The 57,671-nt window shown below is 38.1% G+C and carries 52 protein-coding genes (1 of these 52 running past the window's edge); 17 read left to right on the top strand and 35 right to left on the bottom strand.

The window, feature by feature from the left end:
• Positions 1-45, bottom strand: the 5' portion of a protein-coding gene (lepB, locus tag P20429_RS11705; RefSeq protein ID WP_007582535.1) for a signal peptidase I. It extends 606 nt beyond the left edge of the window; only the first 45 of its 651 coding nucleotides appear in the window; its start codon is at positions 43-45; the stop codon falls past the left edge of the window.
• A 183-nt stretch (positions 46-228) separates the two neighbouring features.
• Here lepB and P20429_RS11710 point away from each other — a divergent pair, with 183 nt between their 5' ends.
• Positions 229-729, top strand: a complete 501-nt coding sequence (locus P20429_RS11710; RefSeq protein ID WP_007582534.1) for a fasciclin domain-containing protein — start codon at positions 229-231, stop codon at positions 727-729.
• Positions 730-810: 81 nt separating this feature from the next.
• Here the strand turns inward: P20429_RS11710 and P20429_RS11715 are convergent, their stop codons facing one another.
• The 3 genes from P20429_RS11715 to aceK form a co-directional block, all read right to left on the bottom strand.
• The gene (locus P20429_RS11715) at positions 811-1,062 is read right to left on the bottom strand and encodes a DUF2999 family protein (protein WP_007582532.1); all 252 of its coding nucleotides are present in this window, start codon (positions 1,060-1,062) and stop codon (positions 811-813) included.
• A gap of 63 nt (positions 1,063-1,125) precedes the next feature.
• Entirely contained in the window at positions 1,126-2,088 is a 963-nt protein-coding gene (locus P20429_RS11720) for a zinc-binding dehydrogenase (RefSeq protein WP_007582530.1), read from the bottom strand.
• Positions 2,089-2,152: 64 nt separating this feature from the next.
• On the bottom strand, positions 2,153-3,925 hold the full coding sequence (gene aceK / locus P20429_RS11725) for a bifunctional isocitrate dehydrogenase kinase/phosphatase (protein WP_007582528.1): 1,773 nt from the start codon (positions 3,923-3,925) through the stop codon (positions 2,153-2,155).
• 381 nt (positions 3,926-4,306) lie between these two features.
• Between aceK and P20429_RS11730 the strand changes: the two genes are divergently transcribed.
• The 3 genes from P20429_RS11730 (at position 4,307) to P20429_RS11740 (ending at position 6,409) form a co-directional block, all read left to right on the top strand.
• Entirely contained in the window at positions 4,307-5,254 is a 948-nt protein-coding gene (locus P20429_RS11730; RefSeq protein ID WP_007582526.1) for a LysR family transcriptional regulator, read from the top strand.
• A 74-nt stretch (positions 5,255-5,328) separates the two neighbouring features.
• Positions 5,329-5,535: a hypothetical protein gene (locus P20429_RS11735; RefSeq protein ID WP_007582523.1), complete on the top strand. Its 207-nt coding sequence runs from the start codon at positions 5,329-5,331 to the stop codon at positions 5,533-5,535.
• A gap of 442 nt (positions 5,536-5,977) precedes the next feature.
• Entirely contained in the window at positions 5,978-6,409 is a 432-nt protein-coding gene (locus tag P20429_RS11740; RefSeq protein ID WP_007582519.1) for a hypothetical protein, read from the top strand.
• A gap of 12 nt (positions 6,410-6,421) precedes the next feature.
• Here P20429_RS11740 and icd read toward each other — a convergent pair whose 3' ends face one another.
• Positions 6,422-7,690 carry an NADP-dependent isocitrate dehydrogenase gene (gene icd / locus P20429_RS11745; RefSeq protein WP_007582517.1) on the bottom strand — a complete coding sequence of 423 codons (1,269 nt, stop codon included), beginning with the start codon at positions 7,688-7,690 and terminating at the stop codon, positions 6,422-6,424.
• 187 nt (positions 7,691-7,877) lie between these two features.
• Between icd and P20429_RS11750 the strand changes: the two genes are divergently transcribed.
• Positions 7,878-8,681 (top strand): hypothetical protein, encoded by an 804-nt coding sequence (locus P20429_RS11750; protein WP_007582515.1) that lies wholly within the window; start codon positions 7,878-7,880, stop codon positions 8,679-8,681.
• On the opposite strand, the gene P20429_RS11755 is transcribed toward P20429_RS11750, so the two are convergent.
• Positions 8,678-9,229, bottom strand: a complete 552-nt coding sequence (locus tag P20429_RS11755; RefSeq protein WP_007582513.1) for a hypothetical protein — start codon at positions 9,227-9,229, stop codon at positions 8,678-8,680. The genes P20429_RS11750 and P20429_RS11755 overlap by 4 nt on opposite strands.
• Before the next feature lie 370 nt (positions 9,230-9,599).
• On the opposite strand from P20429_RS11755, the gene P20429_RS20705 reads away from it, so the two are divergent.
• Both P20429_RS20705 and P20429_RS11760 read left to right on the top strand, forming a co-directional pair.
• Entirely contained in the window at positions 9,600-9,767 is a 168-nt protein-coding gene (locus tag P20429_RS20705) for a hypothetical protein (RefSeq protein WP_002961566.1), read from the top strand.
• A gap of 139 nt (positions 9,768-9,906) precedes the next feature.
• On the top strand, positions 9,907-10,749 hold the full coding sequence (locus P20429_RS11760) for a transporter substrate-binding domain-containing protein (protein WP_007582508.1): 843 nt from the start codon (positions 9,907-9,909) through the stop codon (positions 10,747-10,749).
• A gap of 84 nt (positions 10,750-10,833) precedes the next feature.
• On the opposite strand, the gene P20429_RS11765 is transcribed toward P20429_RS11760, so the two are convergent.
• The 5 genes from P20429_RS11765 to P20429_RS11785 all read right to left on the bottom strand — a co-directional run bounded on the left by P20429_RS11765 (position 10,834) and on the right by P20429_RS11785 (position 14,428).
• Complete coding sequence (locus tag P20429_RS11765) at positions 10,834-11,415, bottom strand: YceI family protein (protein WP_007582505.1); 582 nt, start codon at positions 11,413-11,415, stop codon at positions 10,834-10,836.
• A 1-nt stretch (position 11,416) separates the two neighbouring features.
• Positions 11,417-11,968 carry a cytochrome b gene (locus tag P20429_RS11770; protein ID WP_007582503.1) on the bottom strand — a complete coding sequence of 184 codons (552 nt, stop codon included), beginning with the start codon at positions 11,966-11,968 and terminating at the stop codon, positions 11,417-11,419.
• Between the two features lie 145 nt (positions 11,969-12,113).
• On the bottom strand, positions 12,114-12,950 hold the full coding sequence (locus P20429_RS11775; protein ID WP_007582502.1) for a ScpA family protein: 837 nt from the start codon (positions 12,948-12,950) through the stop codon (positions 12,114-12,116).
• Positions 12,951-12,956: 6 nt separating this feature from the next.
• Positions 12,957-13,577 carry an L-threonylcarbamoyladenylate synthase gene (locus tag P20429_RS11780; protein WP_007582501.1) on the bottom strand — a complete coding sequence of 207 codons (621 nt, stop codon included), beginning with the start codon at positions 13,575-13,577 and terminating at the stop codon, positions 12,957-12,959.
• On the bottom strand, positions 13,574-14,428 hold the full coding sequence (locus P20429_RS11785) for a PHP domain-containing protein (RefSeq protein WP_007582500.1): 855 nt from the start codon (positions 14,426-14,428) through the stop codon (positions 13,574-13,576). The genes P20429_RS11780 and P20429_RS11785 overlap by 4 nt, the downstream gene beginning before the upstream one ends.
• Positions 14,429-14,892: 464 nt before the next feature.
• Between P20429_RS11785 and P20429_RS11790 the strand changes: the two genes are divergently transcribed.
• Genes P20429_RS11790 through trpA form a run of 6 tightly spaced genes read left to right on the top strand, consistent with a single transcriptional unit; the run spans position 14,893 to position 21,481 of the window.
• A complete protein-coding gene (locus P20429_RS11790) occupies positions 14,893-16,461 on the top strand; it encodes an anthranilate synthase component 1 (RefSeq protein ID WP_007582499.1) in 1,569 nt (522 codons plus the stop codon).
• A 1-nt stretch (position 16,462) separates the two neighbouring features.
• A complete protein-coding gene (locus tag P20429_RS11795; protein WP_007582498.1) occupies positions 16,463-17,065 on the top strand; it encodes an aminodeoxychorismate/anthranilate synthase component II in 603 nt (200 codons plus the stop codon).
• Positions 17,066-17,076: 11 nt separating this feature from the next.
• Entirely contained in the window at positions 17,077-18,114 is a 1,038-nt protein-coding gene (trpD, locus tag P20429_RS11800) for an anthranilate phosphoribosyltransferase (protein WP_007582496.1), read from the top strand.
• Entirely contained in the window at positions 18,107-19,471 is a 1,365-nt protein-coding gene (gene trpCF, locus P20429_RS11805) for a bifunctional indole-3-glycerol-phosphate synthase TrpC/phosphoribosylanthranilate isomerase TrpF (RefSeq protein WP_007582495.1), read from the top strand. Before trpD ends, trpCF begins: the two co-directional genes overlap by 8 nt.
• 7 nt (positions 19,472-19,478) lie before the next feature.
• A complete protein-coding gene (gene trpB, locus P20429_RS11810; protein WP_007582493.1) occupies positions 19,479-20,663 on the top strand; it encodes a tryptophan synthase subunit beta in 1,185 nt (394 codons plus the stop codon).
• Positions 20,660-21,481 carry a tryptophan synthase subunit alpha gene (trpA, locus tag P20429_RS11815; protein WP_007582490.1) on the top strand — a complete coding sequence of 274 codons (822 nt, stop codon included), beginning with the start codon at positions 20,660-20,662 and terminating at the stop codon, positions 21,479-21,481. The genes trpB and trpA overlap by 4 nt, the downstream gene beginning before the upstream one ends.
• A gap of 109 nt (positions 21,482-21,590) precedes the next feature.
• Here trpA and P20429_RS11820 read toward each other — a convergent pair whose 3' ends face one another.
• Both P20429_RS11820 and P20429_RS11825 read right to left on the bottom strand, forming a co-directional pair.
• Positions 21,591-22,169 (bottom strand): type 1 glutamine amidotransferase domain-containing protein, encoded by a 579-nt coding sequence (locus P20429_RS11820; protein ID WP_007582489.1) that lies wholly within the window; start codon positions 22,167-22,169, stop codon positions 21,591-21,593.
• Positions 22,170-22,542: 373 nt separating this feature from the next.
• Positions 22,543-22,812, bottom strand: a complete 270-nt coding sequence (locus P20429_RS11825) for an HU family DNA-binding protein (protein ID WP_007582488.1) — start codon at positions 22,810-22,812, stop codon at positions 22,543-22,545.
• Positions 22,813-23,003: 191 nt separating this feature from the next.
• Here P20429_RS11825 and P20429_RS11830 point away from each other — a divergent pair, with 191 nt between their 5' ends.
• Entirely contained in the window at positions 23,004-23,579 is a 576-nt protein-coding gene (locus tag P20429_RS11830; protein WP_007582487.1) for an inner membrane-spanning protein YciB, read from the top strand.
• Between the two features lie 89 nt (positions 23,580-23,668).
• On the top strand, positions 23,669-24,310 hold the full coding sequence (locus P20429_RS11835; RefSeq protein WP_007582486.1) for a CPBP family intramembrane glutamic endopeptidase: 642 nt from the start codon (positions 23,669-23,671) through the stop codon (positions 24,308-24,310).
• Between the two features lie 78 nt (positions 24,311-24,388).
• On the opposite strand, the gene P20429_RS11840 is transcribed toward P20429_RS11835, so the two are convergent.
• The 8 genes from P20429_RS11840 to P20429_RS11875 all read right to left on the bottom strand — a co-directional run bounded on the left by P20429_RS11840 (position 24,389) and on the right by P20429_RS11875 (position 37,893).
• On the bottom strand, positions 24,389-26,269 hold the full coding sequence (locus P20429_RS11840) for a hypothetical protein (RefSeq protein WP_007582485.1): 1,881 nt from the start codon (positions 26,267-26,269) through the stop codon (positions 24,389-24,391).
• A gap of 9 nt (positions 26,270-26,278) precedes the next feature.
• Positions 26,279-27,370, bottom strand: coding sequence for a hypothetical protein (locus tag P20429_RS11845; protein ID WP_007582484.1), 1,092 nt, complete (start codon positions 27,368-27,370; stop codon positions 26,279-26,281).
• A gap of 62 nt (positions 27,371-27,432) precedes the next feature.
• On the bottom strand, positions 27,433-30,465 hold the full coding sequence (locus P20429_RS11850; protein ID WP_007582483.1) for a hypothetical protein: 3,033 nt from the start codon (positions 30,463-30,465) through the stop codon (positions 27,433-27,435).
• A 482-nt stretch (positions 30,466-30,947) separates the two neighbouring features.
• On the bottom strand, positions 30,948-32,114 hold the full coding sequence (prpF, locus tag P20429_RS11855) for a 2-methylaconitate cis-trans isomerase PrpF (protein ID WP_007582482.1): 1,167 nt from the start codon (positions 32,112-32,114) through the stop codon (positions 30,948-30,950).
• Between the two features lie 11 nt (positions 32,115-32,125).
• The gene (acnD, locus tag P20429_RS11860) at positions 32,126-34,735 is read right to left on the bottom strand and encodes a Fe/S-dependent 2-methylisocitrate dehydratase AcnD (RefSeq protein ID WP_007582479.1); all 2,610 of its coding nucleotides are present in this window, start codon (positions 34,733-34,735) and stop codon (positions 32,126-32,128) included.
• A 157-nt stretch (positions 34,736-34,892) separates the two neighbouring features.
• A complete protein-coding gene (gene prpC, locus P20429_RS11865) occupies positions 34,893-36,020 on the bottom strand; it encodes a 2-methylcitrate synthase (RefSeq protein ID WP_007582478.1) in 1,128 nt (375 codons plus the stop codon).
• Positions 36,021-36,066: 46 nt separating this feature from the next.
• A complete protein-coding gene (prpB, locus tag P20429_RS11870) occupies positions 36,067-36,945 on the bottom strand; it encodes a methylisocitrate lyase (protein ID WP_002962361.1) in 879 nt (292 codons plus the stop codon).
• A gap of 261 nt (positions 36,946-37,206) precedes the next feature.
• Positions 37,207-37,893: a GntR family transcriptional regulator gene (locus tag P20429_RS11875; protein ID WP_007582477.1), complete on the bottom strand. Its 687-nt coding sequence runs from the start codon at positions 37,891-37,893 to the stop codon at positions 37,207-37,209.
• Between the two features lie 265 nt (positions 37,894-38,158).
• Here P20429_RS11875 and rsmF point away from each other — a divergent pair, with 265 nt between their 5' ends.
• Both rsmF and P20429_RS11885 read left to right on the top strand, forming a co-directional pair.
• Entirely contained in the window at positions 38,159-39,610 is a 1,452-nt protein-coding gene (gene rsmF / locus P20429_RS11880) for a 16S rRNA (cytosine(1407)-C(5))-methyltransferase RsmF (RefSeq protein ID WP_007582476.1), read from the top strand.
• Positions 39,611-39,773: 163 nt separating this feature from the next.
• A complete protein-coding gene (locus P20429_RS11885; RefSeq protein WP_007582475.1) occupies positions 39,774-41,657 on the top strand; it encodes an acyltransferase family protein in 1,884 nt (627 codons plus the stop codon).
• 473 nt (positions 41,658-42,130) lie between these two features.
• On the opposite strand, the gene P20429_RS11890 is transcribed toward P20429_RS11885, so the two are convergent.
• From P20429_RS11890 to P20429_RS11955, 14 genes are all read right to left on the bottom strand, one after another.
• The gene (locus tag P20429_RS11890) at positions 42,131-42,862 is read right to left on the bottom strand and encodes a VpsP family polysaccharide biosynthesis protein (RefSeq protein WP_007582474.1); all 732 of its coding nucleotides are present in this window, start codon (positions 42,860-42,862) and stop codon (positions 42,131-42,133) included.
• A complete protein-coding gene (locus tag P20429_RS11895) occupies positions 42,855-43,583 on the bottom strand; it encodes a tyrosine-protein phosphatase (protein WP_007582473.1) in 729 nt (242 codons plus the stop codon). The genes P20429_RS11890 and P20429_RS11895 overlap by 8 nt, the downstream gene beginning before the upstream one ends.
• A 15-nt stretch (positions 43,584-43,598) precedes the next feature.
• Entirely contained in the window at positions 43,599-45,806 is a 2,208-nt protein-coding gene (locus tag P20429_RS11900) for a polysaccharide biosynthesis tyrosine autokinase (protein ID WP_007582472.1), read from the bottom strand.
• 22 nt (positions 45,807-45,828) lie between these two features.
• Positions 45,829-46,353 (bottom strand): polysaccharide biosynthesis/export family protein, encoded by a 525-nt coding sequence (locus tag P20429_RS11905; protein WP_007582471.1) that lies wholly within the window; start codon positions 46,351-46,353, stop codon positions 45,829-45,831.
• Complete coding sequence (locus tag P20429_RS11910; protein ID WP_007582469.1) at positions 46,353-47,573, bottom strand: outer membrane beta-barrel protein; 1,221 nt, start codon at positions 47,571-47,573, stop codon at positions 46,353-46,355. The genes P20429_RS11905 and P20429_RS11910 overlap by 1 nt, the downstream gene beginning before the upstream one ends.
• Positions 47,557-48,960, bottom strand: coding sequence for an undecaprenyl-phosphate glucose phosphotransferase (locus P20429_RS11915; protein ID WP_007582467.1), 1,404 nt, complete (start codon positions 48,958-48,960; stop codon positions 47,557-47,559). Before P20429_RS11915 ends, P20429_RS11910 begins: the two co-directional genes overlap by 17 nt.
• A 203-nt stretch (positions 48,961-49,163) precedes the next feature.
• Entirely contained in the window at positions 49,164-49,550 is a 387-nt protein-coding gene (locus tag P20429_RS11920; protein WP_007582465.1) for a hypothetical protein, read from the bottom strand.
• Between the two features lie 42 nt (positions 49,551-49,592).
• A complete protein-coding gene (locus P20429_RS11925) occupies positions 49,593-50,510 on the bottom strand; it encodes an O-antigen ligase family protein (RefSeq protein WP_237715154.1) in 918 nt (305 codons plus the stop codon).
• 249 nt (positions 50,511-50,759) lie between these two features.
• The gene (locus P20429_RS11930) at positions 50,760-51,797 is read right to left on the bottom strand and encodes a glycosyltransferase (RefSeq protein ID WP_007582460.1); all 1,038 of its coding nucleotides are present in this window, start codon (positions 51,795-51,797) and stop codon (positions 50,760-50,762) included.
• Between the two features lie 42 nt (positions 51,798-51,839).
• A complete protein-coding gene (locus P20429_RS11935) occupies positions 51,840-52,778 on the bottom strand; it encodes a glycosyltransferase family A protein (protein WP_007582458.1) in 939 nt (312 codons plus the stop codon).
• 1 nt (position 52,779) lies between these two features.
• The gene (locus P20429_RS11940; RefSeq protein ID WP_033026636.1) at positions 52,780-53,889 is read right to left on the bottom strand and encodes a glycosyltransferase family 4 protein; all 1,110 of its coding nucleotides are present in this window, start codon (positions 53,887-53,889) and stop codon (positions 52,780-52,782) included.
• The gene (locus P20429_RS11945; RefSeq protein ID WP_033026634.1) at positions 53,890-55,041 is read right to left on the bottom strand and encodes a glycosyltransferase family 4 protein; all 1,152 of its coding nucleotides are present in this window, start codon (positions 55,039-55,041) and stop codon (positions 53,890-53,892) included. It abuts the gene before it with no gap.
• Positions 55,042-55,044: 3 nt separating this feature from the next.
• Positions 55,045-56,007 carry an acyltransferase family protein gene (locus P20429_RS11950; protein ID WP_007582453.1) on the bottom strand — a complete coding sequence of 321 codons (963 nt, stop codon included), beginning with the start codon at positions 56,005-56,007 and terminating at the stop codon, positions 55,045-55,047.
• Positions 56,004-57,671 (bottom strand): AMP-binding protein (locus P20429_RS11955; RefSeq protein ID WP_050548730.1); only part of this gene is annotated, 1,668 nt, incomplete at its 5' end. The genes P20429_RS11950 and P20429_RS11955, both read right to left, overlap by 4 nt.

The following is a 57,671-nucleotide window of genomic DNA, read 5'->3' as shown; positions in this document are numbered from 1 at the left end:
GATAAGAGAGCGGTTATTTTTCCAAAACTTATAAACTAATTTCATGCCTATTCCCTTCAATTGAACAAGTCTTTAATTGAGTAACTATTTATATGACTTTGCTAATTAGCTGCAGTTCAACCAATGATGTAACAAAACATGTTGACTACTAATTTTAATTGATCGATTAAATTTAGAGCGTCGTAACATTTAACGAAACCAACGGGTATTAACTTAAAGGAAAATAAAATGTTTAAGAAAATTACTACTGCATTATTGTTTACAACTGCAAGCCTTGGATTTACTACAATGGCTTATGCTGATCATCATGGTATGAAAAAAGACGTTGTTGAAGTAGCCGTTGAAAATGGTTCGTTCACTACTCTTGTTGCTGCTGTTAAAGCCGCAGGTTTAGTTGAAACACTGCAAGGTAAAGGACCGTTTACTATTTTTGCACCAACAGATGCTGCATTTTCTAAATTACCTGAAGGCACTGTTGAAATGCTACTCAAGCCTGAAAACAAAGACAAGCTAACGGCGGTATTAACTTATCACGTAGTGTCTGGAAAAGTGATGGCAGCCGACGTAATGAAGGTAGATAGTGCGAAAACACTACAAGGCCAATCAGTTATGGTTAAAGCCGACAGCATGGGCGTAATGATAAATGACGCTAAAGTTGTAAAAGCTGATGTAAAAGCAAGCAACGGCGTAATTCATGTTATCGACACCGTACTACTTCCAAAAGAGTAGTCATAAAAGAATAAGCCAAATAAAAAAGCATAAGTAAATACTTATGCTCTTTTATTTATTTTTGTTTCATCACATAAAAAATTATTGATTTAGTTTTTCTTTCGCTTCTTTTACTTTTTCAAAATCTAAACCAAGTTCATCAGTCGCTTCTTTAATAAGGTGCGGTTGAGTCATTACGACTGCCATTAGTTGCTGTAGTTTTTCTGGCGGAATACCAAGCTCTTGAACAAGCGCCATTGCCATCATTGGGTTTTGAGTAAACGCTTCAAACAATGCTTTTACTTTTTCGTCGCTTACATTGTGCTCTTTAAGTATTGCTAGTATTGGATTCATTATTAAACCTTAAGTGTTTTTTTATAGGGCTTAGTATATGGGCTAAACCCTAAAATTAAAGAGTTACTCTACAAGTAAAACAACTTTACCAGCATTTTCATTACGCTCTAAAATAGCATGAGCTTCGTTTGCGTCGCTCCAAGGCAATGTTTTATACAGGTTAAAGTCGTACTTTTTAGTGGCAATATCATTGTAAAAGCGTGCTACAAAGTCGTCGCGTACCTGGCGTTTAAACTCAATACTACGATTTCTAAGCGTTGAGGCATGAAACGAAATACGTTTGCGTAAAAGCGCGGCAAAATCAACTTCTGCAAAACGTCCATCTAAAAATGCAAGCATTACAATTTGGCAATCCATCGCTGCAATAGCGGCATTTTTATTTAAGTAACTCCCCGAAACAGGATCTACAATTGCATTTGCTGTTAACTCATTTGCTTTCATATATTCTACAAAGTCGGTAGTTTTGTAGTTAATTGCATGATCGGCACCGAGTTCTTTTGCGTGTTGGCATTTGTCATCCGTACCGGCAGTAATAACTACGGTAGCACCTGCGCTTTTAGCCATTTGAATTGCTGCACCGCCCACACCACTAGCACCTGCATGAATAAGCGCTGTTTGCCCTTTTTGCAATTTACCAAGCTCAAATAACGCGCCAAATGCTGTTAGGTACACTTCGCTTATTGCTGCGCCTTCAGCCATTGTTACATCATCGGGTAATTCCATAAGCTGCTTTGCATCAACGGCTACATATTCACTGTAAGCGCCACCAGAACACAAAGCAAAAACACGTTTATTAAGCCAAACTCTATCAACTTTACCACCAATATCGCTAACAACACCGGCACATTCTAAACCTAAAATAGGGCTATCTCCCGCAGGGGCCGGGTATTTACCTTGGCGCTGCATACTGTCTGCACGGTTTACACCTATTGCTGCAACTTTAACAAGTACTTCATGGCTCTTTAAAACCGGTTTTTCGGTTTCACTAAATGCAAGATTACCATCTTCATGAGAAATATATTTCATTGTTGCTCCAAGTTTAAAAACTGTAATAACATATAGATGGGGATGAACACAGATTCAAACAACCTCAAAAGCGCCAACTTTGTTTGTAAGGATAAACATCGGGTAGATAACCATTGTGTACTTGTTGCTGACAACCTTGCCAAAACGTCGCTAAAAACAAGTTACTGTGCTCATTATTAAAATAATTAAACGCAATCTCGTTGGCGCTAAAAAACACCTTAAATTGGCTCGGAAATATATCGTTTTCAGCTATATCAAAATACGAGTTACTACTTAGCTCTTCAAGTGCATTTTGGGCTTGTGGCACCTCTCTAAAGTTGCAATCGGTTAGTGGGCAAATTTCGTCAAAGTCGTAAAACACCACTCGCCCCCATCGCGTTACGCCAAAGTTTTTCATTAGCATGTCGCCCGGAAATATATTAGCACCGGCTAATTCTTTAATTGCTTTACCGTAATCATGCATAACTCTCTCTAAGGTTTTGTTATCGCATCGGGTAATATATAAATTAAGCGGGGTCATTTTACGCTCAACATAAACATGCTTTAAAATAAGTGCCTTGCCAGATATAACCATGCTGCTACCAATTTGGCTTTTCATCTGCTCAAGCAGCTCGTCGCTAAAACGGCTTAAATCAAACGCTAAATATCTAAATTCGTGTGTGTCTACCAAACGACCAACCCTATCGGCTTGTTTTACAAAGTTATACTTTTCTTTCACTTGTGCTTTGGTAGCTGTTTTTGGGGCACTAAATTTGTCTTTAATTACTTTATAAACGTAATCTAGCCCTTCAATAGTAAATACCAACATTACCATACCGGGCGTCCCTGGTGCTGTAACATACTTAAAGTTGGCTGGACTATTTTTAGTCGTATCAACCTTGTGTCGATAAAACTCAGTTTTGGCGTGCTTTATAAAACCAATGGCGTTAAATAACTCAAAGCGTTGTTTATGTGGCATTAACACACTTAAGTAATCTACATAACGAGCGGGCTTATCGGTATCAACCATAAAATAGGTGCGTGCAAAACCAAATAATAAACTTAATTGATCGGCGCCCATCATTACAGCATCAAGCTTTAGTCCCTCATCGGTATTTAAAATAGCGATAGCAAAAGGCATATTGTCGCCATTTTTAGCAATGCAGCGCCCAATTAAATAACAGGCTTTGTTTCTAAAAAATAATGAGTTGGCGTATTCAATATACCCATCGTTTAAATTTATAAGTTCGTACACCTGTTTGCATTGCTGCTTAGAGCCTTGCATTAACGTACTTTGTAATGTGGCTACATCGCGTTCTAAATGACTAAACGGCACTCTAAATACTTGATTAGTGATAAGCGTTTTAACGGCGTTATTAAACCCATTATGTAGCGATACCCTGCTCACTAAGCTTTCATAAGAGCGTGGCTCACTACGATACTTTGCTTTTAATACAAACAAATGCACAGTACGAATTTTTTTATCGTCCCAAATTGCGCCAAACGTTGAGTTAAAAAAGGTATGCGCAATAGGTTTATTTTCGTGATTTTGTACCATATCGCCATAAATATTTTTAGCTAACTGCCACGTTTGCGGGCAAGTAAGTTCAGCGTAAGCAATAACTCTCACGGCTTCACTCACGTTTTTTACTTCGCGCTCATACACTTGTAAACGTTCACGCATAGCACTTTGTACACTGTGATACTGTCGTTGCTCAAACCGGCTTTGTGCACCCAGTGTAATATTTAAAAATTGCGAAAACATCGCCTCAAATCCAGCAAAAACAGATCGTGCAAGCTTACTGGCTACAACGTGTTGTAGCGCATTAATAGATTGATTTGTTAGCTTATTTTGCATAAATACAGCACTTATATTGATGCCAGTTATGGCGGTTATTTTTTATTAATGGTTTACACCTTAGCAAGCAGGCTTTAATTTAGATAATTAATAAACCATATAAATAGAATTTATTGGGCGTATTGACCTTTCGAGGTTAATTTTGCAGCCGTGTATTTGGTTTTTAAGCAAGGCAAAGTACATGTAGTGTGGTGACTCCCCATAAATGTACTTTAACGCTGCATAAAGGCCAAATACACACTGCCCATAGGATTCTTTCTAGGGGCGATTAACTCTTTGTTGCTCGATTTTTACTTAGCCCACTAGGTGGCAAACCTCGCGCCGCGATTAAATCGCCCCTAGATTGAACAAATTTCAACCCTGAAAGGCCAACACGCCCATATGAATATAAGAAACGTCGACCTCAACTTGTTAGTTTACTTAAATGTACTCATCGATGAAAAAAGTGTGTCAAAAGCTGCAAATAAACTTGCTCTTACGCAACCGGCTATGAGTAATGCGCTAAAACGTTTGCGCGATTTATTTGACGACCCGCTACTTGTGCGTGCCGCAGGCTCTATGACGCCAACGGCAAAGGCACTTGCATTAAAGCCTGAAGTTGAGGCCCTATTAAAAATGGCTGAAGCTATTACGCAGCCTAGTGAGCAGTTTAACCCTACAACCGCTGAAGTTACGTTTAGAATAATGGCAAACGACTATATAGAGTCGACCTTAATAGCCCCTTTTATAACTGCGCAGCTTAGTAAAAATCCCGGTATTAATTTTGATGTATTAAGCCCAAGCGACGTAAACCTGCAAGACATGGAAAAAGGCACTATAGATTTAGCCATAAACCGCTTTAATGGCCTACCACGCTCGTTTCATCAAGCCAGTGTATGGCGAGATAATTACTGTTGTTTAACCCATCCTAAAAATACATTTTTACAACAATCAGGGTTAGACGACTACTTACAAAAAGAACATATTTGGGTAAACCGTGCAGGTTGGGGGCCGGAGGCCGCTGTTACTAATAAATCGGGAAAGCAAAAATTAGGCTGGGTAGATGAAGCGCTTTGGCAACTAGAACAAACCCGTAAAATACGTGTTTTTACTCGCCACTACATGGTCGCAAGCCTGCTTTGCCAATCAGAGCAACTTATTGCCACCCTACCGCGCAGGCAGGCTAAATTGTTAACCTCTCATACTGATTTAGTAATCAGCCCTGTACCATTTCAAATAGTGCCTATTGAGGTAAAAATGATATGGAGCCCGCTACTACACCACGCGCCTGCACACCAATGGTTAAGGCGTGAATTATTAGTGTTTGCTAAAACGATTGCAGATCGATAAATTAAATACAGATATGTTGTGTTACAAGTTTCAAACAAGCTCGGTTTTATACAATAACTTCAAACGGAGAAAAAATGGATAGTGCATCAATAATTGCGTGGAGTGTTTTGTTTGGCGGCATAGGTATTGGCTACCTTACTTACGGGCGAAGAAAAAAAGCCGTAGTGCCACTTTGTATTGGTTTGTCATTATTGGTTTTTCCGTACTTTATGACCAGTGTTAGCATGCTACTGATTGTAGGCGCTATTTTAGTGGCCATTCCCTACTTTGTTAAAATTTAACATTACCATTGTTATTGCTATTGCTATTGCTATTGCTATTGTGACGGCTAAATAAAATACACGCGAAAAATAAAAAAGCGCCACGGTATTCAACTTTGGGAAAATACCGTGGCGCTTTTGGAAATCGTCGATATAGGAATCTACCTACAGCGTATTATTAGCAAGCTTAGTACCAACTTCATAAAATAATTAAAATTCAATAAAAACAATTAACTAAGATTCCTTCTTTATTCCTCAACTCCTCCCCTTGTTCCAGTTTTGTGCACACTTTCACCGCATTGCACCAAATTAATTAGTATTATTTAAGATTGTTTTCTGCGTTCTATTAACCATTAAATCTTACTATTGATAAAATCAATATCAGTTATTGAAAACAACAATTTTATTAATAATACACTTAGCGCTAGAGTGAAGTTAAGCCAACAAACTAAGAGTAATTATTATGACAACAACTTCTTTCACACGCCAAGACGGATTATTCATCGATGCTAACTTACATCAGTTCATCGAAGAGCAGTTATGCACTAAAGCTAACACCACTGAAACTTACCAAGCGTTAGCTACTTTAGTTGATGAGTTTGGTTGCAAATGCCGTAAAACAAAGCATCAACCAGATGATGTATTAGAAGTTGATACATTATTAAACGCATACCAACTTAAAAATCATCCACTTTGCCATGTTGATGCACAAACTACGGAAGCAGTTTTAGACGAATATTGCTGCCAGGTTCCTGCAATTATTGTTGTTGCGTTAATGGATACGCTTAGTGGTACGCAGTGCGATGAACCCCAAGCACATGAGATTTACCATCGTGCAGCGCAGTTAACCAACCGCCCTTGTATGCACAGAGTAAAAACTGCCTCAGCAGCTTAATAATGGATGTATTTAAAAGTGCTCGATAACCTTCTTTGCAAAGCCAGTACAAGTTAAGGTTGTCGAGTTATGAATACTTGAGTTATTTGTGTGCTCTTGCGCTAAATCAAAGGTTACTTCACCATTTTTAAATGTTTGCTCTAACGCATTCTCTATGAGTAATGCGGCCTCGTCCCATCCCATAAATTTAAGCATTAATACCGCACTTAAAATACTACTGCTGGGGTTCGCTTTATTTTGCCCTGCTATACGCTCAAACGTGCCATGCGTGGGCTCAAAAAATGCGACATCGTTATTTAAATTTGCAGCAGGCATTATGCCAACACCACCAACTTGTGCACTGAGCATATCTGCTAAAAAGTCACCATTTTGGTTAGTCGTCACCACTACATCAAATTGCTCTGGATGCATTAAACATTGTTGCAGCATGTTGTCGGCTATGACTTCTTTAATAATTAAGGGCGCTTGGTGTGCTCGCTCTATTTGCAACCAACGCCCATTTTCATGTGCAGTGGCATTAAACTCGTTTTGTGCAAGTGCAAACCCCCAACGCTTAAATGCACCATCGGTAAATTTAAGTACATTACCTTTGTGCACTAGCGTTAATGATTCACTATCGTTTTTAAGTGCATAGTTAATTGCAAAGCGCATTAGTCGCTCAGAGCCTTCTTTAGATATATTTTTAATACCAATTCCGCACTCTTGTGAAAACCTTAGGCGGGTTACGCCCATTTCCTCACATAAAAAATCGAGCATTTTTTCGCTCTCTACACTGCCTGCTTGCCACTCAATACCTGAGTACACGTCTTCGCTACTATCACGAAGAACTGTTATTTTTGTTAAAAAAGGGTTTTTTAAAGGAGAAGGGAGTGCACTAAAACCTTTTATAGTGCGCATATTTACAAACAAATCCATTTCTTGCCTGAGTGCGACATTAAGAGATCGAAAACCACCACCTAGTGGTGTGGTTAACGGCCCTTTTATGGCAATTTTACAGGCACGTACCGCGTTAATTGTTTCTTGCGGGAACCAATCACCGTCATACAGCTTTGCGGCCTGCTCGCCATTATAAACCTGCATCCAATGAATTTTCCGTGCGCTTTTATAGCAATGCTCAATTGCACTATCAACAACATGGCGCATTACCGGCATAACATCTAGACCCACGCCATCGCCATCAATAAAAGCAATGATAGGTTCTAACGGTATTTGCCAGTGTCCTTGTGCATCAATAGTGATATTTTGGCCGTGCTCAGGAACTTGAATATGCTGATACGTCATGGCTAAACCTAACTTAAAATAACGATTAATTGATTAAACCATGCTTAGCTAGGAGTGTCTGTATTTGTGCTTTTATAGTTACTATCATTTTAAAAAATAAAGAATTAGGCGTGATTATTTATCCATTTAGTTGGTCTTGTATATTAGAATTTTCGTACCAATTATTAAATTACAGTGGAGCATTTTAATGAAATTCTTTTTTGTACTGCTACTATTAATCAGCTCTTTTAACGCATTAGCCGTTGAAGTAGTCATACATAACCTTAGCTCGCTCTCAAGTAATGCTCAAAATACGGTGTCTATATGGGTTAATCAAAGTGTTGAAAAAACACAAAATACACTGGGACCTTTAAAACAAACCACATTGCCTATTTATTTAAAACCGCAATACTTTGCTTTTGAGCCTGTACCTTGGGCTACAGTTAAGCGCAATAACCCCGATGGGCTTGAACTTCATATAGATCGCTATGCCAGTTTAAATGCATTCACTAAAGATTGGACGCTATACCATGAACTTTCACATTTATATTTGCCGCTACTTCCCTACTCCGGTTTTTGGCTTAGCGAGGGTTTTGCCAGTTATATGCAAAACGTAATAATGCGTGACAGCGGTATAATTACCCAGCCGCAATTTGTACAACGTTTAAATGCAGGATTTGATCGTGCCCGCCTGCAAACTAAAACTAAAACACAGCCACTTAATAAGCTCTCTGCCGATATGTGGAAACAACGAGCCCAGCAACGTGTTTATTGGACGGGTGCGGCTTTTTTTGCACAGGCCGATTTGAAGCTACAAAAACAAGGTTTATCTGTCGCGGGTATAATAAAACAGTATCAAGTATGCTGTAGACCCGCTCGCTCTAGTGCTAAAACCTTTATAAAAGAGTTAGATAAGCTATCCGGTAGTAGCGTTTTTACAACGCTGTATGCAAAATATAATACCCGCACCGATTTTCCTGATATTAGTAAAGAGCAGCTAAACACGCTTTAACGGCTGCTCTGTTTTATATAGTTACTATATTCAACAAGCCCTTGCGCGTTAAAATTGGTTGAGCACTCATTCATAAAACCATGCAAAAAATTGGTTTTATAGCACTTAACATTCGCTTTGGTGCTTAAAGCTTTAATAACTTCATCAACATTAAAGTGACTCTCACTTGCTGGAAATATGAACTCACAGGGTACTTTTGCGCTTAAATTTAAATTATGTCTAATTTGCGACGGATAAAAGCCAATTAACTTTTTAAGGTGTGTATTGCCTGTTAATAACTGTGCCCGCCATGCTGCACTTGCCCCTGCACTAAAAGCAATACACGTCGTTGGCAATTTTAAACTCTCAAAGCATTTTTGAAGTTTGTCGGTGTATTTATCATGGCCACACTGCTGTATAAAATTGTTGTAACTATCTTGTTCACTTTCAATAGCTTGAAACTTGTTATTGTAAGGGTCAACAATCACCAAATTTGAACTAATTGCCTGTGATAACCTCCTTAAAGCAGGGGTTAAACCATAAATATCACTCACTATTAGGTAATTCATACTTATCCTTTGGTAACTAAAAATGGGCTTTGTAAGCAGTTGATAAGATTTATTATAAATATTTTTACAAAAATAGCTTGCACACAATTTATATATAAGTTACCTTCCCTCTCTGGTTTAAAGAAACCGCCGCGGTTAACCATTTACCCTGATCCAGTAAGCCCCGCAAAACGTATATTTGAAAGCTAAGTTATTGTACGGCGAGAACCCCTTGAATAATACCGAGATGATTTTTTACTATCATCGCAAAAGTGTCATAAAGATCGTCAACACTGTAATGAAGCTAAACACAACATCGTTAATTTATTAACTGCAATTTGCTATAAAAATATAGCGCAGAATAAATAACAAGAATAAAGTGAGTTTTATTATGTCTTATAAATATAATGGGTCTATGATCCAAATCGCACATCCAGTGCAATCAATTTCAGTAAACAAACATCGTGTAATCTTTAGTGATACACAAGGTTTAAAAAATGCATTGTTTCAAAAAGCGAGTGATGCACGCCAGTTTGTTAAGTGGCTAAAAGCTAACTAAGCAACACATAACTTTAATTGCCCTTTTATTATTGCAATTATTGATAAGATATTATGCCAGCCTCGTTGCTGGCATTTTACTTTTTAGCTCTTTATTGGTTACAATAGTTTTACAATAATAATTACTGGCAGCTGTTGTAATGCTCCGTATATTTTTAACTTTCTTACTTTTTTTCTGTCTGACCTCAATAGGCAATGCTAGAACCATAAACTGGCTAGCGCACGACTTTGCACCCTATTATATTTTAAATGGTCAATATCAACACCAAGGCCGTGACGAAAGCATAATTTCATTACTTGAAAAACAACTTCCTAATATTACCTTTAACCGCATGCTTATCCCTTCAGGTAAAGTAATCCAAGAGCTATCTAATACTTCAAATAATGTTTGTGCGTTATCGCTTTATAAAAATGATTACAGAAAAGAGCATATTTATTTTACAGAGGAGAGCTCAACAACGGGCCTCTCGCCTTCAATAGCAATGCACAAAAGACTCGCCAAAGCGCTAAATATAGCGGAATCAAAAGAAGTATCACTATTAGATTTAATACAAGATAAAAAACTAACTCTTGGGATCTCTATGAGCCGCTCTTATGGCCAAGAGATAGATACATTGATAAACAGTACGCCTAATATAGATTTAGTAATTAGACCCACTCGCGATAGCCTAGCGAGCCTCACATATATGCTTAACCTAAAACGAATTGATATTTTGCTGGGTTACCCAAGCGAGCATTACTATTTAGCTAAATCAATGCACTTTGAAGAGAACTTAACGCAGCGTCCATTAACCGAATCCCCAGCGCTCAGTTATGGCTTTATTGGTTGTACTAAAAACGAGCAAGGCGCAAAAGACATTGCTATTCTTAATGAGCAGCTTAAAGTTATTAAAAAAATACAGGCTTATAATGATTTACTCATGCGCTGGTTGCCCGAGCATTTAAGGCCGCTATTACAGTCACGTATTAATAGCGCAAAATAAGCAAATTCGAAGTCGCTTAATTTGAGTTTCTGTTATGCAAAAAAAACGCCACAGTAAGTGGCGTTTTTATATTTAATAATGGTATTACTGACGAACGCCTTCTATTGATAAAATAATATCAACATGAGTAGATGCAGGTCCTAAGTTATAATCAATACCGTAATCGGTAAGTTTAAGGCTGGTTTCGCCCTCAAAACCTACGCGGTAGCCGCCCCACGGATCTTTACCTTCGCCCACTTTATCTATTTCAAAGGTAATAGTGTTAGTTACGCCGTGCAGCGTAAACTCACCGGTTACATCAGCCTCTTCGCCGTCTTCATCAAATTTAATACTCGTGCTTTTAAATGTCGCTTTTGGGTATTTATCTACATTTAAAAAATCTTTACCATGTAAATGCTTATCGCGCTCTGCATGGTTAGAGTCAAGACTTGTGGTATCAATGTTTACCATAATTTTTGACGCATCAGGGTTTTTAGCATCGTAACTAAATGTGCCGTCAAAAGTATTAAAACGACCATATAACCAGCTGTAGCCTAAGTGTTTAATTTTAAAGTTAACAGATGCATGCCCGCCTTTTGTATCAATTACATAATCAGCTGCATTGGCGGCTGTTGCCGATAACATCATTGCAGCCGAAACGGCTGTGCTTACTAATAATTTTTTCATTTTAATCATCCTTTAATGGTTTGATCATTCTAATTAAGGTTTTATCTCTATCGATAAAGTGATGTTTTAACGCCCCTAGTGCATGTAATACTGCAAACCCGATTAATGTGCACGCGCCGTAATAATGTACTTTTCCTGCAATATCGGCTTGGTCATCAAAGGCAAAATCAAGCGCTGATACATTAAATAAAGTAAATACTTCTATTGGACGCCCGTCTGCGGTTGATATTAAATACCCTGCAACAACAATAACAGCCAAAATAATATACATAGCAATATGCGCCGTATGCGCTAATTGGTTCATGCCTTTACTCTCACCTAATGGTTTAGGTTGTGTAGATAAAGCACGCCATAAAACTCTAAATAAAAATACGGCCACAAGCGTAATACCAATACTCTTATGTAAATCGAGTGAACCTTTATACCAGCTATCGTAATAAGTAAGCTCAACCATATATAAACCTAAACCAAACAGGCCAAAAATAGTCAGCGCCATGAGCCAATGTAAAATAATGGCGACAAGTCCGTAAGATGAAGGTGTATTTTTAAACATGTGTAACGTCCTATAATGCTATGACGTTACAATATAGTGCACAGCCATAAATGAAAATAACATTTACAAACACTTTACGTGCGTATACGCACAGAACTTTGATAATTAAAGTTAGTTTTAGAAGTTGAGGATTAAACAGATAGTTTTATAGGGTGGATTGTTCGCTTAAGCTGACATAAATTAAGCTCTCAGGGCTCACTTGCAAACAGGTAACAAGCCCTTCTTTAATGAGCTCAAGCATAGCTATAAAACTAACAACTACACCACTTCGCCCTTCATTTGGGGTAAAAAGCGCATTAAATACCAATGCCGAGTTTGCTTGCGATAGTTGCTGTAATATTTGGCTCATTCTCTCTCGGGTTGAGAGTACTTCGGCAGTAATTTGATGATGCTCAAACGTTTTTGCTCGCGCCATTACATCACTCAACGCCAGCATTAAGTCTTTAAGTTCAATATCGGGGAGATTTTGACTTGTATCTTCACTTATTGGCATAGCGGCATGCGCTATAAAAATATCACGACCAACCCGGGGAATATCGTCGAGGTTTTCGGCGGCTTGTTTAAACAGCTCATACTCTTGCAGGCGTTTAATAAGCTCTGCGCGAGGATCTTCTTCCTCTTCAAGCTCTTCGTGTACAGGTAATAATAAGCGCGACTTAATTTGCGCAAGTAACGCAGCCATTACTAAATATTCGCCAGCAAGTTCGAGTTGAAACTCGGTCATCATTTCTACATAACTTACGTACTGCTCTGTAATACTAAAAATAGAAAGCTCGAGTACATCAAGCTTATGCTTTTTAATTAAATAGAGCAGTAAATCGAGCGGGCCTTCAAAGGTTTCTAATATTATTTCGAGCGCGTCAGGTGGAATGTATAAATCTTCTGGTTTGTCTACAACCGCTTTACCATGCAAAAAAGCCAGTGGCAGCTTTTGCTGCATTGGCTTTTCACTATTTTTTGTATTCGCAGTGCTTTCGCTCACTCGCTATTACTCAAACGGGCTTGTATCACCACAGCCAACACGCAAAATCTTGACTTCATCTTCCGACAAATCGATTACCGTGGTTGCTTGCTCGGCTAAGTGGCCACCGTGAATAATTAAATCAACGTGTTTATCTAATCGCTCTAATATTTCATCAGGATCTGATTCTGTAAACTGCTCACCTGGTAAAATTAAAGAACACGACATTAACGGCTCACCAAGTTCGGCAAGTAACGCACAGGCTATTGGGTGTTCAATTACACGCATGCCAATGGTTTTTTTCTTGTCGTTTAATAAACGTTTAGGGACTTCTTTTGTGCCTTTAAAAATAAAGGTATATGGCCCTGGCGTATTATTTTTTATTAACCTAAATAGCTGATTATCTACACGTGCGTAAGTAGATAGCTCCGATAAATCACGACAAACTAGCGTAAAATTATCGTTTTTTTCAATACCACGAATACGCTCTATGCGCTCTTTGGCTTGCTTATTACCAATGTTACAACCGATGGCGTAACCCGAATCTGTTGGGTAAACAATAACGCCGCCTTGTTTAATAATATCAACGGCTTGACTAATTAGTCTCGGTTGCGGGTTATCAGGATGAATATGAAATAATTGACTCATGTTAATGCCCCTTCTTCTCCTTCCCAAGCTTGCCAAACACCTTGGCAGTCTTTTGGTAGGTATAAATTTTTGCCAAGCTCTAAATAGCTTGTCGGAAAATGAAAATCAGACCCTTGCGAGCAAAGTAGTTCGTACTCACGGCTGAGTTCACCTAAAAATTGACGTTCGCTTGGCGCCTGTTGAGGTTGTGCAACTTCCATTGCGTCCCCTCCTACACTTTTAAATTCTACTAATAATTTGCGTAGCCACTTGTTTGACATTTGATAGCTACTTGGATGCGCTAGTACAGCAACACCACCAGCGGCATGTATGGCCTCAATAGCGGTTTGCATGGTGCACCAGCAACTTGGTACGTAGCCTGTTTTGCCACGCCCTAAGTACTTTTTAAAAACACCCGGGAAATTTTTAGCAACACCGCGCTCAATAAGGGCGCGTGCAAAATGTGCACGCGTTATTTGCGCGTCTTTTGCCAGCTCTTTAGCTTGCTCGTAAATGCCATTAAAGCCATTTTTTGCAAGGCGAACACCAATCTCTAGTGCACGCTCTTCTCGCTTTTGCTGCTGAGCTGATAATAAAGAGGTAAGGTCAATATTATTAATATCAATATTTAAACCTACAATATGAATTTCGAAGCTTTCCCATTTAGTAGACACTTCGGTACCCGTTATTAATGAAAGCGGTAAGTTTTCGGTTTTAATAAATTGCTGCGCAGGCTTAATAGCCGCCACAGTGTCATGATCGGTAATAGCAAACACATCAATATTTTTATCAACAGCGCGATGCAATAATTCTTCAACCGTTAAACGCCCGTCTGAATGTGTGGTATGGCTATGTAAATCATATTTTATCAAAAGAAAACTGCTTAAAATTAAGGGTTACTGGTGTTTATGTAAGTATAACAACTTTTTTGACTAAATTGTTTTAAATAAACACTTGACACAAAAGCATAAGATACGTTTTACTGTAGCCACTTTCAGACACATTAAGAATTAACAATAATGATCAATTCAAACTTAAACACTATTTGGTGGTGGCACTCGTAATTATCGGGTGATGAATTGTCGTGTCTAACAAAAATTCAAAACCCGCAACTATGCGGGTTTTTTTATAACTAAATTTTACGAAACGTACACGTTAAAAATATTTAATAAATTTTGAGGCAGAAAAACATGAATAACGGTCTTACTCTTACACATCGTTGGTGGTGGCGCCTGATATAGCGGGACGGTAATGATCTGTTTGTAATTTAGATATCGTTATTCAAACCCCGCATTGCTAAAGCATTGCGGGGTTTAATTTTTTGAGGGAATGAGGTTTGATTTTTAGTCATATAACTACCACACCAGGCGAAGTAACAAGCATTACGCAAGTACGCGACTATATTAGTAGTCCTCTTGCATTATACGCGGCACTTGATAAGCCTAACTCACTACTGCTTGAATCGGCTGAGATTGATTCTAAAGACAGTGTAAAAAGTTTAATTTTAGTCGACTGTGCACTGCGCATTGTATGCCAAGGTAAAACAGTTACTATTACTGCTCAATCCAATAATGGGCAACAGCTTCTAAGCTACTTGCAGGCAAATGTTAAAAGCTGTGACGCTACTTTAGACGGCGCAACACTTACCCTGTGTTATTTAGACACTAGCGGCGATACTGACGAAGCGAGTAAACTAATTGCAGATAACGCATTTAGCGCCCTTCGTACTTGTATTAACAGTATTAAAAGCACAACTAACAATCCATTTTCGTTATTTTTAGGCGGTGTATTTGCCTACGATATGGTAGCAAACTTTGAGCAGTTAAGTGATGTACCTGATGGCGAAAACACCTGCCCAGATTACGTATTTTATTTAGCCGAAACCTTAGTTGTTATTGATCATCAAAAACAAACAACCGAACTCATTGGTAATGTATTTAACGGCCCTGACGTACATGCAAATTGCTTTGAAGTAGGCAAAGAGCTAGAGCGATTAAATACACTGTGCGATAACGCCTCAGAATTTAGTGCGGATATGCAAAGTGGCGAATGTGAGGTAAGCGTTGATATAGACGATGACACTTACTGCGAGCAAGTAGTTAAGCTTAAAAAGAATATTGTAGACGGTGATATTTTTCAGGTAGTGCCATCGCGTACATTTTCACTACCTTGTCCTGACGCTTTGCATGCTTATAGCCAGCTTAAAAAGCAAAATCCAAGTCCGTATATGTTTTATATGCGCGATGAAGACTTTGCTTTATTTGGCGCATCGCCTGAGTCAGCACTTAAATACACAGTGCAATCTCAGCAAGTTGAAGTATACCCAATTGCTGGCACTCGCCCACGTGGCAAATTTGCTAATGGGCAAATAAATCCAGACCTAGACAGCCGCATTGAGCTTGAACTTAGAAACGATCAAAAAGAACGCGCCGAGCATTTAATGCTTGTCGATTTAGCCCGTAACGACGTAGCCCGCATTAGTGTTGCAGGTACTCGTTTTGCCAAAGAGCTATTAAAAGTAGACCGCTATTCACAAGTAATGCATTTAGTGTCACGCGTTGTTGGCACACTAAAACCCGAGCTTGATGCACTGCATGCTTACCAAGCGTGTATGAACATGGGCACGCTTGTTGGTGCACCAAAGGTTCGTGCTGCTGAGCTTGTTCGTCAAACTGAAGGTAAGCGCCGTGGCAGCTATGGCGGCGCAGTAGGTTACTTAACCGGTGATGGCGCAATGGATAGCTGTATTGTTATTCGCTCAGCTTTTGTTAAAAATAACAAAGCGTATGTGCAAGCAGGTGCCGGTGTGGTGTTTGACTCAGATCCTATTTCAGAAGCAAACGAAACTCGCGCTAAAGCACAAGCGGTTATCACCGCCATAAAATCTACGTATAAGGCGGTATAAAATGAGTAAAGCGAATCCTATTAAAATCTATTTTTTAGATAACTTTGACTCATTTACATATAACCTTGTTGATGAGCTAACGATGCTTGGCTGCGAACTGGTTGTTTACAGAAACAACATTAGCGCTGAGGTTATTTTTAACAAAATGCGCCAAGAGCAAGGCCAAGTACTATTAGTACTTTCGCCTGGTCCTGGAACACCAAGCGATGCAGGCTGTTTAATGGAGCTTATTGAACTCTCTAAAGGCCACTTCCCTATGCTGGGTATTTGTTTGGGTCAACAAGCGTTAACCCAAAGCTATGGCGGAGTAATCGGTCACGCGGGTGAAACCGTACATGGTAAGTCTTCAATTATTAATTTAGGCGAGCATCCTGTATTTGATGGTATGGGCAATACAATGCCTGTAGCACGTTACCATTCATTAATGGCAACAAAGGTGCCTGATAATATTGAGGTTATTGCCCAATACGAAGATATCCCTATGGCTATTTATCATCATGATGACAACGCATTGGGTTACCAGTTTCATCCAGAATCAATACTAACGCCAAACGGCGCAATGCTACTTCAGCAAAGTGTCGCTTACTTAACACGCGCTAAATAAAAGAGGACATTATGAGTACACAACCAGAACAACCCATAAATGTTCAACACGCGATTGAGCAACTAATTACTGGGCAATCATTAAGCTACGCAGACGCCAAAGCGCTGTTTGATGAAATAATGCAAGGTAATATGAGTGAAATTGAGCTAACCGCCCTACTTATAAGCCTTAAAATTAAAGGCGAAGTAAGCGACGAGATTGCAGGCGCTGCAGCCTCAATGCGCGAAAACGCCGTTGCTTTTACTACCAGCAGTACGCAACTTGCCGATAGCTGTGGCACTGGTGGCGATGGCTCAAACACAATTAATATAAGTACAACGGCTGCAATTGTTGCCGCTGCTGCCGGTATTAACATGGTAAAACATGGTAATCGCAGTGTATCGAGTAATTCAGGCTCAGCCGATTTACTCAAAGCCCTGGGCATTAATATAGATATGAGCCCAGAGCAAGCAGCAAAATGTCTTGAGCAAACCAATTTTACCTTTTTGTTTGCACCGCACTATCACAGTGGCGTACGCCATGCGATGGGCGTACGAACATCGCTTAAAACACGCACTATTTTCAATATTTTAGGTCCGCTTGCTAACCCTGCTGCACCTGAAGTGCAATTACTCGGCGTCTATAACGAAGCGTTGTGTATGCCAATGGCACAAACACTTAAAACCCTTGGCACAAAGCGCGCTATGATTGTTCACGGCTCGGGCACTGACGAAATAGCCCTACACGGCCCAACAACGGTAGTTGAGCTAAATAATGGCGAGATTACGCAGTACACACTAAACCCAAGCGACTTTGACCTTGCAAACTATTCACTTGAACAACTCGCTGGTGAAGGCCCACAATACAACGCAAATGCTAGCCTCGCCATCTTGCAAGGCAAAGGCACAGATGCACATAATGCTGCTATTGTGGTTAACGTAGCTGCCCTTTTATACCTAACAGGTAAAGCAGAAACGTTAAAAGAAGGGGCAAAACAAGTACAAACATTATTAAGTTCAGGGCAAGCCATGAACACACTAAGTGCAATTATTGAGGTAAGTAATGGCTAATGTATTAGACAAAATTGTTGCTGATAAAAAATTAGAACTAATTGAAAGAAAAGCTGCACGTCCGCTTGAAAGCTTTAAACATCTTGCAGTGCCTACAAGCCGTAGCTTTTATAAAGCACTTGCAGCACCTGGCACTCAGTTTATTTTAGAGTGTAAAAAAGCATCGCCTTCAAAAGGGTTAATTAGAAACCCATTTGATTTAACTGAAATTACCTCAGTTTATAAAAAATATGCTACCTGCATGAGTGTGTTAACTGATGCTAAATATTTTCAAGGTAGCTTTGACTACCTCGAATTCGTGCGCAGCCAAGTAGAACAACCGCTTATCTGTAAAGACTTTTTTATAGACGAGTACCAAGTGTATATGGCACGTATTTATGGTGGTGACGCTATATTACTGATGCTTTCGGTACTCGATGACGAAAGCTATAAAGCACTGCATGCTGTTGCCGATTCACTTAATATGTCGGTGTTAACCGAAGTAAGTAATGAAGAAGAAGTACACCGCGCACTTGCACTTGATGCACAAGTTATTGGTATTAATAACCGCGATTTACGCGATTTAAGCACCGATTTAGCCACTACTGAAAAACTACGAAAGCTTATTCCGGCTGATAAAGTGGTTATTTCGGAATCGGGTATTTACACCCATCAAGACGTAAAACGTTTAGCTCCATTATGCGATGGCTTTTTAATTGGCAGCTCACTTATGGGCGAGCGTGATTTAGAACAAGCATGTCGCCGTGTTATTTTAGGCGACAATAAAGTATGTGGTTTAACACGTAGCCAAGATGCACAAGCGGCATATCAAAACGGTGCTGTTTATGGTGGTTTAATTTTTCATCCTAAATCGCCTCGCTATGTCGATTTAGATTGTGCAAGAGAGCTGAGCCAAAGCGCACCACTTAACTTTGTTGGTGTATTTGTAGATGCTCCCATTGAGCAAGTTGCTCAATACGCAAGTGTGCTAAAATTAGCGGCAGTTCAATTACATGGCCAAGAAAGTGACGATTACATTGCTGCGCTGCGTACACAACTTCCAACTAATTGCGAAATTTGGAAAGCCCAAGCAATAAAAGATGCATTGCCAACGCCTGTAAATGGGGTTGATCGACACCTTTACGATACGCACAGTGATACACAAGCTGGCGGTACTGGTAAAGCATTTGATTGGTCGGTGCTTAGCGGCGCAACTACACCATTTATGCTCGCTGGAGGCTTAAATCCAGACAATATTAAAGATGCGCTTTTTAAAGGTGCCTTAGGCCTTGATTTAAACTCAGGCGTTGAAGAATCTGCGGGTAAAAAGTGCCCTAACAAATTACATAATGCTTTCACAAGCATCAGAAATTATTGAGGTTAAAATGCAAAATCCAGCTTATTTTGGCGAGTTTGGCGGTATGTTTGTACCCGAGTTACTTGTCCCTGCGCTTAAGCAGTTAGAAAATGAATTTAACAAAGCACAAAAAGATCCTGAGTTTCAGGCAGAGCTAAGTAAATTATTAAACGAGTATGCGGGTCGTCCTACCCCACTTACTTTAACGCGCAATTTAGTTAAAAACCCAAAAGTAAAACTGTATCTAAAGCGTGAAGACTTATTACACGGCGGCGCACACAAAACGAACCAAGTACTTGGCCAAGCGTTACTTACTAAGCGTATGGGTAAAAAACAAGTTATTGCTGAAACCGGTGCCGGTCAACACGGTGTTGCAACCGCGCTTGCATGTGCACTACTGGGTTTAAAATGTCGTATTTATATGGGCGCAAAAGACGTTGAACGTCAGCAACCTAACGTATTTAGAATGAAGTTAATGGGTGCAGAGGTTATTCCGGTAACAGCGGGTTCTGGCACATTAAAAGATGCAGTAAATGAAGCGCTGCGTGACTGGTCAGCAAATTACCAAGACGCGCACTACCTACTAGGTACAGCCGCAGGTCCTCACCCATTCCCAACAATTGTACGCGAGTATCAAAAAATTATTGGTGAAGAAGCTAAGCAACAAGTACTTAAAGCAGAAGGTCGTTTACCTGACGCTGTTATTGCCTGTGTTGGTGGTGGTTCAAATGCAATTGGTATGTTTACTGACTTTATTAACGAGCCAGGCGTTAAATTAATTGGTGTTGAGCCTGCTGGTAAAGGGCTTGATACAAATGAGCACGGTGCAACAATTTGTAAAGGCACTAAAGGCATATTACACGGTACTTATACGTACATTATGCAAAATGACGATGGCCAAATTGAAGAGTCTTACTCTGTATCAGCGGGCCTTGATTACCCAGCTGTTGGTCCTCAACATGCATTTTTACACGAAACTGGTCGCGCTCAATACGTGGGTATTACCGATACAGAAGCGCTTGATGCGTTCCAGTCGCTTGCTAAAAATGAAGGGATTATTCCGGCACTTGAATCAAGCCATGCGTTAGCTTATGCGCTTAAGTACGCAGAGGAGCTAACCGAGGAAAGTGTTATAGTGATTAATTTAAGTGGTCGTGGTGATAAAGATTTAGCACACGTTCACAATGTACTAACTGAAAGAGGTCAGCTATGAGCCTAGTAAAAACGGATCGTTACGGCAAAATGTTTGCAGCGCTTAACGAGCAAAAACAAGGTGCGTTTGTACCATTTGTAACGATTGGCGACCCAGGTAAAGAGCAAAGTATTGCGATTATTAAAAGTCTAATTGACGGCGGCGCTGATGCGCTTGAGCTTGGTATTCCGTTTTCTGACCCAATTGCAGATGGTCCAGTAATTCAAAAAGCTAATATTCGCGCCCTCGATGTGCACATTAACACACAAGATTGCTTTGATATTATTAAAGAAATACGTGAGTATAATGCTGATATTCCAATTGGCTTATTATTGTATTCAAACCTTGTGTTTAAACGCGGTATAGAAGCATTTTATAAAGATGCAAAAGCAGTAGGCGTAGACTCAATTTTAGTGGCTGATGTGCCTCTGCATGAATCTAAAATGTTTAGAAAGTCAGCAATGGATAACGGTGTAGACCCAATTTTTATTGCAACACCAAATGCAGATGACGACACACTTCGCCAGTGCGCCTCTTACGGTCGTGGTTACACGTATTTACTATCGCGCGCAGGTGTTACCGGTACCGATACTAAAGCACAAATGCCTGCTGGTAATATTGTTACTAAATTAAAAGAATACCATGCAGCCCCTGCTCTTTTAGGGTTTGGTATTTCAACGCCAGATGATGTAAAAGCGGCTCTTAATGCAGGAGCAGCCGGTGCCATTTCAGGCTCTGCTGTGGTTAAAATTATTGAAGCTAACCTTAATGATTTACCAACAATGACCGCGCAGCTAAAAGCTTTTGTAGCCGATATGAAAGCAGCTACATCGCTATAAGCTAACTAGGGCGTGTTTTATACGCATTAAAAAAAGGGCATTTGAAATGCCCTTTTTTGTTTTTTAAAATCAAACGCTGTATCAATATCCAAACGTTTTAAAAAGAAAATTAGTGAGCTTGGTGTTTACCCTCTAAAATCTCTTCAATAAATTTGGCATTAAATGCTTCTAAATCAGCGGGGCTTCGGCTCGTTACTAAGCCTTTATCTACACATACTTCTTGGTCAACCCAATTAGCGCCTGCATTAATTAAATCGCTTTTAATACTTGGAAAAGAGGTAATGGTACGGTCGCGCAGTTTATTAATTTCAGCTAACAACCACGGCGCATGGCAAATTGCAGCAACGGGTTTATTTTTTTCTGCCCCAAAAAAGCCATCAATAAAGGCTTTAGCATCTTTATCTTGGCGTAAACTGTCTGGGTTAAATAAACCACCAGGAAGCATAAGCGCGTCATAATCAGCGGGGTCTGCGTTTGTGACTAGTTTATCTACTGTTACTTTATCGCCCCACTTGTCTTCATCCCAGCCCGTAATTTGGCCTTCTTTAATTGATACTATTTCGATGTTTGCACCGGCATCAAGTAATGCGCTGCGTGGAGATAAAAGCTCACTTTGCTCAAACCCATCAGTGGCTAAAATTGCAATTTTTTTGCCTTGTAAACGCGTGCTTGTTTGTAATGTACTCATTGAGATCTCCTTATTTGATACCAACCTGCATAAATATTTGAGCAATTTAACGTCGTTCAATAGACCCCATATATCAGCAGACTGGTATTGTTTAAAAATATGTTCGAAACACACAGTTAAACAGCATAATGCATGCCGATAACAAGCAATTGAAAATAAAGGATTTAATGTAAGTGGGATTTATAATGCCATGTAAATCATTTAGAGATTATGAATAATCTACATAGGTGCGAATTTATTTCCAGCTCATATAATTTAAAGCCACCAAACGCGAGGTATAAAACCTCACCTACAACATATACCCGTAGGTGCGAATTTACTTCGCGCTCATGTAACTTATCTATCAATACGGGGGTTAAAACCTTAAATAAATTTAAAGCAGATCTTTTAACGCCTTAGCCGGTTTAAAAACCGCTTTATTAGCGCCTTCTATTTCAATTGCTGCGCCTGTTTGCGGGTTACGCCCAGCGCGCGCTGGGTAATAACTTAGTGCAAACGTACCAAAGCCATTAATTTGAACTTGATCGCCCTCAGAAAGCGATTTAGTAATTACTTTTTGCAAGCTTGAAAGCGCCGCTTGAGAATCTTTTTTTGTTAATTCACTTTTGTGTGCAATGGCAGCAACGAGTTCTGCTTTATTCATTTTAGGCTCCTAAATACACGCCAAATCAGTGTTGGTTAAGCGTGGGAATATGATGATATAAAAAATACCAAACCAAATTGGCAATAAAGCCACGCAGGCTAAGGGTTACAGGGCAACAAGTCAACCTTGTAGTTGCTAAGCTTTATGTGGTAAAAAGCCTTTGACTCTTTTTTGTATAATTTAGGTAGTATATGCACGCATTAATTGAATACATTCCACTCATACTGTTTTTTGCAGTTTTCAAGCTAGTCGATATTTACTGGGCTACCGGTTTATTAATGGCCACTACGCTCATTCAAGTTGCTTATAGCTACTTTAAACATGGAACTGTGCCTACTCGTCAGTGGATATTTTTTGGCATTGCTGCTGTGTTTGGTACGTTAACGCTGGTACTTCATGATGAGCAATACATAAAATGGAAAGCAACACTCATATACGCAGGTTTAAGCTTAACGTTACTTGTTAGCCGTTATGTACTTAAGAAAAACCTCGTTAAAAAAGCGCTTAGCTCAATTCTCGAAAACGCTAACGATACAAAACAAGCCATTGTAGTCCCAGAACCATTATGGGATAAGCTTAACCTAATGTGGGTTGCTATAACTGCTGGCATCGCAGCACTAAACATTTATATTGCATATAATTTCTCGCTCGACTTTTGGGTTAATTTTAAAGTGTTTGGTTTAATGGGTATTACCTTTGTGAGTATTTTTGCCACTATTATTGCCTTGTACAAATACCTCCCTAGTGAAGAAGAACCTGCAAAATAATTTTATAGATCACTTTGTAGATTACTAATCTCGTCATAAAAATGTCGTCTTAGCTTGATAGCTTATTAAAAAAACAAGTTGAGACGACCTTGAACGCCAATCAATATCGCTGGTTTGAATTTACCCTCATTTTTGTGTTACTACCCTTGTTGGGTTTTGTATTACGCGAGTATTTAGCTAACTGGCTTATTCCTGCGCTTATTATTTTAATGAGCGTGTGTTGTATGTTGCTACTGGGCGATCCGCATTTTAAACGTTTTAGGCTTACAAGCCTTGGGCAATTTTCTGCTGTTAAAAAACGTGTGTTTAGCTTCTTTATTTTAGGTGCACTGTTCTCAGGTATGTTTTACGGGATTATTCATCAGGGCAACTGGTTTACCCTTCCCCGTAACTCGTTTAATGATTGGCTTTTACTGTTGCTACTCTACCCAATACTGTCGGTTATTCCTCAAGAATTAATATTCAGAACGTATTTTTTTCATCGTTATAAACGCATCATGCCCAAAAAAGCAGTGCGTATTGTAGTTAGTGCGAGTGTATTTGCGTTGGCGCATATTGTGTATGCAAATTGGATTGCAGTAGCCTTAGCATTTTTAGGTGGCTTACTGTTTGCCTATACCTATGCACAAAGCCGCTCAACCGTCGTGTGTGTTATTGAGCATAGTTTATGGGGGATATGGATGTTTACACTCGGGATCGGCAGCTACCTTGATTCAGGCGCATTTAACTAATATAACAAGCATTAAAAAATCCGATACTAGAAAACTAATATCGGATTTTGAATATTTCTAAAACCACTTAACTAATGGTTAAAATAACGATTCAAACTCACCATTTGGAAATAAAACACCAGGAATACCACGTACTGCAGTAACATCAGCTAGTTTAGTATCACCAAAATATAAACCGCCACTGTAATTACGGCCCTTTTGCTTTACATCTAACCAACGTCCATTTTCGCCTCTCGCTATTAGATTAATGTTGCCACTAACATCACGAATACGTAAATCTAACGCACGGTTTTTTATGCTAACAAATATATCTGTAGAGGTAAGTTCTGATAAGTTTTCAACATCGCCCACGTAAGCAAACTTAAAATCGCTTGCACCACTCAACGGAAAATCTAATTCAAAAGTAAATGCTAAATCGTCATTATCTTCACCAATAAAAGGCGAAGCCTCTACTGCAGTGATATGAAATGCAGTGTCTTGAATGTCACTTACGTAATCACCATTAAAATCAAAAGTAGATAACGTCGTAGACTCTTCACCTAATGAATTAACAAAGCGATTTAAGTTTAGTGATAAGTCACCTTCAAGTTTACCAGCGGCTTTATTGATAATTACATTGGTAGTTACCTGTGTAATACCTGTGTCGGCTTCTGGATTTAATTCACTTTGAGCATCTATACCATCAAACTGAATTAGCAACTCACTTACATCTACACTTAAAACCGTAGCACCATTTGTGACTGTTGCGCTCATTACACCTTCAATTTTATTACCTAATACACCACTTACTCTAAATGTTGGAATTGATAAATCAATTGTTATAGGTAAATCATCATATGTGCCAGTTATAGCCCAAGTATAAGGTGATTGGCTGTAATCAATATCTAAGTCACGAAGTTTATATTGTCCTGATGGTGTAGAGCCATCAGCTAGTGGTGAATAATTTGTAATAACTTCGTTTAAAGCATTAGTAAGTGCATCAAGTGTTCTTTGTGTGTCTTCATCAAACGCACTTTCAAGCTCAGCAAATTTTACGTCTAATTCATCTGAATAGCTTTTTTCTTGAAGTCTTGCAGCACCTATAATATTTCGTGTATCAACAAGTAACTCTCTTGAATCTAAGCTTTGAACTTCTGTTGAGCGAGCCTGCCAATTTGTAAATGTAGTTACACTTGCAATCGTTTGCTTAACTTGACCAGCTACATTTTGCAGTAAAGCATTACCTTGGTCGCTAAATAAGTTATCTGTAACATACTGCGCTGCTAAATCGCTATAATCTTGCCATGCCTGTTGGTCAGTCTCTAAGTTAGTAAATGCATTAAAAGCACTTTCAACACTAAACGAACTATCAGCAACACCAGCTAAAATTGCCGCGTAAGTAAATGCATTAGTAACCATTTCTGCTTCAACACTTGCATTTAAATTGCTGTGCGTTAAATGATAAAAAGGCGTGGCTGATAAACTAGCTTGCGTAGCACTAAAGCCTTCATCTGTAATTGCTTTACTCAATGGCGATAAATAAACCGTATTTACACCCGGTGCACTAAATGCATCAGCTTTGTAATTAAGAGTAACGGCTGTCAATTCTTGGTAGTCTATTAAACGGTTTGCGTTTAAGTCATTTACATCACCACGGACTGTTCTGCCACAACCTGTAAAGCGAGGACAAGGTAGAGCAGTATCACTCGGTATAAACTCAAAACTATTAAAAGTAAGTGGAGTTACACTTACACTCGCAGTATTGATGTTTTCAACTTCAATTGATTCTTGCACCACCCCGTCGCTATCTAAAACATTAAGCGTGCCCTGTGGTGATTGCCAATTAGATACATAAAAACTCACAGAAGAAGATGTAGCAATCTCACTCACTGCAACAGATTCTGAACTGTCACTGTCTGATGAAGAACCACAACCTACCAATGCAATAGCTACCCCTAAGGGTATAATTTGTTTTAACATCTTCATTCCTTAAAACTTAATGTTCACGTACCAATTCACATTAGCATAATAGGCTTTATCTAAATCTAGGCTATCAGTTTGTAAATTAAGACCAAAATACTCGTTTTCTATACCAACTAAAAATGCTTCACTTTTTGTCTCATAGCCCGCCTGTACTTTCCAATGATCCCAAAAGTGTATACGGCCTTTTAATTGGCTGAACGTGTCTTTGTCGTAACGTTTTAAAGTTAACTGAGTCGAAAATCGGTCGTTTATTCTGTAATCGGCAAATGCTTGTAGTCGCATTTCCATTTCTAAATCATGAGATACCGTATTTCCAAATGCAGATGTTTTTAATGAAACTGTTGGCTGAGTAATAATATCGCCGTTGTCATCTTCGCTAAATGGAATCTCAGTAGTTTGACCTTTTACAGAGCCGCTGTCTTCGTACTCTGTTTTATAGAGCAAATCTTTTACGCTAAAACCAACTTGAAGCTCATCATTTACTTGCCAATCAGCAAAAATATCTAGGCTATAGCCAAGCCCTTCAGGCTTTTGTGACGGTGAAAACTTTTTAAATAATATGTCTTTTGAAAAGTTGTAATCGACAGTTACAGCGCCTTCAACTTCATCACTATAAATTTCACCATTTACAGTGGCATCTTGATAGTGTGAGCTGGCAAAAACAGAAAGTTTAGGTGTTATTGTTAATGCATTTTTATCTAAAAATTTTAAATCATAAGATACAAAGACACCGTTAGATGTTGCTTGTTTAGCATCAAGGTAATATGTATAAAATCTATCTTCAAACTCTAGATCATTTTTTTCGGTATGAGTATATTTGGCTGTATCAGGATCAAAGTTAAGAACATAGTCGTAACGACTTTGTAAACCGACCTTAAAATTACCGTAGCCAACACCTACTTCAAATATATTATAGGTGAATGCACTGTCACCCGATTTTAATGGAGCATCAAAATCATCTACAAAGGCTTGTACTGGTTGTGCTTCTGTATAAATTTCTGCGTCAAAGTGGGTAAAAATTTGAAATTGGTTATCTGCGGAAGCAAGAGGAGAAATAAAAGCTGTTGAAAATCCTAACAAGAGAATTTTTTTTTTCATAATTTAATCGCTTTCTATAAAAAAAGGGAAAAGCGCTGCTTTCCCCTTTTATAGTTTAAATATTACTTAGATGAATCAATTAAATCAACATCAGTGTAATCAACTACGTCACCATCAATGTAAGTAATTGAAAGACCGTTTGTTGTTTTAGCTGCAGTACCAAAAGACATCATCATCTCATTGTACATAGCCATAACGTCACCAGTGTAACCTGCACTTTCATTACCAGTAATAGACAACGTGTAACCCATTGCATTATTTACTGTAATATCTAAAGCACTTGCTTCTTCCATGTCGCTGTCAAGGTATGTAGTCATTACTTTAAAGTCTACATCACCAGAAACACCCTCTAATGTAATAGAGCCTGAATCTGTTGCATCATCAGCTGTAATACTTAACATACCAGTGAAGCCAGAATCACCATCAATGATTTCAACATGGTTAGCCGTTTCAGTCATTATGATTTCTGCATCATCTACATTATCAGCAGTCACTGCGCCATCAAAAGTAAATACTAAACATGAATCGATTTGAGTAGCATCAATTGTACCGGCTGCAAAATCAACACAATCTGTAAGTGCTTGTGTTTGTGTAGCAGCAGTAACAAGCTCAACAGATACGTCATTCTCACCTTTTAATGTAGCACCCCAAGCAACAACAAGCTTGTCGCCTTCATAAGAAGCCGCTGCATTAATCATCTCACCTGTAGTAGCATTGCTAAGCATTAGCGTAAGATCATCTAAGCTGTAAGCATAGTCCCAATCAGCATTGCGAGTTGATGTGCCTGTACCTGAGTTATTACCCATTTCAGCTAATTCATCAATTACGTCTGCAAGAATGTCTGCTGCATCAGCAACTGCATCAGCACCAGTGCCTGTAAGCACAGTCATAGTCGATAATGACTCTGATGTAGCTTTAACAGAAGTTAGTACTTCAAGTTTTGCAACTGCAGTTTCAGCAGCAAGCTGTAGATTATAAGCTGTTACAAATTGCTCGCTAGCTAGCTCACCTTGAGCTACAGCAGCTGTTTGCATAGCTGTAAGCGCATCAATCATTGCTTGTGCGCCTTCGCCTTCAAGTTCTAGGTAGGCATTAGCAGCAACAAGTGCTTGCTCAATAGCAATTTCAAGTGCATCAACAGCAGCAGCAAAATCAGACGCAGCAGTAACGGCAGTCATTGCAAGCTCAAGAGCTTCTGTTGCGTTTGCAGCTGTATCTACCATTGCATTTTCTGCGTTAGCAAGTGCGCTAGTAGAAGCCGCTTCAGCTGTGTCTGCTACTGATTTTTTCTCATCAGCAACGTCTGCAGTGTCTTCAGCAACTAGTTTTGCAGCAGCAAGAGCCACATCAAACTCTGTAATCGCTGCTTCAGCTTCAGCTACTAGTGCAGCTAGTGCCGCGTCGTATGCAGCGGTGTCAGTTACAGCAACAGATGCATCTGTTTGCAACGATGTTGCAGAATCAAGAACTTGTTGGTAATCAGAGCTTTGAGTAACTAACGCTTTTGCAGCAGTTACATAGCCTTGTGATTTAACAAAAATAGAGTCTGCTTTAGCTGTTAAATCAGCCGTAGTAGCTTCATTTTTCAGTAATGTAACAGCGCTTACAAATGCAGCTGCGTTATCAGCTGTAAGAGCATCGCCACCCATTGCTTGAACATCTGCAAGTGAGCTTTGAGCTGTTTCAATGCTCATTTCTAATGCAGTAAGTGCAGTTTGAGAAGCAGTAACTTCTAATGTTAAAGCAGCTGCTAGAGCTGTATAAAAATCATCTCCAACTGTACATTCTGCGCCAGTACAACCAATTACTTCTAGTGCTTTTTTAACTTTTACTGCAGCGGCTGCAAGGCTCGCATCAGTTGCTGCACCATTTTTAACAGCTTTATCTTTAGCAGCTTTTGCTTTTTTAGCAACATCAGCTGAGTTAGCAGCAAATGCAACTATCTCACCAGCAGTAGGAGCTGGAATTTTTGCTGCGAAAGCGGCTTCTAATGCAGTTTTAATGTCATCTTCAGTACCAGTAGCAATGGCAACAAAAACATTTGCAGTATTTGTAATAGCTGTTTGTAACATTGTCGCTATTGCTGCAATGCTAGCATCAGCATTACCTTTAAACTGGCCTGATTTAATACCAGCTTTAATGCTGCTCATTACATCACCAATTGAAGGTAAACCTTGAATTGAAGATGAAAGCTGTGCAATTGCTAAAATACCGTCAGTAAGTTCTTCTTCGCCATCAACATCACTTAAATCTACAGCGCCGCCGTTAGATAAATCACCAATAATAGCTGAAAGTAAAAGTGCAGCGTCTTGACCCATTACTTGTACAACAGTATCTAAGCTTGCTTTAGCAATTGCGTCTTCATCTACACTTGAACCTGAGTCAAGAAGAAGAGCCGCCACTAACGATGTTAAGAAAGTAACATTAGCTTTATAAGAAGCTTCTACATTAGCATCGCCTGCAGAACCACTTACTCCAGATGTATCTGCTTCAACAGCTGGAACAAATTTAACAACTGAAAGCTCTAGGTCAGTTTTGTACCATTCGCCAAACTCAATCGCAGTATCGCCATCATTTACGTCATCTTCTTCTGGCGCTACATCGTAATCGCCACAACCTACGTAAGCATCACAACGTAAAAAGCTATCATCGCCTTCTGCAGACGTTTTAACAGTAATGTAAACTGGTCCAGTAAAGTCATCATCTAAGTAGATGCTGTAACGGCCGCTTTCATCAGTTAATACTTCAGGATTAGCAGCAATTTTACTTGCTTCTACTGCAGCATCAGCAGCACTTTGTGATAGTGCTTCTTCAGAAAAAGACTCTGCTTCTGCTGAAGCAGCTGAGCGAAACGCAACAGGAACGCTTTGACCAGATGCATCTAAAGTCATTACAGTTACTACTGCACTTTTCATTGAACCTTTAACTGCTTTACCAGTTACTTCAATGTTGAACTGTGCATCACCTGTTGCAGTAAAAGATTCTACAGGTGTAACAGGAATGTTTCTGTCATTGTCCGAACCACATGCTGTTAAGCCTAATGTAAGTGCAACTGAAGCTGCAATAGGTGTAAATTTGATCGTACGCTTTACCATTTATTTCTCCTTGATAGCCTGGAATGAGTATCAGAAATTAGTTTAGTTGATAGTGGCTTGTGTAAGCTTTTATGTTTAAAAAGCATTAAAAAAGTACACAATCATAACCTTTGTTACCAGAACATTAAAAATACCATTAAGCTATATAGTTATGCTACATATTTATACGTTTTATAGAAGTATTTATCTTTATTCTATGAACTACTTCTTTATCAGCATCTCTATTATTCAATAACCTATAGACACTCATAAAGAACCAGCACATATTGATACAATATATTCACTTTATTAAATGAATATTACATACAATCTAGTTTGTTAATTATATTCTTCAAGTAAATGCGATGGATGAGAGCTAAAAAAGAGGATAATTCGAAAAATTAATGAAAAAGGATTGTTTATAATGAATGTTAGTAGGTTTTACTTTAGCTAAGCAAACGTTTATAAAACTTGTTTACTTACCTAAAGTAAATGTTTAGTAATTACTGAGGGACTCTTACAACCCCTTCCATTAATACGCGTGCACTTCGGCTCATACTTGCTTTGGTAACTAGCCAGTTGCCAGCATTATTTTTAGCCTCAGCACCTACTTTTAGCGTGCCCGACGGATGACCAAAGTTAACTTCACTCAATGCGCCGCCACCAGCGGCTATATTTACGAGTGTGCCTTCGATTGCTGCGGCCGTGCCAATAGCAACAGCCGCTGTGCCCATCATGGCATGGTGCAGTTTACCCATCGACATAGCGCGTACTAATAAGTTAATGTTTGTAGCTTCAATAATCTTACCGCTAGATGCTTTGTAATCTAAAGGCGATGCAACAAACGCAACCTTTGGCGTATGTTGGCGAACTTGCGCTTCACTAATGTTAGTGATTAAGCCCATTTTAACAGCGCCATAAGCACGAATAGTTTCAAGCTTTTTAAGCGCTGCAACATCGTTATTTATATCGTCTTGCAGCTCTGTGCCGGTATAACCAATATCAATGGCATTAATAAATACAGTAGGAATACCTGCATTTATCATTGTTGCTTTTAAAGTACCAACACCCGGTACTTCTAAATCATCAGCTACATTACCTGTTGGAAATAACGCGCCATCGCCATCAGCGGGGTCAATAAATTCAAGTTTTACTTCAGCTGCAGCAAAAGTAACGCCATCGAGCTCAAAGTCGCCGGTTTCTTGTACTTCGCCATTTGTCATGGGGACATGCACTAATATGCTTTTTTTAATATTAGCCTGCCACACACGCACAATAGCAACACCGTTATCGGGTACTCTGCTTTTATCGACCAAACCATTACTAATGGCAAAAGCACCAACTGCTGACGTTAAGTTGCCGCAGTTACCGCTCCAATCTACAAAAGGTTTATCTATCGCCACTTGACCAAACAAGTAATCAACATCGTGGTCAGTTTGCTCACTTTTACTTAAGATTACGGTTTTACTGGTACTTGATGTAGCACCGCCCATGCCATCCGTTTGCTTAGCATACGGATCGGGGCTGCCAATAACGCGCAGTAATAAATTATCGCGCGCCTCGCCTGCTACTTGAGCAGGCTTTGGCAAGTCAATTAAATTAAAAAATACACCTTTACTGGTGCCGCCACGCATATAGGTTGCAGGCACTTTAATTTGCGGTTTAAACATAATGCTTGCCCTTATGCAGATTGTGTTGCTTCTAAAAAGTCTTGTGCAAAGCGTTGTAGCACACCACCAGCCGCGTAAATAGAGAGCTCTTCTTGGGTATCGATACGGCACTTCATAGGCACAGTGAGTACTTCACCGTCTTTACGGGTAATACTTAAATTAACGGTGGCACCTGGTTTTAAATCGCCTGATACATCGTACGTTTCGCTGCCATCCAGCTCTAGAGTTTTACGCGTTGTGCCTGCTTTAAACTCAAGCGGTAAAACCCCCATACCAATTAGGTTAGTACGGTGAATACGCTCAAAACCTTCAGCTGCTATTACTTCAACGCCTGCAAGTCTTACGCCTTTTGCGGCCCAATCGCGCGACGAACCTTGCCCGTAATCGGCACCGGCTACAATAATAAGCGGTTGTTTACGCTCCATGTAGGCTTCGATTGCTTCCCACATACGAGTATTAGTACCTTGTGGCTCTAAGCGTGCGTAGGAGCCTTGCTTAACTTCGCCGTTTTCATCAAGTACCATTTCATTAAGTAGTTTAGGGTTTGCAAATGTTGCACGCTGCGCTGTTAAATGATCGCCCCGGTGCGTTGCGTACGAGTTGTAGTCTTCCTCTGGGACGTTCATTTTGGTCAGGTATTCACCAGCAGCACTACTTGCCATAATTGCGTTTGATGGCGATAAATGATCGGTTGTAATGTTATCGCCAAGAACTGCAAGCGCACGCATACCGGTCATTGTGCGCTCACCCGCAAGTGCACCTTCCCAATAAGGAGGGCGACGAATGTACGTACTTTCTGGGCGCCAGTCGTAAAGTGGATCGTTATCTTCACCGTAATCTACGGTTAAATTAAACATCGGCTCGTATACTTTTCTAAACTGCTCTGGCTTAACGCTTTGCTTAATTACTGCATCAATCTCTTCGTCTGACGGCCATAAATCTTTAAGCGTAATATCGTTGCCTTGTTGATCTTGCCCTAGTATCCCTTTTTCAATATCAAAGCGAATAGTACCTGCAATAGCGTACGCAACAACTAAAGGAGGTGACGCTAAAAATGCTTGTTTAGCATAAGGATGAATACGCCCATCAAAGTTACGATTACCCGAAAGCACCGCGGTAGTGTATAAATCGCGATCGATCACTTCTTTTTGAATAACAGGGTCAAGGGCACCGCTCATACCGTTACACGTTGTACACGCAAAACCAACAATACCAAAGCCAAGTTGCTCAAGCTCTGTTAGTAAGTTTGCATCTTCAAGGTATGATTGCACCGCTTTTGAGCCTGGTGCTAATGAAGTTTTAACCCAAGGTTTACGCATTAAACCCTTAGCATTTGCGTTACGGGCAAGTAGTGCAGCGGCAATTACATTGCGTGGATTACTCGTATTAGTACAGCTAGTAATAGCGGCAATAATACACGCGCCGTCTGGCATTAAGCCTTCTTCATTTTCAACAACGCCCGAAATACCTTCTTTAGCTAAATCGCTTGTCGATACACGGCGGTGTGGATTAGATGGACCGGCAATATTGCGCCCCACGCTTGATAAATCAAACTTAAGCACACGCTCATATTTTGCGGTTTTTAAGCTATCGCTCCAAAGGCCTGCTGTTTTAGCGTAGTTTTCTACAAGGGCAATTTGTTCTTCTTCGCGACCTGTTAAACGCAAGTAATCTATTGTTTTATCATCGATATAAAACATGGCTGCAGTTGCGCCAAATTCAGGCGTCATGTTCGAAATGGTTGCTCTGTCGCCAAGAGTAAGTGCGTCGGCACCTTCACCGTAAAACTCTAAATAAGTAGAAACAACACGTTGCTCACGTAAAAATTCAGTAATAGCCAACACAATATCGGTTGCGGTAATACCGGGTTGGCGCTTACCTGTTAGCTCAACACCTACAATATCGGGCAAACGAATATAAGAAGCACGACCAAGCATCACGCTTTCAGCTTCAAGCCCACCTACGCCCACAGCAATAACGCCCAGCGCATCAACATGTGGCGTGTGGCTGTCGGTACCTACTAGTGTATCTGGGAATGCAATGCCATCTCGGTTTTGAATAACCGGCGACATTTTTTCAAGGTTAATTTGATGCATAATGCCGTTACCCGGTGGAATAACGTCAATATTTTTAAACGCAGTTTTTGTCCAGTTGATAAAGTGGAAACGGTCATCATTTCGTCTGTCTTCAATGGCGCGGTTTTTTTCAAATGCGTCAGGATCAAAACCGGCATGCTCTACCGCTAACGAATGATCCACTATTAACTGCGTGGGTACCACAGGATTCACTTTTGCCGGATCGCCGCCTTTGGCTGCAATTGCATCACGCAAACCTGCTAAATCAACAAGTGCCGTTTGGCCTAAAATATCGTGGCACACCACACGCGCCGGATACCACGGGAAATCTAAATCTTGCTTTCGCTCAATTAGCTGATTAAGTGCATCAGTTAACATGGCAGGATCGCATCGGCGTACTAGGTTTTCGGCAAATACACGTGATGAATAAGGTAGCGTGGCGTATGCACCTGGCTTAATTGCATCTACGGCTTCTTGCGTATCGTAGTAGTCGACATTTGAGCCCGGCAGAGGTTTACGGTATTGGGTATTATTAATTATGGTCATGGTAAGGGTTCGCTAATTTGGTGACGGATGTAGTACCAATTTTATGGAGAGTGCAATTGGTATTTTTCAAGAAAGGCTTTAGGTTTGTAGTTGTTTTTATTATATAAAGCATTAAAGCCGTAAAGGTGAGCCATTGGCTCACCTTAGTTAAAAATAATTAACTTCTTGATTCGATTGGTGTGTAACTACGTGCATCAGGCCCTGTGTAATCGGCACTTGGGCGAATAATACGGTTGTTAGCGCGTTGCTCTTTTACATGCGCAGTCCAACCAGTAACGCGGCTCATTACAAATATTGGCGTAAATAATTTAGTCGGAATATCCATAAAGTGATAAGCAGATGCATGGAAAAAATCGGCGTTACAAAACAGTTTTTTCTCGCGCCACATAATCTCCTCACAACGAACAGACACAGGGTAAAGCACGGTATCGCCCACCTCTGCCGCTAGTTTTTCAGACCATTTTTTAATAATTACATTGCGTGGATCAGACTCGCGATAAATCGCATGGCCAAAACCCATTATTTTGTCTTTACGCTCAAGCATGCCCATAACTTCTTGCTCAGCATGCTCAGCACTTGTAAAGCCTTGAATCATATCCATAGCTGCTTCGTTAGCACCACCATGAAGTGGACCACGTAGCGTACCAATCGCACCTGTTACACAAGAGTGAATATCAGAAAGCGTTGATGCACACACACGACCCGCAAATGTAGAAGCATTAAACTCGTGCTCTGCGTATAAAATTAGTGATACGTTCATCACTTGTGCAAATAACTCGCTAGGTGCTTTGTCGTGTAACAGTGTTAAAAAGTGTGCGCCAACAGAGTCGTCATCTGTTTGTGTTTCAATGCGTACGCCATCGTGTGTAAAGCGGTACCAGTAACAAATAATACTTGGGAACACTGCAATCATACGGTCGATTGCGTCGTTGGCTTGGTTAAAATCAAGCTCCATTTCAAGGTTACCCAACATTGAGCAGCCCGTGCGCATTACATCCATTGGATGCGCATCTTTAGGAATATTTTCAAGCACGGTTTTAAGTGCATCTGGTAAGCCGCGTAAGCTTTTAAGTTTAGCTTTATACTCTGCCAGTTCGCTAGTTGTTGGTAACTCACCGCGTGAAAGTAAAAAAGACACTTCTTCAAACTGCGCTTTTTCAGCAAGTTCGCTAATATCGTAACCACAATACGTTAAACCAGAACCACTTTGCCCAACAGTACACAATGCTGTTTGACCAGCCACTTGTCCGCGTAAACCCGCGCCGCCTAATGCTTTATCTACCATGATCTTCTCCTATCTTAAATTTGTGTGTGATTTATTTTAATAATTTTTATTTGTCAGATTTTGATGAAAAAAGGGTGTCGAGTGTGTTCTCGTACGTGTGGTAATCTAAAAAGTCGTAAAGCTCAGAGCGCGTTTGCATATTTTCGATTTGGCTTTGTTGCGAGCCTTCATTTAAAATTGCTGAATACACGTTTAGTGCTGCTTTGTTCATGGCTCTAAATGCACTTAGTGGGTAAAGCACCATTTCAACACCTACATCACTTAGCTGCTCTTTTGTGTAAATAGGTGTTTGGCCAAACTCAGTAATGTTTGCCAAAATTGGAACGTTAATCGCTTTTGCAAATGCTTGGTAATCAGCAAGGTCGTGTACGGCTTCTGCAAAAATAGCGTCTGCACCAGCTTCAACACAGGCAGCTGCACGGTCTATCGCGGCGTTTAAACCTTCTTTTTGAAATGCATCGGTACGGGCCATAATATAAAAATCGCTATCGGTTTTTGCATCAACCGCCGCTTTAATGCGGTCAACCATTTCACCTTGGCTTACAATTTCTTTATTAGGGCGATGACCACAGCGCTTTTGCGCTACTTGGTCTTCAATGTGAAAACCCGCCGCACCGGCCTTAGTCATTTCTTTTACTGTGCGTGCAATGTTAAACGCCCCACCCCAACCGGTATCGGCATCCACAAGTAGTGGTAAATCGCTAGCACCTGTAATACGGCGAATATCTTCAAGCACGTTATCAAGGCTTGTCATACCTAAATCAGGCATACCAAACGAGGCGTTTGCAACACCGGCACCTGAGAGGTAAATAGCCTGGTGACCCATTTTTTCAGCCATCATCGCTGTGTAGGCGTTAATAGTACCTACTACTTGTAACGGACGGTTATTGGCAATAGCGTGTTTAAATTTTAATCCTGCTGACATTACTGTCTCCTCACTTTGAACGGTTGCTACGTGGAGTAACTTATAGTTTTAATCTGTAATTATGACTTTTTAACTGTTTAACTTATTTTTAGCAGCTAAATCGTTTTGAGCTGCTCATACCAATCTGTATGGGTATGAGGTTTATTTAACGATAAGAAAATCGTTCTGTAACTAGGCAATAATTTTTATGTTTAGTGGTTCTAAATAAAAAATTTTTAACGACGTTACGGAACGATTTAATCCGTTAAATTGTTCGAATACTCATATTGATTGGTATACATCAAATTTGGTCTGGATATTTGCTTGCGATGCGCTTATATGGCGCTTCATAAGCATTTCGGCCAGTTCGCCGTCGTGGTTTTCAATGGCGTTAATAATAGCTAAATGCTCATCAAACGCTTTTGATACACGCGGCCCCACCATACCCATTTGTACACGGTACATGCGTATTAATTGATAGAGCTCATTACACAGTAAATGAATTAAATGCGCGTTTTTACTGCCTTGAATAATACGGTAATGAAAATCTAAATCGCCGGCTTCTTGATAATAAGATTCGCCCTCTTTAACACGCTGTGTTTGTAGGTGCTGATTAAGTAATTGCTTTAAGCCTTTTACTTCTTCGGGTTCCATATTGTCGGCAGCAAGCCTGCATGCTAAACCTTCAAGCGAGCTGCGAACTTGATAAACTTCAATCAAACGCTCAGCGGTAAGGGCAACTACGCGACAACCTACGTTAGCTTTACGCTCAACAAGGTAGCAACTTTCTAAGCGATTTAACGCCTCTCTAAGCGTTGCGCGGCTTACACCATAACGTTTGGCAAGCTCAGGCTCTGATATTTTACTGCCTTGAACTATGCTTCCTTCAACAATCTCACGGCGCATATCTACAAATACTTGATCTGATGCGGTAGTTATAGGCGCTTCGTTTAAAAATGTGTGTGTCATAAGTTATTTTTTAGATTGTCGACAATTGATGTGGTTACTATGGGCTTATTAAAAAATCATGTCAACCCTTAAACCTATCAAAATGGCTAAAAAAAACGCTCATTGTCGACACTATTAACCTAAAGTCGCATAAAAATGGTTTTACAATGGACTAAAACAGTGAAGTGTCGACAGCGTAATAAATCAGATGTTACGCTTTTTAGCGCTGAAAACACCTCGCATAAATGCTATTATCGCGCTTTATTTTTATAGTATGAGCTAACGCGTGAACGCCAACACTTTTATTCCTGAGCACTTTATTGATGACGTAAAAACCTATTTACCAGCGCATCTAAACTTAGATGACTTTTTAAATGCGTGTCGTAGGCCGCTCAGAAAATCTATCCGCGTTAATACATTAAAAATTAGCATTGAAGAATTTGTAGAACGTGCAACTGAAAAAAATTGGCTGCTAACCCCAATCCCATGGTGCAGTGAAGGCTTTTGGTTAGAGCGCCCAAACGATGAAGAGCAAAACCTAGCCCTTGGTAATACCGACTTACACCTAAGCGGTGCTATGTACGTGCAAGAAGCAAGTTCAATGCTGCCCCCTATCGCATTAAAACAAAGCATTGAACTCGCAAACTCTCAAAATAATTATGTGCTTGATATGGCATCTGCGCCGGGTTCGAAAACCTCACAACTAGCTGCGCTTATGGATAACCAAGGTGTGCTTGTTGCAAATGAGCTTTCGTCATCGCGCCTAAAAGTACTTAGCGCAACATTAAAACGCATGGGCGTTAGTAACTGTGCGCTCTCGCATTTTGATGGCGTTATATTTGGCAACTACATGTTTGAATGCTTTGATAGCATATTGCTAGACGCACCCTGCTCTGGCGAAGGGACTGTACGTAAAGATGCCGACGCTCTTAAAAATTGGTCAATAGAATCAAACATACAAATAGCCCAAGTACAAAAAGACTTAATTAAAAGCGCATTTTACGCATTAAAGCCAGGTGGCACCTTAGTCTACTCAACTTGTACACTTACCCCGCTCGAAAACCAGCAAGTGTGCGATTATTTACTGAGTGAATTTGGCGACTATATAGCGCCTGAGTCACTCAGTGATTTATTTGAAGGTGCAAGTAAAGCCACTACCGCTGAAGGCTATTTACACGTATGGCCGCAAACATTCGATAGCGAAGGCTTTTTTATTGCTAAATTTAAAAAGCACACAAGTTGCAATAATCCTAATCAAACTGTTAAAAAAGGTGCATTCCCGTTTAACGAGTTTGATAAAAAACAAAGCGCCTCGTTTATGCAATCGCTTAAAAAGCACTTTGACTTAACTAACCTACCTGGCAGCTTAATGCAGCGCGACAAAGAACTGTGGCTATTTCCTGAGAGGTTTGAAGCCGTACAAAACAAAATTAAGTACGCACGTTTAGGTATTCAAATTGGAATTATTCATAAAAACGGCGTAAGACTAACGCACGAGTTTGCAACCGTATTTGGCAATGAGTGTAAAACCAATGTATTTGCTTTAAATAACGAGCAAGCCAATGATTATTTTCAAGGTAAAGATATACGCTTAACTGAGGTAACTCAAACAATAGGTGAAGTGGTATTAACGCTGTGTGGCTGCCCTATTGGGCTCGGGAAATGGCAAAAAAATAAGATCAAAAATTCACTACCGCGAGATCTAGTGCAAAATACTCAGTTAATAAGCTGGGTTTAATAGATATACTTTACAATATATTAACTATATAATACTAAAGTATTTAAATGAACTTAGTATCTAAATAAGCTGAACTAATACATAAAATTAATGATGATTAATTTACTAGCGTTATTACTAAGTCTCATTTACAAAGAATGTATATCAAATAAGGAATACTAGTTTGCAGTTCAGGGAAGATATTAATGGCTTAAGGGCCATAGCAGTTATTGCTGTTGTTTTATTTCATTTTAACTCATCTTGGATGCCTGGTGGATTTGCAGGTGTAGATGTATTTTTTGTTATCTCCGGTTTTTTAATGACAGGGATAATATTTAAAGGTTTAGAACAACAAAAATTTTCTATTTTAAAGTTCTACATGGCGCGTGCAAATAGGATTATTCCAGCGCTCGCCATTCTCTGCATTATATTATTAATTTTCGGTTGGTTCTACTTATCCCCTACTGAATACAAAGCTCTAGGCAAACATGCAGTTAGCAGCGTAGGCTTCATTTCTAATAACACTTACAGGTTAGAATCGGGATATTTTGACACATCATCACATGAAAAGTGGCTTCTTCACACTTGGTCTCTGTCTGTTGAATGGCAGTTCTACATTATTTACCCAATTATTTTAGTACTTTCAAGCAAAGTATTTTCACTTAAAATGACCAAAAGGATGCTTTTATTAGGCACCGTAATAGGATTTGTTTTCTGTGTTTTGGCTACTGACAAATGGCCTACTGCAGCATATTACTTATTCCCATCTCGAGCTTGGGAAATGATGATTGGTGGGGTTGCTTACCTATATCCTAGTAGATTTGGGAGCAAACAAAATAAAGCTTTGGAAATCATGGGTGTTTTATTTATTTTAGGCTCATATTTCTTTGTTACAGAAGAGGACCCATGGCCGGGCTATTTGGCGATATTTCCAGTGTTAGGAGCTTTTCTAATAATACAAGCGAATTCAAAAAACAGCTTTATCACTGGAAACTTACTTTTTCAGAAGATAGGAGCTTGGTCTTATTCAATCTACCTTTGGCATTGGCCATTAGTAGTGGCTATCACTTATTTTTCATTAAGTACAAACTTTATATATATAGGTATTATTTCATCCATCTTTTTAGGTTACTTGAGTAATAAGTATATTGAAAAAATAAGATTTCTTAATGATTTTAATACACCAATTTCTTATCTAAGATCTAAACCAATTATTATCGCAATTTTAACAGTTTCGTTAGGACTAATCGTTTACAGTTCAAATGGTTTCTTTAAATTTTCTCCAATCGAATATCAAAATTTAATTAACGCTTCTACGCCAAGCCCTTACAGAAATATGTGCCATATAAATGAATATAGAGATCCAGAAAAATCTTGCGAGTATTTTGGCTCTAGAATTACTTGGGCAACTTTTGGAGATAGCCACTCAACAGAAATTGCGTATGCAATGGCTTTAAGACTAAAAGAAAAAAATCTTGGTTTAAAGCATTTTAGTTTTTCTCGCTGCAAGCCATCGTATAAAGAACCTGATAGCTTTAGTGTGTGCGCTAAGTGGTACAATGAATCAGCAAGTTATATTCTAGAAAGTGAAGAAATTAAGAATGTAATTTTCAACCATAGATTTACAAATATGCTTTTCGGTGGAACAGCTGAAAATTATCCTGTGATTGATGAACCTACAGTAACGAATGAAGCTATCCGTTTAACAAAACATATGGATGAACTAATTTTAAAGCTTGCTGAAAGTAAAGATAATATTTATATATTCTTACCAATCCCTGAGCTGAATAAAAATATTTTTAAGTTAATTAATGATGCTAGAAAGAGTAATGTAAGCCTTCACGATATAACTAGTACAGATATAAACTGGTACAATAAAAGAAATAATTATATGGTTAATCATTTTAACTCAGCTAATTACCCTAATAATGTACACTTATTGGATCCCACAGATGTTTTTTGTAATAACGAAAAATGTTTCGCGGTTAGAAATGGAATTCCATTATACTTTGATGATAATCATCCCTCTGTTTTAGGTGCTGTTGAACTAGTCAAACTTATAAAGTGAGTAATATTATATTCAAGATAAATATCTTTAAGGGAATAAAAGATGGCCGTCAAAATCCAGTGCCAATTTATTAAACATCTCTCTGGTTATCTTGTTTTTATTTTCATCTAATAATAAATAAAAACCAGCATGCTCATTAATATGGCTATTATTAATTTAAAAACATTTGAATTTTAAATAATGTCATTTTAAAACGTTAAGAAACCATACTGAAAAGATCTTTTGAATGGCCATCGAGCACAACATGCATAGTTAATAACCTGGATCTAAAATAAAGATCACGCACAATTAATCTAATCCTTTGTTATCAATTATACCCGGGGGGAAAAATTAGTTATGCTTTATTGAATAGCTTTACTACACTTTAAAGTACTTTCTTCTTCTCCCTAACGAACCAAGAAAGTGTTTTAGTTAACGCTAGACTCAATTTAGAGTCACCTTATAGCCCAGAGGTTTTTAACCTCTGGGCGTTTTTATTTGCAGTTTTGTCTATAAATATAACGCTGTTTAAGTTTTTTGTAAGCAGCACCAAATTGTAATGACATGCATAAGGTAGGTAGTTGATTTAATTGTTTAGCAATAGTGTAAATATGGTTAAACCGATAACCATATTGGGCAGCCATGCTTAAAGAGTTTACATACAGCGCCTTGTACTCAGGAGGTAAATGCTGCCAATTTGCTAGCGAGATTTCTATAATGCCTAAATGCACATCAAGTTTGTATGAGCCTACTTTTTTAGCCTGATCAATATACTTTAAAACTTGTTTACTTGGACCCTCTTGGTAACTAGTAACTTTAGCTAGCTCAATCCAAGTTTCAGCCCATGAGCTCCTAATCTGGGTAGAATGAAGTAAAAGCGATTGTATCTCTTTATATTCAGTGTCTAGCTTACTTTGCTCAGTTTGAGCTTGATCGGTGTTAGCTAAAGCAAGAAGCTTAATATACGCTAAAAAATGTAAATAATGGGCATGTTCAGGTTCAAGCTCTATAGCTAACTTAATAGCATTTTGGGCTTTGTTGAGCTCATTATTATAAACCTCAGGTGCATCAAGGAGTGAGGTGTTACTGAGTTCTTGAACTGTATTTAGTGAGCTAAAATACCAGGCATTAGCGCGCATACTTTGCAAACTAAAATAACAAATAATGAGTGTCACTATTGCCAACAGGGCAAGTTGTAACCGCTTAAAAGCCAGCTGCTCAAACATCAAATAATACCTCAGTTAAACACTTAGGATTTGTTATAAATAATGTATGCGCCTTACTCTCACCAAGCATGTCGGTTATTCGTTTTTTTGCCTTACTTAAAATAGGTGGCCTGCGTTTTATCGAATGAGCGTCAGATGCAATATAACTAACTAAATCGCCTTTAAGCATATGCTCACAAATGTATTGAGCTTTTTCTCCCCAAAGGCCTTCAATGCTAGACGCTGTTAACTGAAACTCACATCCTAACTGAGTTAGTTTTTCGATGTAAAATAGGTTTGACTGAATATCACGATTTCGCTCTGGGTGCGGAATAATCACTTTTATATTTTGTTTAGCGAGCCAAGTAATAAATTTATCGTACCCTTGAGGCACATGTGAATGAGGTAGTTCTAACAATAAATAATTAAAGCCATTTTTTTTGCCAATAAATGGTAGTTTATTAGTTAAAATAAGCGGCATTAACTCAACATCAAGGCGAGCCTCAGCGGCAACTGCAATATTTATATTAATATTTTGAGCTAAACAAGCTGCTTTTAATAGGGCTAAATCATTAAAAAGTTGGGGAGCCGAATTATTATATCGGCCTAAATGAATATGTGGGGTTGCAACAATATGTGTTATACCGTCGCTTTGCGCCATTTTTAATAGCGCTAAAGACTCGTTTAAGTCTTTAGCGCCATCATCAATACCTGGCAAAATGTGTGAATGTATATCAATCACAATGTAATAGGCCGTTTAAGTATTTTCTGGTTCAGGTTTTTTAGAATAATCGTGGTAGTCGTAGTAGCCATAGCTGTGTTCATCGTTAGACTTACTCATATCCACCTGATTAAGTACCACACCTGCCACGTGCGCTTTTACTTCAAATAAACGCTCTAGGCCAGCCTTAATTGGTTTTATACGGGTAACGTCTGATTTAACAACATATATAACCGAATCAGCACTTTGAGCAATTACTAATGCATCACTCACAGCTTGTGTTGGTGGTGTATCAATAATTATGTGGTCGTACTGAGTTTTAAGGTGTTCAATCAACTGTGTAAACTTAATGTTTGATAATAACTCAAGTGGGTTACTTGGTATTTGCCCGCTTGGCATTATTACTACACCGGACTTTTCATCAATATGAACACACTCACTAAGTTCTTCTGTACCCACTATTAAATTTGTTAAACCAGGGTGATAAACCGGTATTTCAAATCGCTTAGCTATAGCTGGTTTACGTAAGTCACCATCAATTAGCAATACTTTACCCATTTGAGCTAACGATATTGCTAAATTAGAAGATGTTGTTGTTTTACCTTCACCTGGCGATGTAGAAGTAACTGCAATTATTTTATGCTGTTTATCAAGCTGAGTTAAAAGTAAACTGGTACGAAATGTGCGTACTGACTCTGCAAAGCGCCTATACGTTTCGTCAAGGTATGCATGCATAGGCAAAACGCTTTTTTTAGGTAAATTTACCTGCGGTAATAAGCCAAGCATTCGTTGAGCTAACTTGCTTTCAACATCAGGTTTGGTTTTAACGGTATCGTTAAGGGCATCAAAAATAAAGCTCATAACTATTGCAAAAATAAAGCTCGCTACAAATGCCAGCACAACAATAAGCTTTTTATTAGGTTTACTTGGGTTATTTGGTGCATAAGCTCGGTCGGTAAAACGCGCTGCAGCAGAGGTAAAATCGCTTGTTACTTCGGTTTCTTTAGAGCGTGATAAAAACGTATTAAATATATTGCGGTTTGTTTCTACTTCACGTTTTAGCTGGTTGTATTGAGTTTCTTTACGGGTAATATCTTGGTAACGCTCTCTAATATTATTTAAATCATTTTCAAGAGCGCCAACGGTTCTTGTAACCCTATTAAGCTCTTTTTCAATACCCGTAATTAGGCCTTTAATTTGTTTATTAAGATTATTTTTTACTGTAACAAGCTCAGCACTTGCCGATATAATTTTAGGATGTTTAGGGCCATAAACTTCACTTAACTCGCTTAACTTACGCTCAACAGTCACTACGTCACGTTTTACGTTTTGAATAACATTATGCGATGTTATTTCAGGCATACTGCCTAATAACTCAAGGTTATTGTTGCCGTATTCAGTTATAACTCTGTTTATACTCTCTAACTTGTTTTTTTCGTTGCGTGCTTCAATTAACTGAGCCGATATTTGTTCAAGCTCTTGTGTTGCAAGCCCTGCTATACCTTCAATATCAATAAGGTGCTGATCTTCTCTAAAGTCTTGTAAGCGCTCTTCTGAGTTATCGAGCTGAATACGAAGTTGCGATAACCTCGAGTTTAACCAACTAGAAGCCTGTTGAGTTATGCCCATTTTTGCGCGCATTTGGCTTTCTATGTATATATCGCCTACAGCATTAGCAACTAAAGCGGCTAAAGCGGGATCGCTCGACTCATAGCTTATATTTACTAGTTGGGTATTTCTGATTGGTTCAATACCTAGCTTAGATTTATAAATACTCAATAAAAAAAGCATTTTTTGCTCTGCTTTTTCTTCTGCAGATAAATATCTTTCTTCGTTTTTATTTAAAAAAGGCAGTAAGCCTTTCATATAGCCTTTAACTTCGCCCATTAAGCTAGGCTTAGGAATAAAATCGCTGTGTTCTTCTAAATTAAGCTTGGTAATTACTTCTCGGCCAATACTGTCAGATTTAAGTATTTCAAACTGCGTTAAGTAATACTCTTTTTTTGTGGTATCAAGACCATAAATTTCTTCAAAACTAACCGCTTTAGATTGCTCTGATTCAATAAGTAAAGTAGCAGATGCCGTATATTGCGGCACTAGAGTTAAAGCAAACATAATTGTTAATAACGTAACAACTACCGAAAAGCCAATAATACGCCACTTAGCACGTTGTATAACCTTTAGATAAACAGTGAAATCAATAACGTCTTCGTTATCAATTGAATTATTCTCGAACTTATTCATTATTTACTGCCTTTAAAACTGCTTAAAACAAGCGTTGTTCTATTTTTATTGTATCGCCTGCTGCAATTTGGCTATTAAGAGTGCCTTTTTGTTGCTGCTGCTTAGTTTGCTCTTTAAAAATATAAATTTTATCGGTTGATGCCCGCTCAGTTAAACCCCCCGCTAATGCAACGGCTTGGTTAACTGTCATAGCCGGCTGGTAAGGATATGCGCCTGGAGATTTAACCTCACCATGTATATAAAAGGGCCTGTACTCAACAACCTGAACATATACGCTTGGGGTTTTTAAATAATCAGGCTGTAAGCCATTAGCAATTGACTTTTCAACCTCAAAAGTAGTTAACCCAGCAAGCTTAAGCGCCCCTAAAAATGGGTAATTAACTTCACCACTATTGCCTAGCAGTGCAGTTACCTCTAAATCGGGCTCACCAAATACTTTTATTTCTACTTTGTCACCAGGGCCTAACACATAGTCTTGCGCCGTTTGTGCAAAGCAAGCTCCACTTAGTAACAACAAAACAGCACTAAAAAAAAGTTTACAGTTCATTAATTAGCCTTTAAAGCAAACGTAAAGTTAACACCCACTATTACACGATCAAACTCAATTAATGGCTGATTTGAGTTTTTATCAATAAAATCAACATAGGTCGAAATTAAACCAAAGTTATTAGCTAGGTAATTTAAGCCAAGTCGAGCGCTTTTTGTTTTATCATTACGGCCAATATCGCCAGTGTATTGCTCATCAATATAGCTCACACTTGCTACAGAGGCTAAATAATCACTCCAATCGTGTTTCCATTTAACACCATAGGTGCTTTCTTTAATGTAATCGCCTTCAAGCAGTGGATCGGTTGCCGCTCTACTGGTTGTAAAATCAAATGTTGAGTAAGTCAAAGGTTGCCAAGTAATGCCAGCCTCCCAGCTTAAGCCACTAAAGCTTTCACGTTGGTTATCGTCAAAGTCTTTATTTTGGTAACCAAGTTTAAATGACCCTGAAGTAAGTGATGTTGCCTCCCACTCCATACCAAAAAGCACTTTAATATCATCAGAGTTACGTGAAACACCACTAGACTCTAAAACGTCGTATCGGAAGTCGTCACGGGTTACTTCTACAAATAAGCGTGTTGCAGCTTGTGTATTGTAATACCCTTTTGCGCCAATTAGAGTTTTATCGTAATCACGAAATTGTGATGAAGCCCTAAAATTTTGATATTTTTTACTGTAAAAGCCAGAAACCAACTCTAATTGCGCCTTAGATGTTTGCGAACCAAATTTATAAGTACCAGTAATATCTTGTTGTTGGTACTTTATTAGCTCATCAACAATATCACCCAAGCCTTGCGTTAAACCAGAACCACGTGGCTCATACAGCCAATCAGCCTTGCCGCTAATATCAAAAATGTGTCGGCTGGTAATTTCTTTATGTACGCCGGCACCCAAATTCACTTGAGTAAAGTTATCAACAGATTCTTTATTATATAAAGAGCTACTGGTGCCAACGTTTAATTTATAACTGTCGGGACCATCATCTATTACAGCAGCAACCCCTGGCGAAATAGTCCAAATTACGCGCGACTCTTCGTCGGTTGGCGTGTTAAAAACGTTATCGTTAACACTTAGTCCGGTTTGCAAAACCGGGGTGATTTCGGCACCATCTTTGGTCATAAAGCTGCCTGGCGTAAATTCGGCCAATGCAGGAGCTGACAACGTTGCCGACAATAAAACTACAGCACAAGGTATAACTGATTTTTTAGTATGCATTTGCATTTTTAAATCCCTTAAAAATTGTCATAAAAATTATTTTAACATCCAGCCATAAAGACCAATGCTTTATGTAATGTAAATCGTATTCAACACGTTTTTCCATTTTATCAAGCGTATCGGTTTCGCCGCGCCAACCATTAATTTGTGCCCAACCAGTTATTCCTGGTTTAGCTTTGTGCCTAAACATGTAAAACTCAACTTTTTTGCGATACTCTTCGTTGTGGGCAACTGCATGTGGGCGAGGGCCTACTATCGACATATCGCCTTTTAACACATTTATAAATTGTGGTAACTCATCAAGGCTAGTACGGCGTAAAAACCCACCCAACTTTGTAATACGGGCGTCGTTTTTGGTGGCTTGAGTCACCACTGCACTATTTTCGGTTACCGACATTGAGCGAAACTTCCACACTTTAATTTTACGCCCATCAAGCCCATAACGGTCTTGCTTAAATATTACAGGTCCTTTTGAAGTAAACTTAACAGCAAACGCTATAGCAATAAGCATAGGAGATATAAGCATTAAAATAATTGACGACACTATTATGTCTTCGGTGCGTTTAATAAACTCACGAGCACCAATAAAAGGGGATTCAAAAACACTTAGGGTGTCTACATCGCCAACGTGTTCAACACGGGCATGTATTAAGTTTGAGAGTAAAAAGTCAGGTATAAAGTGTACGTCGACCGTAGTGTCGCCAAGTTGTAGTAATAAATCGGCTATACGCTTATCGGCTTTCATTGGGAGTGCTATATAAAGTATGTCGATTTTACCTTCGCGGGCAGCACATATAGCATTTTGAATAGTTCCGGATATTTCGTACGTTTTTACATTATTAAATAATCGTTCGGGTTTACGGTCGTCAAAAAAACCTAAAAACTTAAAGCCAAGCTCATCGTTTTTTTCTATCTCGTCATACAAATAAACAGCAGACTCTGTAGCACCAACTATAGCAACGTTGCGTAAGTTCATACCTAAACTACGGCGATTCCGTTTATATAATTGCACTCCAAAGCGCCATATATATAAATAAACCACACTAAGTAAAAACCACAAACCTAAACCAATACGAGAAAGCGATTCGGTAAACTTAAACATAAAAGATATGACGAATAAAATACTAAAGGCAACAAATAAAGAGCCCCAAGCACATAAAACCATGGTTTTAAATTTACCAGCACGCCAAGAGCGATAAGCAGAAAATATTTCGGCGCAGTATAAAAAGCTTAGAGCAACGGTTAAAAGCGCCACCATATAATGAGCTGTCAGTTCAAAACTATAAAAAAGTGCAGAGCATTGAAAGGCTAAAAATAAAGCAAACATATCGAATAAACGATAAAAACTAGCATCGGATGAGCTATTAGGCTTAAACGTCCTTGACGACTTCATACTTTTAGTCCCTAAGTAAAGTACAGTGAATAAATATCCACATAGTTATAAATTAATATTAACGTATTACTTATCTGTATTCAATAATGCCGCTTGTAAAAACTTAAATTAGTGTAACAGGCCGTAATCAAATTAACCTACGATTGATGAAATATAAACAAATATAAACAAATATAAACATTTAAATTCTGTTTGTATTTAAACTACAAAAACAAACTTTTAACATAACTCCATATACCTAGTGAAAAACCTTCAAACAGGTTAATACCTAACGCCGATTTCAATAAATAAATAAATAACAGCAGTATAAAAAACCCTAAAGTAACTACTGTGGCTTGGGCTATGGCAGAGGCTTTTTTTTCAGTGGTACTTAACTGCCGTCTATTACGACCTGCTAATAATACAAAGTAATATCTGTATTTAAATAATCTAACAACACCTCTGCAATCAACTGTATGAGCTCCCCACTGCCTGGCGCCAATAGCTATTTTAAGGTGAGATAATTGCTCTTCAGTAAAGCTATTTTGTACGCCTTCAGGCATCCTATTTAATAAACCTCTTATTGCCGGATCTTCAGATAAAGTAGGCATTAACTACTCCACGTTGTTAAATATTTAAATAAATGTAACAAGCTAATCACTCGCCCTGTTGGCAATAAAACCTTTAAAAATTGGTAAGTAAAAAATCACCATAGATGGCGCACCGCCAGACATAAAAAACAACATAAAAATAGAATATAAGCATAAAGCAATAAAAACCATTTTATCTTTTTGGTTTTTTAACCCACTACTCTGAGTTATGTACACCAAGTAAGGCAAAAGCAATAAAAATAATCCAACTGTACCTTGCTCAATTAGAGTATCTAAAAAAACATTGTGTGTATAAAGGGCAAGACCTTGATTTATATAAAAATCCCCCATATACGCTGGTAGCATTTTTGGCCCAACACCAAAAATAAAATGAGTCGTAAATATATCCCAACCATTAGTTAATAATGACTGCCTATGCAAGTTGGATATCCACAAAGCTTGCTCTTCATCTAAATAAAGCATTTCAAAGTCTGAATATTCAAAAAAAGTAAATGTATTTAAAAACGACAAATCGTAAAATAATGCCAATAGCAGTACAGTTAAACTACATAAGGCCAGCATTATAAATTTATTTAACGGTTTCACACTGATGAAGATATAAAAAAAGGCAACCATATGAAATGCCAAAATTCCTTTTCGCTCTAAGGAGAGTAATATCACTGGGTACAAAAAAACCAAGGGCTTTAAATAACTTTTATCGTCAAAGTAATAAGCACAACTTATAAGTATTACCCCCGTTAATGCAAAAGCATATTTAGCGTCACCTAAAAATTTATAGCTTGTTAAGTGACCGTGCATTAAGTGATAAACCAGCGTAACAAAACATATAACTAATAAAGTTTTTATAAAAACAACCCTAAACTTTTCAGGATTTTTAGCCGCACTTGAATATACCATGACTAAAGTAAAAAGAATTAGCATCCACTGTACAGTAGCAATAATAGCTTTAGTTAAACCCACTTGCACTAGCGCATTAAAAAAACAATAGATTAAAAAAATACATATATAGTTAAAACCAACGGGATACTTAATAGCTACTTTATTTTTTAATAATAGCAATAAAAAAATAAGAAATACGAAAATAGAGCTAAAATATCAGACAGTCTTACAATAAGACCGCCAGCATCAAATCTAAAGTCAGTAAAATACAAAGGTATTATCATTGCGCTAATTATAAAAAGCACGTATTCAAGGTTCTTTACTTTAATACTAAACATTGTTTAACACACTTTTGTAAATTTTGGTGTGTTCAAAAGCTGTATTAATAATTGAAAAGCTCGTTGCTTTATTAAGCGCAGCTGCAGACTGCTCATTATAATAATTAGTATCATTAACCAGCGTGTTTATTTTAGCAGCTAATGTATGTGCATCGCCTACTTCAAATAAACCTTGCTCAACAACTACATTATTTAAACCTTTAACATTAGTGGCAAATGATGGGAGCCCGGCAGCCATAGCCTCTACTACTGCAATACCAAACCCTTCCCAATGGGAAGATTGTATATAAACATCAAGTGAATCTAAAAAGTTTGGTATATCGTTAACTTGGCCTAAAAATTTAACTTTGTTACTTACACCTAAGCTTAAGGCATAATCTTCGTACTCTGATCTTAGTTCACCATCGCCCGCTAAATTAAGTACAAACCGATCATCAAGCAGTGTCATTAATTTTAGTAGGGTTTTAATATCTTTTTGTGGTGCAAATCGACCAACCATGCCTATATTAATAACTTTAGCGTCAGCACTCAGAGTTTTAGTTGTTTGAGAAAATCGCTCTAAATTAACGCCATTATTTATAACATAAGCTTTTGAGTTGCTTGCTTTAATGCTTTCTAAGAATTTAGTTTTAACGCCCTCTGATATACAAATGATTTTTTTAAACTTTTTATAAATAACGCTTTCAAGGGTTTTTATAAAAGGTAAATCTCGGCGCCTGTAATGTGGGTTATGTTCTGTAACTATTGTTGGCGTATTTGTAAAATACGCAATATAAATTGACGGGTATAAATGGGTATGCACTAAATCCGCAGCATTTAAGCGTTTTATAACACCTAAAAAACCTAAGTCACGCTTATGAAATACCTCTACCCCTAAAGCTTTTAACTCATCAACATATTCGTTTTTACCACGTGTTAAAATCATCTCAAACTTAAAGTCATTATTTTGTAGCGTCATTAAATCTACAAGCAAACGCTGAACACCACCTAAACGCTGCAGGTCATTTGTTATGTGCACTATTTTTTTCATTTATTATCCATAATAAGCTTTAATTTTAAATACACAGTTAAATTACAAAACGCGCCCAATGAGACAGCAAAAGTGAATAAAACTAAATTTTAAACGTTCAACAATAGAGCTATTATATTTAACGAACAGAGGTTTAAACGAATCATTTATTTTTACACATTGCCTATAAAATAAATGTCTGTCTTTTCTATTTTTGATCTTAGAGCCTTTTAGCACTGTTAATAAAGAGAATCTAGCAACCTCTGAAGTAATAATATTTTTATGATCATAAAGCTCAATAGTGTCTTTAACTGAATTAACTAAGTTGAGTAACAATTGAGAATAAGTAGAAGTGCGTAAGCTAGTTGTAGAACCCGCCCTTTTTCTGTAATAAACTAAAACAGAAGATATTTTCACTGTTGTACTGGCCTTCGAAAAAGCCTGGACGTTATAAAAAACATCCTCGTAAATCATACCTTCAGGAAAAATAAGACCATTCAACATGCTTTTTCTGTATAAGCGAGTCCAAACAAAAAAACCACTGTAGAACGGGTTTAAATTTGATGACTCTAATTCTGCTAATGCCAATGAAGTACTAGCTGGCAAAACAGAAGTAAACTCTTCAAAACTAAATTCAATTATGTCATTTTTTGCCGCTGTTACATAAGATGAGAGTACATCCCAATAATTGGAGGCAATTGCATCGTCAGAATCTATAAAACCAATATACTCACCTTTTGCAATTAACAAAGCGGCATTACGAGCAGCAGCTTGGCCTTTATTAACTGGTTGTTTAATTATGGTTGAATTAAATTTTATGACTGATTTATGCTCCAAAATAAAGCTTTCGCAAAGGCTTATTGAATTTTCTGGGCAGCAGTCGTCAACAAAAATAACCTCTACCTGTTCGCTATTAATACCTTGTAGTAAGCTTTTCATTAAATCAGGTATAAATTCAGCTACTTTATAAACAGGGCATATAAGTGATAATTTAATAGGCATATTAAGTATTTTCACCGTTTTTTATTACGCCATATTCTTTTGCGTAGCTTTCAAGCATTACAGGTAGCGAGTATTTTTGTTTATATAGTTCATAAGCAGCATCACCGTGTGACACTGTTTTAGCTTTATTATTAATGTATTCACACATAGAAATAGCCATTGTAGATGCATCACGAATAGGGATTAAATAGCCAGATTCGCCTTCAATTATCAGCTCAGAGCAGCCACCAACATTAGAGGCAATTACCGCTTTTTTACAGGCCATTGCTTCAATAATACTTCGTGGTAAGCCTTCCCAAAAGCTAGAGAGTATAAATACATCAGCTTGAGTTAGTTTTTCAGCAAAGTTATCAACCACGCCACAAAAGTTTATTACCCCTTCAGGAAAGTTGTTAAACAACTGCTTTACTTTAGCTTCGTACTGGCCATCGCCATATATACTTAACGTAAATGGTTTGCCTTGACTTAATAAAGAGCCACACGCTTGAGCGAGCGTAGTGTAGTCTTTTTGATCTTCAAAACGAGCTGCGGTAATAAAGTTGACGGGTTTGTCGGTTAGTTCCCACGTATCGTTAAATTTACCAAGCATACCGTTACGTATAACTAACAGCTTTTTGTCGGGCACGCCTATTCGTAAATACTCGTTTTTATCAAACTCACACACACCTATAATTTTTGAAGGTAAATACGAGAGTAACTTTTCAAGTCGCTCATATTTTTTAAAGCCTTTATTTTCAGGTGTATTAACAAAAGGCACACCATGAGGAATATAATAAGAGCGTTTAAAAGTAAGCATTGCAGCTATACGCCCAAGCGCACCTATTTTAGCTGTATGCCAAGAACAAACTTGTGGGTTTTCCGATATAATCAACCATATTAATTTTAACAATGACCAAATGTCGCTCAGCGGGCTTAAATCTCTTTTTAAATTAGTTAAAACATGCACTTTAAAACCAGCTGCTCGCAATTTAGTTATCGCATCCCCGTCGCCGCCTAGTGCGTATACTACCTCGGCACCTTCGTCTCTAAACTTTTCGCCAATTTGGCAAATATGTTTAAATGAACCAGATACAATAGTATCCGAACGCGTCATCCCTATTAAAACCTTCATCTATGAAGCTCCAAGTAATTTTTTGTAAAGCTTTACGTATTCTTTAGCTATTACATCTACTGTAAAATTTGATGCTATTAATTGCTCAGAAAAAGCTTGTACTTCTCCATTATTTTTATTGTGTAATGCAATACCATCTTCTGTACTTTTAGCAATTTCAACTGCACTAAAGCCAGTTGCAATATAACCGTTTTTATCTGTAAAAATAGCATCACTAGCCCCACTAACAGGTGTCGACACTAGTACCTTTCCAGCTAATAAAGCCTCAAGTAATGAGTTCGAAAATCCTTCAGCCTCAGAGGCATTTACAAAAACATCAAATTGCTTTATAAAATTTACCGGATCGTCAACCTCACCATAAAATTTTATTTTGCTTTGCAAGTTGTTTGCTTCAATATATTTTTTTGCTGCAGGTAGTACACTACCACTACCTATTAAGTGAAAATGCACTTGCTCATGCTTTTTGCTAAGCAATGCAAACGTCTCCATTAGTACATCTACTTTTTTAATTTGTTCTAACCTGCCATGGTAAAAAAGATTTATTACAGAATCATTTTCATCATTTAAAACTGGGCTATCAGTATCAATTAAGCTTTTATCAATGCTATTTGGTATATTAATAATATTTTTAAAGCCAAACTCTTTACAGTTTTGTGCTATAACACCCGATATTGCGACTATTGTAGGGTTTGTTTTTAGTACAAAATCAGTCATTATTGGACCAACAATCTTTTTCGCTTTTAACGCTTTAAAATCCATATGTTGGTTAGAGTTACCTACCTTAATTAATATTGGTTTTTTGAATAATCGCGACAAGCAGCAACCCACAAAAGCACCAAATTTACCTTGGTGACAATGTATTACATCAAAACTTTTGCTATTGAACATACCCCAAATTAATACGCGCATTAACCAATATACCGAAAAGGGTAACCAGCGACCAAGTAAGTCAGGGGCTATGGGCGAATATAAACGTGTTACAGGCACTTCGTTCATTACCTCATTTGCTTTGCCTTTTAACTTTTGGCGTGATGTTAATATATGTACATTAACTCCCTCAGTTTGAATTCCTTTAGAAACTCGCCCGCATTGTTTTTCAGCACCACCAAATACATCCGGCATGTATTGACATGTTAACATTAGTATTTTCATTAATTATCCAACGCTCTCTAAGTTTTTCTTATAAACCCTACTAAATGAGGTAGCAGATGCCCACAAAATTATAGATGCAAAGATACCGAAAAAGAACAAGGTTAAATACCCATAACTAAAGGGAGATAACTTTTCTAATACTTCAAAGAAAAATCGATGAAATAAGAAAATTATAAAAGTTGCTTGAGCTACTATCGTTAATGCTTTTTTTAAAAACTTCCCAATAATAATAGTTTTATAAAAAACCAATAAATACCCTGCGGAACAAAGCCAATAAAAATTAAGGTCGTATGGCCCTATGATTAATAAGCAGGAAAAAGTTAATATTATAAAAGCAAAGACCTTCTTTGAGAATGATTCACTAACTTTTGCATAATAAAAAACCCACCCCATAACAAAAACCCACGCATACAATTGTGGTACTTTATATTTAAGCATATCTAACTCAAATATATAAATACCAATTAAAGCTGAGGAAATAGTCGTCATTAAAAATAACAAAGATAAAACCCAAGGTTTGCTCTTAATAGATCCAAATACCAATGGTAAAACAAGGTAAAGAACTAAAAGCATCTGCAGCATCACCTGCGGATACCATATTGGGAACTTAGAAATCCTATCATTATCTACGAAATTTCTAATAAATAATAATTCATATATATTGAATTTCGATAAAATAACAAAGAAAAAAACAGTTAAAAGTAAAGAAGGTATTGCTATTTTTTTTGCAAACCTAACTAGTGAAATTTTTAAGGATGAAACATCACTTTTACTCATTATAAATTCAGCAAAGTTAAAGCCTGAAATTAGTAATAAAACATTAGCTCCTCCAGCTAAAGATAGACCAAAAAATATTTCTTCAACTGAACCATGAACTTCATAGTACCTATCTATATAGGCATGATTAAAAACGACGGAAATAATTGCTAAAGCTCTTATAAATAAGTTCACATCCATTGTTTTCATAGTTCATCTCCCCTAGATTCAAGTTCGATTAAATCTTGAATACTTAATGATTCCCAGTGCTCTGGAAGAAAACCAATTATTTCATCTAATTCCATGCTTATTGTCACATATGTCATAGAATCACCGCCTAGGTCTTTAAATGAAGCTGTTTCACTAGTGTTATCTGGGAATTCGCGAAAAAAAAGTTTTTTAACAGTTAAGCTTTTATCTAGAAACCCTAGTGTAGTGAAAAGTTCTTTAAAGTAATCTTTCCAAAAAGATTTAGTAAAAATAAATTTAAATATTCTAAAATGATTTTTGTTATTTTTATGCGCTAAAGATTTAATAGATTTGTAATCCACCTTACCATTAGACAAGATTGGCATTTCTTTTAGTTGCATATTTTGAAAACATGTTTCAGGTATGTTTATTTTTTTTGAAAGCTTACTTATAGCAGCATTTGGGTTTGGCACTCCTGTATGTGCTATTATAATTTTAGTATCATCTCCGGTACAAAAAACATCCTGACCTAGGCTATTAAAATACTCTTCTAAATCGTCCAAGTTTATGCGGATACCAAATAACTTAACAAATCGTGAACTCCTCCCTACTATAGTAAACAACCCTAAATCATTAAACTTCGCTATATCACCAGTATATAATTCTGAAACAACCTTGTCTTTGCTCAAGTCATCTAGAGATGAAGCATAGCCTTGCATAACATTTGGACCACGATAGACAAGTTCCCCTTCAACATTAGGCTCTCTGATAATATTCTTTTTATCATCAACTAGTAAAATTTCTCCATTGGGAATTGCAAACCCTATAGAATCTGGGTACTGTTCTACATACTTAGGAGGTAAATAAGATATTCTTGGTGCAGCTTCCGTTTGCCCATACATAACAAAAAATTCTATTTCGTTTTTATTAGATTCTTTACTCCATCTTAGTACATCATCTTTAAACATCTTCCCGCCAGCTTGGGTTATTTGCCTTAAAGAAGGGTACTGGCTCAAATCAAAGGAAATCTTATCAAGTGTCTGAAATATAAATGGAACGCCTGAAAAACTAGTTATATTATGTTTATTTATAAGCTTACCAAAGCTTTCATCCATAGCAGTGTTATTTGTAAGAACTACTGAGGCTCCAACTGACATGTACGAATTCAGTATTGACAACCCAAAAGAGTAATGTAACTTTAAATGCAACAGAGCTCTATCTGAGGGTCTTAGTTCTAAATAATCAGCAATAGCTTCAGCATTACTATCAATATTTGAACCGGTTAATCTAACAAACTTTGGAGTTCCAGTACTGCCAGAAGTAGAAAGTAGCAGTAAAGTTTCGGAGTGCAAAGATAACTTGTCGCTATGCAGTGTTGTATATTCGCCATTTTCAAATAGATAGTTAGGGTTATAAATATCAATTAAATTATTAACTACTGATTTATTATTACTGTCATATAGATATATAATATTACCCGCTACTAAATTACTTAAATAAGCAATAATTGTTTCCAAGTCATTACTTGCCCTTATAAATACTAATGACTTAAAAGGAACTTTCAAAGCACTATTATTTTTTATTTTTTCTGCAAGCTCTCTATATGTAATCTCTTCTGACCCGCTTATTATAGCAACATTTTCGTTGAATCTATCGAGATTTAAAAAAAACATCTTAAACTCCAT

The organism is Pseudoalteromonas sp. BSi20429, assembly GCF_000238895.1.
GTDB lineage: Bacteria > Pseudomonadota > Gammaproteobacteria > Enterobacterales > Alteromonadaceae > Pseudoalteromonas > Pseudoalteromonas arctica.
This window is presented reverse-complemented; position numbering and strand designations above follow the sequence as displayed.

Coding starts and splice junctions, on each gene's coding strand:
- P20429_RS11710 (WP_007582534.1), top strand. CDS start 229: ATGTTTAAGAAAATTACTACTGCATTATTGTTTACAACTGCAAGCCTT.
- P20429_RS11715 (WP_007582532.1), bottom strand. CDS start 1,062: ATGAATCCAATACTAGCAATACTTAAAGAGCACAATGTAAGCGACGAA.
- P20429_RS11720 (WP_007582530.1), bottom strand. CDS start 2,088: ATGAAATATATTTCTCATGAAGATGGTAATCTTGCATTTAGTGAAACC.
- aceK (WP_007582528.1), bottom strand. CDS start 3,925: ATGCAAAATAAGCTAACAAATCAATCTATTAATGCGCTACAACACGTT.
- P20429_RS11730 (WP_007582526.1), top strand. CDS start 4,307: ATGAATATAAGAAACGTCGACCTCAACTTGTTAGTTTACTTAAATGTA.
- P20429_RS11735 (WP_007582523.1), top strand. CDS start 5,329: ATGGATAGTGCATCAATAATTGCGTGGAGTGTTTTGTTTGGCGGCATA.
- P20429_RS11740 (WP_007582519.1), top strand. CDS start 5,978: ATGACAACAACTTCTTTCACACGCCAAGACGGATTATTCATCGATGCT.
- icd (WP_007582517.1), bottom strand. CDS start 7,690: ATGACGTATCAGCATATTCAAGTTCCTGAGCACGGCCAAAATATCACT.
- P20429_RS11750 (WP_007582515.1), top strand. CDS start 7,878: ATGAAATTCTTTTTTGTACTGCTACTATTAATCAGCTCTTTTAACGCA.
- P20429_RS11755 (WP_007582513.1), bottom strand. CDS start 9,229: ATGAATTACCTAATAGTGAGTGATATTTATGGTTTAACCCCTGCTTTA.
- P20429_RS20705 (WP_002961566.1), top strand. CDS start 9,600: ATGTCTTATAAATATAATGGGTCTATGATCCAAATCGCACATCCAGTG.
- P20429_RS11760 (WP_007582508.1), top strand. CDS start 9,907: ATGCTCCGTATATTTTTAACTTTCTTACTTTTTTTCTGTCTGACCTCA.
- P20429_RS11765 (WP_007582505.1), bottom strand. CDS start 11,415: ATGAAAAAATTATTAGTAAGCACAGCCGTTTCGGCTGCAATGATGTTA.
- P20429_RS11770 (WP_007582503.1), bottom strand. CDS start 11,968: ATGTTTAAAAATACACCTTCATCTTACGGACTTGTCGCCATTATTTTA.
- P20429_RS11780 (WP_007582501.1), bottom strand. CDS start 13,577: ATGAGTCAATTATTTCATATTCATCCTGATAACCCGCAACCGAGACTA.
- P20429_RS11795 (WP_007582498.1), top strand. CDS start 16,463: ATGAGTAAAGCGAATCCTATTAAAATCTATTTTTTAGATAACTTTGAC.
- trpD (WP_007582496.1), top strand. CDS start 17,077: ATGAGTACACAACCAGAACAACCCATAAATGTTCAACACGCGATTGAG.
- trpCF (WP_007582495.1), top strand. CDS start 18,107: ATGGCTAATGTATTAGACAAAATTGTTGCTGATAAAAAATTAGAACTA.
- trpB (WP_007582493.1), top strand. CDS start 19,479: ATGCAAAATCCAGCTTATTTTGGCGAGTTTGGCGGTATGTTTGTACCC.
- trpA (WP_007582490.1), top strand. CDS start 20,660: ATGAGCCTAGTAAAAACGGATCGTTACGGCAAAATGTTTGCAGCGCTT.
- P20429_RS11820 (WP_007582489.1), bottom strand. CDS start 22,169: ATGAGTACATTACAAACAAGCACGCGTTTACAAGGCAAAAAAATTGCA.
- P20429_RS11825 (WP_007582488.1), bottom strand. CDS start 22,812: ATGAATAAAGCAGAACTCGTTGCTGCCATTGCACACAAAAGTGAATTA.
- P20429_RS11830 (WP_007582487.1), top strand. CDS start 23,004: ATGCACGCATTAATTGAATACATTCCACTCATACTGTTTTTTGCAGTT.
- P20429_RS11840 (WP_007582485.1), bottom strand. CDS start 26,269: ATGTTAAAACAAATTATACCCTTAGGGGTAGCTATTGCATTGGTAGGT.
- P20429_RS11845 (WP_007582484.1), bottom strand. CDS start 27,370: ATGAAAAAAAAAATTCTCTTGTTAGGATTTTCAACAGCTTTTATTTCT.
- P20429_RS11850 (WP_007582483.1), bottom strand. CDS start 30,465: ATGGTAAAGCGTACGATCAAATTTACACCTATTGCAGCTTCAGTTGCA.
- prpF (WP_007582482.1), bottom strand. CDS start 32,114: ATGTTTAAACCGCAAATTAAAGTGCCTGCAACCTATATGCGTGGCGGC.
- acnD (WP_007582479.1), bottom strand. CDS start 34,735: ATGACCATAATTAATAATACCCAATACCGTAAACCTCTGCCGGGCTCA.
- prpC (WP_007582478.1), bottom strand. CDS start 36,020: ATGGTAGATAAAGCATTAGGCGGCGCGGGTTTACGCGGACAAGTGGCT.
- prpB (WP_002962361.1), bottom strand. CDS start 36,945: ATGTCAGCAGGATTAAAATTTAAACACGCTATTGCCAATAACCGTCCG.
- P20429_RS11875 (WP_007582477.1), bottom strand. CDS start 37,893: ATGACACACACATTTTTAAACGAAGCGCCTATAACTACCGCATCAGAT.
- P20429_RS11890 (WP_007582474.1), bottom strand. CDS start 42,862: ATGTTTGAGCAGCTGGCTTTTAAGCGGTTACAACTTGCCCTGTTGGCA.
- P20429_RS11900 (WP_007582472.1), bottom strand. CDS start 45,806: ATGAATAAGTTCGAGAATAATTCAATTGATAACGAAGACGTTATTGAT.
- P20429_RS11905 (WP_007582471.1), bottom strand. CDS start 46,353: ATGAACTGTAAACTTTTTTTTAGTGCTGTTTTGTTGTTACTAAGTGGA.
- P20429_RS11910 (WP_007582469.1), bottom strand. CDS start 47,573: ATGCAAATGCATACTAAAAAATCAGTTATACCTTGTGCTGTAGTTTTA.
- P20429_RS11915 (WP_007582467.1), bottom strand. CDS start 48,960: ATGAAGTCGTCAAGGACGTTTAAGCCTAATAGCTCATCCGATGCTAGT.
- P20429_RS11920 (WP_007582465.1), bottom strand. CDS start 49,550: ATGCCTACTTTATCTGAAGATCCGGCAATAAGAGGTTTATTAAATAGG.
- P20429_RS11930 (WP_007582460.1), bottom strand. CDS start 51,797: ATGAAAAAAATAGTGCACATAACAAATGACCTGCAGCGTTTAGGTGGT.
- P20429_RS11935 (WP_007582458.1), bottom strand. CDS start 52,778: ATGCCTATTAAATTATCACTTATATGCCCTGTTTATAAAGTAGCTGAA.
- P20429_RS11940 (WP_033026636.1), bottom strand. CDS start 53,889: ATGAAGGTTTTAATAGGGATGACGCGTTCGGATACTATTGTATCTGGT.
- P20429_RS11945 (WP_033026634.1), bottom strand. CDS start 55,041: ATGAAAATACTAATGTTAACATGTCAATACATGCCGGATGTATTTGGT.
- P20429_RS11950 (WP_007582453.1), bottom strand. CDS start 56,007: ATGAAAACAATGGATGTGAACTTATTTATAAGAGCTTTAGCAATTATT.